Raw genomic sequence first — 57,671 nt, 5'->3', positions numbered from 1 at the left:
ACCGGCATGCCGATGGTGATCTGCGGCGACCACCGATCATCGTCGGCAATCTCCGTTGCGCCGGCTTTCAGGTTCTGGATCGCCTCTTCCAGCATCGACTGGTAGAGCTCGAACCCGACCTCCTTGATGTGGCCTGACTGCTCCTCGCCAAGCAGGTTTCCCGCCCCGCGAATGTCGAGATCGTGCGATGCAAGCTGGAAGCCTGCTCCGAGCGTTTCAAGCGATTGCAGAACCTTGAGGCGACGCTCCGCCTGCGCCGTGATCTTGTGGGTCGAGGGCAGCGTGAACAGCGCGTAGGCGCGCAGCTTCGAGCGGCCGACACGACCGCGCAACTGATAGAGTTGCGCCAGTCCGAACATGTCGGCGCGATGCACGATCAAGGTATTGGCGGACGGAATGTCGAGGCCCGACTCCACGATGGTGGTGGAAAGCAGCACATCATACTTGCCGTCGTAGAAGGCCGACATGATGTCCTCTATCACCGTCGGCGCCATTTGCCCGTGGGCGACCGCGACCTTCATCTCCGGCACGTGCTTGTCGAGGAAATCCTTGACCTCGGCCAGATCGCTGACGCGCGGCACGACATAAAACGCCTGGCCGCCGCGATAGCGTTCGCGCAGCAGCGCCTCGCGGATCATCAAGGGATCGTGCGGCGCCACGAAGGTGCGCACCGCGAGCCGGTCGACCGGCGGCGAAGCAATGATCGAGAGATCGCGAACGCCGGTCAGCGCCAGTTGCAGGGTGCGCGGAATCGGGGTCGCGCTCAGCGTCAGCACGTGGACCTGCGCGCGCAACTGCTTCAGCCGCTCCTTGTGGCTGACGCCGAAATGCTGCTCCTCGTCCACCACGAGAAGGCCGAGATCCCTGAACTTGATCGACTTGCCGAGCAGCGCGTGGGTGCCCACCACGATATCGACCGAGCCATCGGCAAGTCCCTTCTTGACCTGCGTCAACTCCTTCGGTGACACCAGCCGCGACGCCTGCGCGACGTTCACGGGAAAACCGCGGAACCGCTCGGTGAATGTTTTGGCATGCTGGCGCGCCAGCAACGTCGTCGGCACCACGACGGCGACCTGCTTGCCGTCCAGCGCGACGGCGAAGGCCGCCCGCAACGCCACCTCGGTCTTGCCGAAACCGACGTCGCCGCACACCAGCCGATCCATCGGCCGACCGCTCTCCAGATCTTTCAGCGACGCCTCGATCGCGCCAAGCTGGTCCTCGGTTTCTTCGTAAGGAAAGCGCGCACAGAATTCATCATAAAGGCCGGATTGCACCGGCAGCTTCGGCGCTTCATGCAATTGCCGCGCCGCTGCAACCTTGATCAACTCGCCGGCAATCTCCCGAATGCGATTTTTCAGCTTGGCCTTGCGGGCCTGCCAGCCACCACCGCCGAGACGATCAAGTTCGACATTGGCCTGATCGGACCCGTAGCGCGACAACAGTTCGATGTTCTCGACCGGCAGGAACAGCTTGGTCTCGTTGGCGTAGCGCAGTTCAAGGCAATCATGCGGTGCGCCGCTCACCTCGAGCGTCTGCAAACCGGTAAAACGCCCGATGCCGTGTTCGACGTGGACGACGAGATCACCGGCCGCGAGGCTGGTCGCTTCCGAGATGAAATTTTCAAGCTTACGGCTCGCCTTGCGCGGTCGCACCAGACGATCGCCGAGAATGTCCTGTTCGCTGATAACGGCAACGGTCTCGGTCTCGAATCCCGATTCCATGCCGACGACCGCGAGCATCACTTCATTGCGCGGCGTGGACTGAACCGTGCGCCACACATTGACGCTCGTCAGGTTGAGCAGCTTGTGGTCCCGCAGCATACTTGCCATGCGATCGCGCGAACCCTCGCTCCACAACGCAACGACGACTTTCTTCCGCGCGGCCTGCAACGTCTGAATGTGGGATACGACAGATTCGAAAACGTTGATGGTGGCGTCCGCCCGCTCGGGCGCGAAATTCCGTCCCTGCCGCGCGCCGGCATCGATGACATCGGCGGCTTCGTCAGGTACCGCGAAAGGCGTCATCCGCACCAGCGCAGTTTCGCTGATGCGCTTCGTCCATTCGTCCGGCGTCAGATAAAGCCGGTCGGGCGGAAGCGGCTTGTAGACGGCACCGCCGCCGGGATGCTCAACGGCCTCGCGCCGCGCTTCGTAGTAATCCGCGATCTGCTTGAAACGCTCGTTCGCTGCATCCTCGCCCTGCGGCTCCACGGCGATCGTCGCGCCGTCGAGATAATCGAACAGCGTGTCCATGCGCTCGTGAAACAGCGGCAGCCAGTGTTCCATGCCGGGATACCGCCGCCCTTCGCTGACGGCCTCGTACAGCAGGTCATCCGGTCCGGGCGCCCCAAACGCGGCGACATATCCCATCCGGAAGCGCCGGATGGTTTCGGTGACGAACTGGAATTCGGAAATCGGAACCAGATCGAGCGAACGAACATCGAGCAGCGTGCGCTGGGTTTCAGCGTCGAACGACCGGATCGACTCCAGAGAGTCGCCGAAGAAATCGAACCGGACGGGCTGGTCGAGGCTGGACGGAAACAGATCGAGGATGCCGCCACGCACGGCGTATTCGCCGGGCTCGCGAACCGTCGAGGAGCGATTGTAGCCGTTGTGCTCCAGCCATGCGACGATCGAGTCCATCGGCACCACATGGCCCGGCGCGACCGAAAGGGCCTGAGACGCGACGATCTCGCGCGCGGGCACTCGTTGCACAATGGCGTTGACGGTCGTGAGCAGGATCAGAGGCGCCTCGCTGCCGGCCAGACGGGACAGCCGCGCCAGCGTCGTGAGCCGCTGGGCAAGGACGCCGCCGTGCGGCGAGACCCGATCGTAGGGCTGGCAGTCCCATGCCGGGAACTGCATCACCGAAATATCGGGCGCGAAGAATTCCAGAGCGCGCGCCAGTTGCTGCATGCGCGGACCGTCCCGGCAGACAACGGCGAGACTCACGGCCGAAGTCTGCCGTCCTGCCTTGGCCTTGATAGCGCGAGCGAGATCCGAGGTGACAAGCCCTTCCGCGCCCTCCGCGACATTGGCGAGCGTCAGCGGGCGGCCGGGCGACAGCGAGTCCGCGGGTGATCGTGCGGTTGCCTTCATGCGTCCGGACCTGTCTGAGAAAACGACCTGATGCGATCGAACAGAGTCGTGCGGTATTGGTGAGCCAGCGGAACGCCGCCGCTCAACGCGGCATAAAGGTCCGGGTCCGGGACCTCGATCAGGCTCTCGAGATCGATCAACTCCGCATCGGTGAGCGAGCCGATTTCTGCATCGGCAAACCGGCCCAGGATCAAGTCCATCTCGCGCATGCCGCGATGCCAGCAGCGGAACAAGAGCCGTTTGCGGCGGTCGTCAAGGCCGCCGCTCGATCGTGTCGATCCCGTCATCAATCCCATCCGAACGCCGAAAGCCCGGACGAGCCGGGCCGGCATCATATAGCTCCGGCGAATGGGGATGTCAGCACCCGTTCGCGCATTGCATAATCCGAAAATTGCATTCAAGGATTCCAGCGTACCGGACCCACCTCGCCATCCGTCGAGTCGCGCGATGCGCCCTGCACTACTCAATCCCCTCTTTGCATCGGTGACCAGCCTGTCGGGCGTCGGTCCGAAGCAGGACAAGCTGTTCCGGTATCTGCTGGGACGCGACCAAACCCCGCGCCTGATCGATCTGCTGTTTCACCTGCCTGCAAGCGTCATCGACCGCAGGGCGCGACCCAAAATCCGCGACGCCGTTCCCGGCACCGTGGTAACGCTTGAAGTGACAGTCGACCGGCATCGCCCTGCGCCGCCCGGACGCTCGCGCGCGCCACATCTCGTCTACGCCAGCGACGAGACCGGAGACGTCGTGCTGACCTACTTCCGCGCCCAGCCGGGCTACGTCGAGAAGCTGCTTCCCGTCGGAGCCCGGCGCTACGTGTCAGGCACCGCGCAGATGTTCGACGGTACCTTGCAGATCGTTCATCCCGACCGCGTTGTCGATGAAGCGGGACTGGCAAAGCTCTCCGGCATCGACCCGGTCTATCCTCTCACCGAGGGCCTGGCGTTGGGTACGTTGCGGCGCGCAATCGCGATGGCCCTGCAAAAGCTCCCGGCTCTGCCCGAATGGATCAGCCCGGAGATCCTGCGCCGCTGCAGCTTTCCACCGATGGCGGAGGCGCTGCATCGCGTTCACGTGCCATTGGAATTGACCGATATCCTGCCGGAAGGTCCGTTCTGGTCACGCCTTGCCTTCGACGAGTTGCTTGCCGGACAACTCGCGCTGGCGCTGGTGCGAGCGCAGCTTCGACGGCCGGCTGGAAGCCGGCACGCCGGCGACGGGCACCTGCGCAACCGGATCATCGACGCGCTGCCCTATGCCCTGACTGCGTCTCAACAGCAGGCGGCCGCCGCGATCAGCGACGATCTGCGGCAACCGGTGCGGATGCTGCGGCTGCTTCAGGGCGATGTTGGCTCGGGCAAGACGGTCGTCGCCCTGCTCGCCGCCGCCGCGGTGGCTGAAGCCGGCAAGCAGACCGCGCTGATGGCACCGACCGAGATCCTCGCGCGCCAGCACATCAAGACCATCGCGCCGCTGGCCGAACAGGCGGGCTTGCGCATCGCCATCCTGACCGGGCGCGAGAAAGGCAAGGAGCGGCGCGAGATCACGGCACGTCTCGCCGACGGCGACATCGACCTGCTCGTCGGCACCCATGCACTGATTCAGGACGATGTCGCGTTCAAGGCGCTGGCGCTTGCGGTCGTCGACGAACAGCATCGTTTCGGCGTGCGCGAGCGCCTTGCCTTGACCGCCAAGGGTGAGGCCGTGGATGTGCTGGTTTTGAGCGCGACGCCGATTCCGCGCACGCTGGTTCTGACCTATTTCGGCGACATGGACGTCTCCGAATTGCGTGAAAAGCCCGCCGGCCGGCAGCCGATCGATACCCGCGCCATCCCGGACAGCCGCCTGGACGAGGTGATCGACGCGGTCGGCCGCGCCGTGAAGGCCGGCAAGCTGGTCTACTGGATCTGCCCGCTGGTCGAGGAATCCGAAACCGTGAACCTCGCCGATGCCGAACAACGGTTCGACAGCCTCAAGGCGCGCTTCGGCGACAAGGTCGGTCTTATCCACGGCAAGATGCGCGGGCCCGAAAAAGACCGCGTGATGGCGCAGTTTGCGGCGGCCGAAATCAATCTGCTGGTCGCGACAACGGTGGTCGAGGTCGGCGTTGACGTTCCCGCGGCGACCATCATGGTTATCGAGAACGCAGAGCGTTTCGGTCTTGCGCAACTCCACCAGCTACGAGGACGGATCGGCCGCGGCTCCGAGCCCTCGACCTGCCTGCTGCTCTACCGCGAACCGTTGGGCGAGATGTCCGATGCACGGCTGCGGGTGATCCGGGAAACCACCGATGGCTTCCGCATCGCCGAAGAAGACCTGAAGCTGCGCGGCGAAGGCGATGTGCTCGGCACTCGCCAAAGCGGCCTGCCCGGCTATCGCATTGCGCGCTCTGATGTTCACGCGCAGCTCATCGCGCAGGCTCGCGACGAAGCCCTGCGCATCATGAAGCAGAACCCGACGCTGTCCGGCGCGCAGGGTGAAGCCTTGCGATGCCTGCTGTATCTGTTCGAGCGCGACGAAGCCCTGCCCCTGATCGGTGCAGGCTGAACGTCAGTCGACCTTTGCAGTCTCGGGAGTAAGGGTGGAATCATTCGCGGCGCGAGCGGTGTTGGCCATGTCCGCAAGAGCCGCAAGCTTCTTCTGCTGATCGGAGTTCGGTTGAACGACGCCCGCAGACATGATGAGGGTTGCGGCCTCCTCAGTGCTCATGTCGACCTCGACGACCTTGCTCTTCGGTACGTAAAAGAAAAATCCTGTGGTCGGGTTGGGCGCACAAGGCAGGAATACCGAAATGTGCTCCTCCTGACCCGGAAGCCGCGCGGCGACATTCGCGCTCGGGACCTGCGAAATGAGAACGATCGACCACATCCCGGGCGACGGAAATTCGACCAGACCGACCTTGCGCAGGCTCGATCCGGATCCGGAAAAAAGCGTCTCGAAAACCTGCTTGAGTCCGCGGTAGATCGCCCGCACCACCGGCATCCGGCCGAGTATCTTTTCGCCAAAATCGACCAGCGTCCGGCCGATCAGATTGGCCGTGAGGAAGCCGAGCATCGTCAGCGCGAATACCGCGACGATCAAGCCCGATCCCGGCACTCCGAAAGGCAGGTAGGTTTCAGGCCGATACGTAATGGGGACGAACGGCCGCACTAGGTTGTCGACCCAGTTCACGAACCACCAGGTCAGGTAAAGCGTTATCGCGACCGGGCCTGCGACAATCAGACCGGTCAGAAAGTAATTCCGGAATCGCGCAATGACGCCGCGGGGCACCTCCGGGTGAGGGTCGCCTGGCGCGCCGCTCGAAGAATTGTCACGGGTCATCGTGGTTCCAGATCAAGATTCCAATAGGCAGTATCTGCTCATATAGGCATTCCAGCAGACTTTGCATGCGGCGCGTTGGACCGCGGCGCTCCCCAGTCTTATTCGACTGTGACGGATTTTGCCAGATTGCGTGGTTGGTCGACGTCGGTGCCCATGACGACAGCGGTATGGTAGGCCAGCAACTGCACCGGAACCGCATAGATCAGGGGTGCAAACGTCGCAGCCATATCGGGCAGGATAATCGTCACCAGCGACTTGACGGCCGCCTCGGCGGCCCCTTTCGCGTCGGTCATGAGAATGATGTTGCCGCCGCGCGCCGCCACCTCCTGCATGTTGGAGACGGTCTTTTCGAAAACGCGATCGTAGGGTGCGATCACCACCACCGGCATATTCTCGTCGATCAGCGCAATCGGTCCATGCTTGAGTTCGCCAGCGGCGTAACCTTCCGCGTGAATATAGGAAATTTCCTTGAGTTTGAGCGCGCCCTCCAGGGCAAGAGGATAGCTGGTGCCTCGTCCGAGATACAGGACGTCCCTCGATTTGGCGATGTCGCGCGCGAGCTTGTCGATCTGCGGTTCGGTGGCCAGTGCTTCCGACATCAGCCGCGGGACCTCGATCAGGCCGTGCACGAGCTTGGCTTCGTCTTCCTCAGATAACTCGCCCCGCGCCTTGCCCGCGGCGATCGCAAGCGCCGCAAGCACCATCAATTGGCAGGTGAAAGCCTTTGTCGAAGCGACGCCGATCTCCGGCCCCGCCAGAGTCTGCAACATAGTCTCGCTCTCTCTCGCGATCGTCGACGTCGTGACGTTGACGACCGAGAGCGTATGTAATCCCTGCTCTTTCGCGTAACGAAGCGCCGCGAGCGTGTCAGCGGTCTCGCCGGATTGCGAAATGAAGATGGCGAGATCACCCTTGCCGAGCGGCGCCTCGCGATAGCGAAATTCCGATGCGATATCGATGTCGACGGACAGCCGGGCCAGACGCTCGAGCCAGTATTTGCCGATGTAACCGGCGTAGTTCGCGGTTCCACAAGCTACGATCGAGACCCGCCTGATATTGCGAAAATCGAACGGGAGATCGGTCGGAAGCAACACGCGCTCCGTCGCCATGTCGACGTAACGGGCAAGCGTATGCCCGACGACTTCGGGCTGTTCGTGAATTTCCTTGGCCATGAAGTGACGAAAGTTGGCCTTGTCCACCAGGGACGTCGAGGCGCTGTGCTTGACGCGCTCGCGCTGAACGACGGCGTTCCGGTGGTCGTAGAGGGTTGCGCCTTTGCGGGTCAAAATCGCCCAGTCGCCGTCTTCGAGATAGCTGATCGTATCGGTGAGCGGCCCGAGCGCGATGGCATCCGATCCCAGATACATTTCGCCGTCGCCATAGCCGATCGCCAGCGGCGGTCCGTTACGCGCGCCGATCAGGAGGTTGTCGTCGGACGCGAAGATAAAGCCGAGAGCGAAGGCGCCGCGAAGCTGCGACAGCGTTGCTTTGACCGCTTCGACAGGATCGACGCCAGCGGCGAGATAGCCGTCGACGAGATGCAGGACCGTCTCGGTATCAGTTTCGGTCTGGAAGACCGCTCCTTTTTTTTGAAGTTCGTCGCGAAGCTCGCGGAAATTTTCGATGATGCCGTTGTGAACGACCGCCACGCGCTCGGTCGCGTGCGGGTGAGCATTGTTCTCTGTCGGCTTGCCGTGCGTCGCCCAGCGCGTATGCCCGATCCCGACGCGCCCCGCCAGCGGTTCAGCCCGCAAGCGAGCTTCCAGATTCCGCAGCTTGCCCTCGGCGCGACGGCGCGCCAGATGTGTCCCTTCCAGTGTCGCGATGCCGGCGGAATCATAGCCGCGGTATTCGAGACGCTTCAGCGAATCGATCAACTGATCCGCGACGGGACCGCGTCCCAGAATTCCGACAATCCCGCACATGCGGATCAATTTCTCCAATCACAGAAAAAACTACAAAAATTGCCCAAGTCCTCTTAACGAATACCCCGGAGCACAAGAAACAATAATTATTGCCGATTGCGACAGGGTTAAATCGATCCGATCGCAAATCGTCGCGCAAACTTTTCGGCGTTCACCCCACGGGTGTCATAGCGCGATCTCGCAATGTGCCGGTTGGTGGCCTGCTTTCTGATTAACAGTGCGGTAACCTTGGACGCCCGGCTTTGATAATCCGCCAAGCGCAACGCCCCGAGTTCCCGATATGCCGGAGCTCAAGGGCCGCTTTGAATTTTCACGAGCGATCGAAACAATTTTAGCGATTCCTGCAACGGGAGCCCAAGCCCTTTTTGGCACTGTGCGCGCAAGAAGCAAGAAAAGTGAGGCGCACATGAGTGAAGCCGAATTTGAACGGTTGCTGAGCGCAGTGAGCGTTGCGATCGCTCCACGCATTGAAGAAGCCACGGTGGACCTGTCGGATCTCGACGACCTGCATTTTGGCGAGCCGCCGCAAGCTGCCAATGACAACGAGGTCGTCTGGCCGTTCTTCCCCTTTCCCGATGGATGGAACGGCGCCTGCTGAATGATTCGACGAGCGACGGGTGTCTTGGAAAATTCATCAAATAATCGATATAAGCTATTGATTATGTTGATGGAGGCCACGTCCGGAATTGAACCGGAGTACACGGTTTTGCAGACCGTTGCGTAACCACTCCGCCACGTGGCCCCTTGGGCCGGGGTTATTATAGAGTGTCGGCCACTTAGGCAACCTCGCTCAAGCTGGATCAATATGAATTCTGAAACCGTGCTCTACCGGGCCTTTGAAACGGCCGGACAGGCCCGCTTGCGGCGCCGATAATCTCTCTTTGACTTGGGTCTTGGCGCAAGTTCGGGCGTGGTCGCCTGGACCTCACGATATTTTGCCAGCATCCGCTCGAAACTCGCGAGCAAAGTTGTCTCGATGTCCGGACGATTTTCCAGACGGGCGAGCATCATCGCTGCGGCCTCGATGGTGGCGAGTCCGTCCCGGCGAGGCTCCTTGCGAAGCTTGCCGTAGCGCGAGGGCTGGCGCGGTCCCAGAATGATGCGCTGGCACTTGAGCATCCATGCATTGCGCCACCACAGCGCCTTGGCCTGACTCCAGGTGCCGTCCAGCAGCACCAAACCCTCGATGTTGGCGAGAATGCCGGATTGATCGACTTCCATCTCGCCCTTGCGGTCGATCGCCACGATGGCGTGGTCGTAGCCGAAGGAATCAGCCTTGGCCGAACCGAGATAAAGCACCGCCCAACGCGAGGGATCATCCACCCGTCGGCCGAGCGCCTTCGACAGGCTCGGCCAGGACAAACCGATCTTCAGGACGGCATCGTCGAAATGCAAGGCTGTCAGCCTGGCTGTACCGAGAGCCCTGTCCTGCTCTTGCGGATGCTGGAGGATCAGGATCGATGTCCGGCTCGTGATCGGCTCGATGCTGTCGCAAATGCAGAGCGCCAGCGGCTTGCGACACCGCGGACAATCCTCGGCGGCGTCTGGTTTTTTGTCTGCGGCTCTGTCGGCGTTTTTGAACATGGCCCGCTATACGCCGCGTCCATCCTGCCGGCAAGAAAACCGATCGCTTCTTCTTCCCTACTCAGCCGGCGCGACAACGGGAGCGACCTCGCCCCGCCGCCGCAAACGGTCGATCAGAAGATAAATCACGGGCGTCGTGTAAAGCGTCAGGATCTGCGAAACGAGCAGTCCTCCAATGATGGTAATGCCGAGCGGACGGCGCAACTCCGTACCCGGACCGGTCGCAAGGACCAATGGGATCGCGGCGAAAATCGCGGCCATGGTGGTCATGAGAATGGGCCGGAAGCGCACGCTGCATGCCTCGAAGATGGCATCCGCGGACGACAAACCGCGATGGCGCTCGGCATCGAGCGCGAAGTCGACAATCATAATGCCGTTTTTCTTGACGATACCGATGAGAAGGATGATTCCGACGAATGCGATGATCGTCAATGACGTATTAGTGATTTGCAACGCCAGCAGCGCTCCCAGACCGGCGGAAGGCAAGGTCGAGATGATAGTGAGAGGATGCGCGAGGCTTTCGTAAAGCACGCCGAGCACAATGTAGACGGCAACGAATGCGCCCAGTATCAGTAGCGGCTGCCGTCCCGACGTTTTGCGGAAATCGGCCGCGTTGCCCTGGAAACTTCCGCGTATGCCCTCGGGCATGTGCAATTCATCGACGGCGCGTTGAATATTGGCCGTCGCATCGTCCAGTTCCACTCCGGGCAGCGTATTGAAGGACACCGTCACCGACGGAAACGACTGTGAATGATAGACGGCCAGCGGAGAGAGATCGCGCCGATAGTGGACGACGGCGGATAGCGGTATCTGCACTCCGTTGGCTCCCGCAACGAAGATGCGTTCAAGGTTGGACGGGTCCTGCTGGAATTGCGGATTGATCTCCAGAATGACCTGATACTGATTGCGTTGGGTGTAGACGGTCGAAATCTGCCGTTGCGAAAACGCGTTGTTGAGCGCGTTATCGATATCCTGAACCTTGACGCCAAGGCTCGACGCTTTCTGCCGGTCGATCGACAAGGTCAGTTGCAGACCGCCCGACTCGCGGTCGCTGGAAACATCCGTGATGCCCTCCACCGTCTCCATGCGCTTGGCGACAAGCGGAGCCCACTTCTGCAGCAAGTCGAGATCGGTGCTGATGAGCGTGTACTGGTAGTTGGAATCGCTCTGGCGGCCGCCGCTGCGAATATCCTGGGCGGCGAACATGAAGAGCTTGATGCCCGGCACCTCGTCGAGATTCCGACGCATCCGGTCGATAACCTGCTGGGTCGAGAGCCCACCGCGTTCGGCCGGCGGTTTCAGCGTGATAAACATGAACCCGCGGTTCGCACCTCCGCGCCCGCCGCCGCCGCCGATCGAGGAACCTATACCCTGCACGGCGGAATCCGCCATCACGATATCCATCACGCGCTGCTGAAGCCCCAGCATGGACTGAAAGGAAACGTCGGCAGACGCGCGCGTCGAACCAATCACGAAGCCGCTGTCATCGATCGGGAAGTAGCCTTTCGGCATCTTGATATACAGTGTCACCGTCAAGGCGATCGTCGCAAAAAACACCAGCAACGTCAGGAACGGAAAGCCGAGCACGACGCGCAGCGTCCGCGTGTAGAAATTCACGATCCGAGACAGAAGACCTTCAACAAGCCGATCGAAGCGGGTCGTATCGGATGACAACCCCTGTTTGATGTAGTGGGCGCAGATCATGGGCGTCACCGTCAACGACACGATGGTGGACACCACAATCGCGAAGGTGAGAGTGAGGGAAAATTCCCGCAGCAACCGGCCGACGATGCCGTCCATGAAAATCAGGGGCGTGAATGCGGCGACCAGCGACAGGCTGATCGACAGCACCGTGAAGCCGATTTGCCGCGCTCCTTCGAGCGCAGCCTGGTAAGGCGGCAGGCCGTGCTCGAGATTGCGGTACATGTTCTCTATCATGACGATGGCGTCGTCGACCACGAAGCCGACGGAAATGGCCAACGCCATCAACGACAGGTTGTCGATGGAGAAACCTGCGAGCCACATGCCCGCGCATGTCCCCGCCAGCGCCAGCGGAACCGACACGCCGGCCGCGACCGTCGGCGTGAGGCGGCGGAGAAAAGCATAGACCACCACCATCACCAGAAAGGCCGTCGCCAACAGCGTCCATTGCATATCGTCGACGCTGGCGCGGATCGTGCCGGTGCGATCCACGATGGTCGAGATCTCGACACCGGCGGGAATCCACTGCTTGAGACCCGGAAGCATTGCCTTCACCCGATCGACCGTGTCGATGACGTTGGCGTCGCCCTGCTTTGTGATCTGGATCAGCACCGCCGGTTGCTTGTTGAACCATGCGATCGAGCGGCTGTTGCGCGTGGCGTCCTTGACTTCGGCCACGTCCGACAGCCGGACAAAATTCCCTCCCGAGCTTTTGATGACGATGTCGCGAAATTCGGCCGCAGTCCGCATCTGCCGGTTGGTCGACAGCGTCTCGCTCTGGCGGCCACCGTTGAATATGCCGACCGGGCCAAGCGGGTTGGCGTTCACGATCGCAGTCCGGACATCGTCGGTCGCGATGCCCGCGTTCGAGAGCGCCACGGGGTTGAGCGCAATGCGGACGGCCGGCTGATCCGCGCCACTAACAGACACTTCGCCGACGCCCGGAACCTGCGAGATGCGCTGGACAATGACGGTGTCGGCGACATCGTAAATCGCACTGGTCGACATTGTTTTCGAGGTCAGCGCCAGAACGAAGACCGGCGCCGCTGCGGGATTGGCCTTGCGGAATGTCGGCAGCGTTGGCAGATCGCTTGGCAAATCCGCGAGCGAGGCATTGATCGCCGCCTGCACGTCGCGCGCAGCGTGGTCGATGTCTCTTCCGATGGCGAACTGCAACTGGATGCTGGTCGAGCCGAGCGTGCTCGAAGACGTGATCTGATCGATGCCTGCGATCTCGCCGAGCCGGCGCTCGAGCGGCGCGGCGACGGTGGCTGCCATGACCGAAGGGTCCGCGCCCGGCCGGCTGGCCGAGACCCTGATCATGGGGAAGTCGACGTTCGGCACCGAAGCTACAGGAAGGAATCCATAAGCGACCACGCCGGTCAGAAACAGGCCGATCGCCAGAAGCGTGGTGCCGACCGGCCTTCGGATGAACGGCTCGGAAATCGAGACCACTACTGCATTCCCTCGCTCATGCCCGCGATCGGCGGTGGCTTGGATCCGCCCGTGGGCACGGCCTGTTCGATGCGCTTGTTCAACCGGTCCAGCGCCAGGTAAATCACGGGCGTGGTGTAGAGGGTGAGCAACTGGCTGAGCAGCAGGCCTCCGATGATCGAGATGCCGAGAGGAAATCTCAGTTCCGCGCCGGTGCCGCTTTCAACAGCCAGCGGCAATGCGCCGAACAGCGCAGCCAGCGTGGTCATCATGATCGGTCTGAACCGAAGCAGACAAGCCTGCACGATCGCGTCTGTCGCCGACATGCCTTGATGGCGCTCAGCCTCGAGCGCGAAGTCGATCATCATGATGGCGTTCTTCTTCACGATGCCCATCAGAAGGATGATGCCGATCAGGCCGATGACCGACAGATCCTGCCCGAACAGCATCAGCGCGAGAATGGCGCCGACACCTGCCGAAGGCAGCGTCGAGAGGATCGTGACCGGATGAATGTAGCTCTCGTACAAAACACCCAGCACGATGTAGATCGTGACCAGCGCCGCCAGGATCAGCCAGGGTTGACCAGCCAGCGACTTCGAGAATTCCGCGGCGTCGCCGGAGAACACGCCGACGATACTTGTCGGCATGCCGATGCGGCTTTCGATGGTCTTCACCCGGTCCACTGCATCGCCAAGCGATTCGCCCGGAGCAAGATTGAAACTCAATGCCGCCGCCGGGAATTGCGCGCGATGCGAGATCGCCAGCGGTGCCGTCGTTCGGGTCAACGTCGCAACGGCGGACAGCGGCACCTGCGCGCCGGCGAGCCCCGGCAGATACAGCTTGGAAAGGATCGAGGGATCGCGCTGATACTGAGGCAAGGCCTCCAGCACAACGCGATACTGATTGGCCTGCCCGTAAACGGTCGAAATCTGACGTTGCGCGAACGCGTCATTCAAGGTGTCGTTGACGCCCTGGATGCTGACGCCGAGTTGACCCGCGCGCGCCCGATCGATATTCAGGGCGGCTCGCAGGCCTCCATCCTGCACTTCCGACGAGACGTCCTGAAACAGAGAATCGCGACGAAGTTCGGCAACGAGCTTGCGGGTCCACTCCGAAACGTCCGCAGCATCGGTCCCCGTCAGCGTGTACTGGTATTGCGAGCGGCTTGACTGCGTGCTGATCTGGACGTCCTGCACCGGTTGAAAATAAACCGTCATGCCCGGGATCGAGGCTACGCGTTCCTTCAGGCGCGCAACGACGACGGCGACGTCGTCGCGCCGGTCGCCCCGCGGTTTCAGCGTCATCACCAGGCGACCGACATTCGTCGTCGGATTCACGGAACCGGCGCCGATGACGGATACGACGCCTGTCACGTCGGGATCCTGTTTTATCGCGTTGGCCGCCTCGGTCTGTCGGCTTTGCATTTCGGCGAACGATACATGCGGTCCGGCTTCGGTGACCGCGGTGATGGACGCCGTATCCTGCAGCGGCAGAAATCCCTTCGGCACGACGACGTAGAGGATCAGCGTCGCGGCGATGGTTGCGAAGGTCACGACCAGCGTCGCGGGCTGGTGCGCAAGCACCCACAGCAGACTTCGACGGTAGAGCTCGACCATCCGATCGATATTGCCGCTGATCCACGCCAATCCTGGAAGGGCGCGCTTGTCGTCGGAGTGTTTCAGAAGGCGCGAGCACATCATCGGCGTCAAAGTCAGAGATACGACTGCCGATGTGACGACTGCGATGGTCAGCGTCAGGGCAAATTCGCGGAACATCCTCCCGACCAGTCCGGACATGAACAGGAGCGGGATGAACACCGCGATCAGCGAGACCGTCAGCGAAATCACGGTGAAGCCGATTTCGCTTGCGCCTTGCAGCGAGGCTTCCATGACGCTCTCGCCGTTCTCGATGTGACGGACGATGTTTTCGATCATGACGATGGCATCGTCGACCACGAAGCCGGTGCCGATCGTCAACGCCATCAGTGACAGGTTGTCGAGGCTGAAGCCGGCGAAATACATGATGCCGAAGCTGGTGATCAGCGATAACGGGAGCGCCACGCCCGCGATCAGCGTCGCCCGCAGCGAGCGCAGGAACAGCAGGACGACGAGGGTGACAAGCACGGCGCTGAGGATCAGCGTGAACTGCACGTCGTGAACGGAAGCGCGGATGGTCACGGTGCGGTCGCTGACCACCGTCAGTTTGACGCCAGCCGGAATCGTGAGCTGGAGGGTCGGAATCGCTTCCCGGATCTGCCGGACGACCTCGATCACGTTGGCGCCGGGCTGGCGCTGGATGTCGATGATGACGGCCGGCGTTCCGTTAAACCAGCCGCCGGTGCGGTCGTTTTCCAGCCCGTCGACGATCCTGGCGACATTGCCGATCGTGACCGGAGAGCCGTTGCGATAGGCGATGATGATAGGCTTATACGCGTCCGCTGCCGCAATCTGATCGTTGGCTGCGATGGTGTAAGCCTGCTGCGCGCCGTCCAGCGACCCCTTCGGACCTGACACATTGGCGCCGGCAATCGCGGTCCGCAGGTCTTCCATCGAAATGCCGTAAGCGGCCAGCCGCGCGAGATCGGCTTGCACTCGGACCGCCGGCTTCAGACCGCCGAGCACGGAAACGCGGCCTACGCCCGAAATCTGGCTGAGCCGCTGCGTCAGGATGGTATCCGCAAGATCGCTCATGGCGCGCAGCGAGACGGTGTCGGACGTCAGCGCAAGCGTCATCACCGGCGCATCGGCCGGATTCACCTTGGCGTAAGTTGGCGGATACGGCAGGTTCTTCGGCAAAATCCCGGCGGCGGCGTTGATCGCCGCCTGCACATCCTGCGTCGCGCCGTCGATATCGCGGTTGAGATCGAATTGCAGGGAAATCTGACTGACGCCGAACGAGCTTGTCGATGTCATGGAGGAAAGCGAAGGGATCTGCCCGAGTTGTCGTTCCAGCGGCGCAGTCAGCAGCGAGGCAACCACATCGGGACTTGCGCCCGGCAACCGGGTGCTCACCTGCACCGTCGGAAAGTCGACCTGGGGCAGCGCCGAGACCGGCAACGCCCAGTAGCCGAGCGCGCCTCCGATCAGCAGCGCGATCCCCAGCAGGGAGGTTGCGATCGGACGACGGATAAACGGTTCGGAGACGCCCATATCTTGTCAGTTCGCCTGTCTGCCTGCTATCGCGTGCTCGATGTTCGGCGCCCCGCCTCCGGGATCACGGTCGAGCCTTTGCGTTGCCGCCCGCCGGCTGCCCGTTCTCCTGCGCCGCGCCGCCCGGTTGCCTCTGGCCGCCCTCGCCCCGCCTGCCGCGATGCTCGCCGTTCCCGCCGTCCTGACGATTGCCGCGTCTTCCCTGCCGCTTCTGTGGCGCGAGATCAGCCGTCGGCGGCTGATTGTTCTCGCTGACGTTCACCTTCGCGCCGTCCGACAGATTGGCAAAACCCGTGGTGACTACCCGATCCGTGGGGGCGATGCCTTTGGCGATCACCGCATCCTGTTCGTTCTGCTGCGTCACCGTCACCGGCTTGGCGGTTACGGTGTCGTCGCTTCCGATCACGTAAGCGAAGGTTCCGAGCGGACCGCGCTGCACCGCAGACGTTGGTATCACCGTCGCCTGCGACAGCGTTTCCACCTTGAGGCGGACGTTGACGAATTGTCCCGGCCAGAGCTGAAAGTTTCCATTCGGAAATTCGGCCTTCAGCTTCAATGTGCCGGTCGTCGGATCGACCTGATTGTCGATGCCGATCAGCCTGCCGGTGTCGGCGACCGTGACTCCGTCGTTGCCGAAGACATCGACTTCGAGGACTCCCTTCGCCACCGCCGCATTCACGCGCGTAATCTGCTGCTGCGGAAGGCTGAACTGCACGGCGATAGGCTGAAGCTGCGTTATGATGACAAGTCCGGTCGCATCGGATGCATGGATGATGTTGCCCTGATCGACCTGACGCAGGCCCGCCCGGCCCGAGATCGGCGCGATGATCTTGGTGTAACCGAGCGTCGCCTGGGCGTTGTCGATCGCCGCCTGATCGGCTTTGACGAGCGCTTCCTGCTGCGCGACGACCGCCGCCTGCGTATCGGCCTGCTGCTTCGATCCGGCACTGGAGGCGGCCAGTTGCTGATAGCGCTTCAGATCGAGGCGCATGTTGGCGAGCTGCGCTTCGTCCTGAGCCTTCTTCGCGACCGCCTGATCGTACTGCGCCTGATAGATCACGGGATCGATCTCGCCCAGCACGTCGCCTTTTTTAACATCCTGTCCTTCGGTGAAATTGACGGCTATCAGCTTGCCATCGACCTGCGAGCGAACGGTGACCGTGTTCAGGGCGCGGACGGCTCCGACGCCATCGAGGTAGACCGGCACGTCCTGAACGCGCGGCGTTGCGGCAAGCACCGGAACTGCAAGATCAGGCCGCGTCCTTCCATCGCGCTTCTTCTGTTCGAACGCGCTCCAGCCGAGATAAGCGAGGCCCGCGGCGATCAGAAGTGCGATCACAATCCACGCCGAGCCTCGCCGGCCGCGAGCCGGTACCTTGCCAGGCGTCCCGCTGCTGGCCGTTTTGGTCCCCTCGTCGACACCCGGCTTAAAGAGCATTGCCCGGCCTCTCTATCCTCGGTTCCCAGCCGCCCCCCAGCGCCTGATAAAGGCTCACGATTGCCAATAGCCGCGCAAGCTGTGCCTGCGACAATGCATCCTCCGCCTGAAACAGCGTCAGTTGCGTATTCAGCACCGTCACGATATCGGCGGTGCCGGCCCGAAGCTGCTGTTCAGAGAGTTCGAACGCCCTGCGCGAGGCGGAGAGAACCTCCCGCTGAAGGCGCAGTTTCTCCGTGGTCTGGCGGATCGCGATCAACGCGTTATCGACGTCGGCGAACGCAGAAACCACTGTCTTGCGGTATGTCTGCAGCAGTTCGTCCTGCTTCGCTCTTGTGTATTCGAAGTTGCCGAGAATCCTGCCGCCGTCGAAAATCGGCAGTGTCAGTCCGCCGGCAAGACTGAAAAATGCGGCATGGGGCTGGAACAGCGCGACCAGGGCCGAACTCTGATAACCACCCTGCCCGGTCAGTTGAATGCTCGGGAAGAATTGGGCACGCGCGCTGCCCACATTGGCAGTTGCCGATGCGAGTTGCGCCTCCTGGCGGCGAATGTCCGGACGCTGCGTCAACAATTCCGACGGCAGCCCCGGAGTGACGCGCGGAACGGCGATCCGGTTGAGCGAGCCGCCCTTGACCTTCACGCTTTCCGGCGGACGGGCTACCAGCGTCGCAAGCGCGTTGATGTTCTGTCCCAAGGTCTCGCGAAGCGGCGGAACGGCGGCTCGCTGATTTGCCAGCACGCTTTCCTGTTGCGCCACGTCGAGATCGCTTCCGGTGCCGGCATTCAGCCGCTGCTTGATCGCCTCTAGGACGCGCGCGGCGCTGGCGATGTTGCGCTCGGCGGTTCGAATACGATCTTGCGACGCGAGCACCTGAAAATAGGCATTCGCGACGCTCGTAAGCGTCGTCAGCGAGACCACGTCCCGGTCAAAGCGGTTCGCATTGGCAGTTTCCTCCGCGGCCAGGGTGGCATCGCGGTTTTTACCCCAGAAATCGATCTCGTAGCTGGCGGCACTTAGCGTGGACGAATAGTTCACCACCTCCCGGCCACCGATGCTGAGGCCGCTGGAACTCGAGCCAGAGGTGCGGGAATAGTTTTCCTGCCCCCCGACGCTGACGCTCGGCAACAGCGCCGCGCCCGCGATCCGGGCTTGCTGATCGGCCTGAATGATCCGCGCCGTCGCCGCTGCGATATCCAGGTTGACGGTCTGGGCTTCCTCCATCAGGTCGGTCAGTTCCGAGGAGCGAAAGCCACGCCACCAGTCGAGCGTCGGCGAAGCATCGGCCGCAACCGGGCCCGCAGCCTTATATCGGGTCGGAATGTCCAGCGCCGGATCGGGAAGATCTCCGGTCAGAATGCATCCAGCCGAGGTAGCAACCGCCGCCAAGGCCACGAACAGCATGACCGGACGCCAAGTCCAGATCGCAGCCCGTTGAGGATCGCTCAAAGCCTTCGCAGGAAGATCACTCACGCCGACCCCCGCCGGGGGACCGGAAACGACAGACATTCACATGAGGGCGGAGCACCCACATACCAACCTTTTTCGATTTTAAAAAAGACCCAGCCACCGGTAATCATGCTTTCTCTTGGAACCATCCTATTCTAGCGGGCCGATAAGTGGACGGACAGTCCCGCCCCGCCAAGAACCTTAGATACGTTCCATGGGCTTCGCACCATTGCAGATGACCTGATTCATCAAAAAGCCCCGTTTTGAAAGGCTTTCTGGATGTCCGGGTCTCCGGTGGACCCGACAATCTTACCAAGATTTCATGCTGCATTTCGGCTCCGGACGACACGCCTCGCCGGATTTGGGCCGAACAAGGCGGACGAATCGAAACGCGCGCACGCTTAAATTTGCGACAGACGACGCCTCTGACGGCTTCTTCGCAACAAGGCGAGCCACGCCGCATCTGGTCTTGCGATCGACCGCCTTCGTTCCCTCCCTTGTAGCGCCCCCGCCTCTCAACTAGGGTTGCTATATTCCTCCAACGGACTGACAAGATTAAGCATCTCATGAGAATCCAGAACGACGTCGTCGAAGCGATCGGCAATACGCCGCTTATCAAGTTGAAGCACGCATCGGAAACGACGGGATGCACCATCCTCGGCAAGGCCGAGTTCATGAATCCGGGCCAGTCGGTCAAGGATCGGGCCGGCAAACAGATGATCCTGGAAGCCGAAAAGCGTGGCGATCTCAAGCCCGGCGGGCTCGTGGTCGAGGGCACCGCCGGCAATACCGGCATCGGCCTCGCCGTCGTCGCCAGCGCGCGCGGCTACCGCACCATGATTGTCATCCCGGAGACGCAAAGCCAGGAAAAGAAGGACATGCTGCGGCTGTGCGGGGCCGAGCTGGTCGAGGTCCCGGCGCTCCCCTACAGCAACCCGAACAATTATCAGCACATCGCAAAACGGCTCGCGGACGACCTGCGCAAGTCGGAGCCAAACGGCGTGCTGTTTGCCGATCAGTGGAACAACCTCGACAATCCCAAGGCTCACTACGTTTCAACCGGCCCCGAAATCTGGGAGCAGACCGGCGGCAAGGTCGATGGCTTCATCTGTTCAATCGGAACCGGCGGCACGCTGGCCGGCACCGGTGCTTTCCTGCGGGAGAAAAAGAAGGACATCGTCATCGGCGTCGCCGACCCCCGCGGGGCCGCCATGTATGAGTTGTTCAAAAACGGCGTGGCCAAGGCGACCCCGGGAGGTTCGATCACCGAGGGAATCGGACTTGGACGGGTGACGCCGGTTATCGCCAACGCCAAGGTCGACGAGGCCTATCTCATTCCCGACGAGGAAGCCGTGCCGGTGATCTACGATCTGCTTGAACACGAGGGGCTCTGCCTCGGCGGCTCGACCGGCATCAACGTCGCCGGCGCAATTCGTCTCGCGCGCCAATTGGGGCCCGGCCACACGATCGTGACGATCCTGTGCGACTCCGGCAACCGCTATCAGTCGAAGCTGTTCAATCCGGACTTCATGCGCTCCAAAAACCTTCCCGTGCCGCAATGGCTCGAGAAGCGAACCACGGTGAAGATCCCCCTCGCTCCGGCTTAGGTTGGAAGCGAATGTTCGTCCGACAATGCAATCCGACGCTAATTTAGATCACCCTTCAGTCTCAACGCAGGATCTGGCTGAGAAAAAGCTGCGTTCGCGGGTGTCGCGGATTGGCGAAGAAATTCGTCGGCGTGTCGGATTCGATGATCTGCCCCTCATCCATGAACACCATCCGGTTCGCCACCTCTTTGGCAAATCCCATTTCATGCGTGACCACGAGCATGGTCATGCCTTCCCTGGCGAGGTCGACCATTGTGTCGAGCACTTCCTTGACCATCTCGGGGTCAAGCGCCGAGGTCGGCTCGTCGAACAACATGACCTTCGGATTCATCGTGAGCGCGCGCGCAATCGCCACGCGTTGCTGCTGGCCTCCCGACATCTGGCCGGGATACTTGTTGGCCTGATGCGGGATTTTGACGCGCTCAAGAAATTTCATCGCCGCGGCCTCGGCGTCTTTCTTGGGGATATTGCGGACCCAGATCGGAGCAAGCGTACAGTTTTCAAGCACCGTCAGATGCGGAAACAGATTGAAGTTCTGGAAAACCATTCCGACCTCGCGCCGGACTTCCTCGACGCGCCGCAGATTGGGGCCCAGTTCGATTCCATCGACGACGATCCGTCCTTCCTGAAATTCCTCCAGCGCATTGATGCAGCGAATCAGAGTCGATTTTCCCGAACCTGACGGACCGCAGATGACGATACGCTCGCTCCTCGCCACATCGAGATCGATGTCCCGCAGCACGTGGAAGCTGCCGAACCACTTATTAAGGCCGGCGATGGAAACGATGGCATTTTCGTCTGTCATGGCCCATCCAACTCAGCTTCGCCCGTCCGGATTCAGCCGATGTTCGACGAACAGTGAATACCGGGACATGCCGAAGCAGAACACGAAGTAAATGATTCCGGTGAAAGCAAACCCGGTGAACAGCGTGGTTGGCGTCGCCCATGTCGGATCTGCGAACGACGCCCGCAAACTCCCGAGCAGGTCGAACAGCGCGATGATCGAGACCAGCGAGGTGTCCTTGAACAAGGCAATAAAGCTGTTCACCAGTCCAGGAATGACGTGCCGCAACGCTTGCGGCATCACGATCAATCCAGTCGTCTTCCAATACGATAGGCCAAGCGCATTGGCGGCTTCCGCCTGCCCGCGCGGAATCGCGGCCAGGCCGCCGCGAATAACCTCGGCGTTATAGGCTCCGGCGAACAGCGCGATTCCGATCAGAACCCGGACCAGACCATCCACGGTAAAATTTCCGGGAAGAAAAAGCGGAAGCATATAGGTCGCGAAAAACAGCACCGTTATGAGCGGAACGCCGCGCCAGAACTCGATGAAGGCGACCGAGAAAATCCGGATCAACGGAATAGTGGCGCGCCGGCCCAGCGCCAGAGCGATCCCGACCGGTATCGACGTTACGATGCCGGTCACCGACACCACCAGCGTGACCAGCAGACCGCCCCAGAGACGAGTATCGACGATCGGAAGTCCGCCGCGATCGAGGTGCATCACCGCCATCACCGCGCCAGCGCCGAAGAACGCAATCAGGCTCGTAAGCAGCGTGCGCCAACCCGTCCGGAAGGCGCCGTTCAGAAGAAAGAGCAGCAGCGAAACGATCACGGCAGTGCATGCAAAGTCGTACCAGACCGGCTGATCGGAATTTTGCAGCCAGTCTCGAAGTCGGACCAGTGGCGATGCCAGAAAGTTCATCGCGTCGCCGATCCATGCCACGCCATGTCCTGCAAACTGCAAAACCGGACCGACTCCGCCCGCCTCTCCTGATGCCGCGACTTGCTGTCCGACGTTGCCGAGGCCGTCGGCGAAGCTCGACAGGAATCCGGCAGTCCACGTCACGCCGAACCCGCTCACGCCTCCGCCATGCAGCAGAAAAAAAGCCACGATAGGAAATGCAACGAAGAACACGCCCGCATTAAGACCCTTCGCGGGTAACCGTGGAACCAGAAGCGGCAGCAGCAAGACTGCGGCCAGCAGGAACGTCAGATTGACCCGCCACCGTTCAGGCTCGGGATAAAAGCCGTAAATGAATTGCGTGATCTTCGCCTGGACGAATGGCCAGCACGCCCCGATCGGCTGTCCCGCATCCGCAGCCAGACACGATGTTCGATCCGCGCCTTGCCAGACCGCGTCAACAAAGAGAAACCTGATTGTCGGGACGATGATGAACCAAAGCAGCACGACACCGACGACCGTCAGCAGCATGTTGCCTGGAGAATTGAGCAGACGGGTCTGCAGGAAGGCGAAAAAGCCTGTCGTTTTGATCGGGGCCGGTCGTTCCGGAACCAGATCGGTGCGAACGAATGAGCGTGTGGGTTGATCGGTCATCCGCCCATGCTCCTCGCGATGCGCCAGCCGTAGAAGCTCATGATCGCGCTGGTGACCAGCGAGATCAGCAGATAAACGCCCATTGTGATCGCGATGATTTCGATGGCCTGTCCGGTCTGGCTGAGCGTCGTGCCGGCAAATACCGAGAACAGGTCCGGATATCCGATGCCGACGGCCAGCGAAGAATTCTTGATGAGGTTGAGATACTGATTGGTCAGCGGCGGCAGAATGACGCGCATGGCTTGCGGCACCACGATCAATCGCAGCGTCAATCCGCGCGAAAGCCCGAGCGAGGCTCCCGCCTCCATCTGCCCCTTATGAACCGAGAGAATTCCGGCGCGCACCACTTCCGCGATGAATGCCGCCGTATATGTCGAAAGCGCGACCGCGAGCGCGACGAATTCGGGCGTCACGCGCGTACCACCGGAGAAGTTAAATCCCTTGAGGGCAGGCATCTCGAATGTGACGGGAATGCCGAAGACCAGCATCGTGACCAGCGGAACGACGATCAGCAGCGCAAGAACGTAGGGCCAGGCGACAACGACCCGTCCGCTTTGAAAAAGTGCCCGGCGCGAATAACTGCGCAGCCACAGACACCCGATGACGGCAGCCGAAATCGAGACGGCAAAGGCGACAAATCCCTCCTGCACGATCGGCTTCGGAATGACGAGGCCGCGATTGCTGAGAAAGAATGCGTCGAAGATCGAAATGCTTTCCCTCGGAATCGGGAGCGCCCTCAGCACCGCAAGATACCAGAACAGAATCTGGAACAGCAGCGGCAGGTTGCGAACCAACTCCACATAGCCGCCGGAAATGCGCGATATCAGCCAGTTCGGCGACAGTCGGCCGAGCGCTACGACGAAGCCGATGATCGTCGCGAAGACAATGCCGACAACGGACACCAGCAGCGTATTGAGAAGGCCGACCAGAAACACGCGGGTGTAACTGTCGGTCTCGGAATACGGAATCAGGGTCTGGCTGACGCCGAAGCCGGCGGTTTGTGACATGAAGCCAAAGCCGGACGCGATGTGCTGCGTCTCAAGGTTTCCCCTCGCATTGTCGATGATCTCGTAGCCGATCCAGATCAGGACGGCGACGAACATCACTTGCAGCGCAAGTCCGCCCCAGCCAGCCTTTCCGCCGAGCGCGCGTCGCAGTTTCAGGAAGAACTGCGGCGGCGGTTTTCGAGGCTCGGCGGCCATCGCCGTTCAGGCGTTGCCGCTAGCGGATCGGCGGCGCGTATTGGATGCCGCCTTGATTCCAAAGCTTGTTGAGACCTCGTGCGATTCCGAGCCGAGAACCTGCGCCGACGTTGCGATCGAATGACTCCCCATAATTGCCGACCGCTTTGATGATGCGTGTCACCCAGTCCTTGGTGAGGCCAAGCTGTTCGCCGAAATTGCCATCGGTCCCGAAGACGCGCTTCAGTTCCGGCCGGTCCGATTTCGCCATCTCGTCGACGTTCTTCTGCGTGATGCCGAGTTCTTCGGCGTTGATCATAGCAAACAGCGTCCACTTGACGAGATCGAACCATTGATCGTCGCCGTGACGCACCATCGGTCCGAGCGGCTCCTTCGAGATCACCTCCGGCAGCACGGCATGATCGGCGGGATTGGAGAGTTTCAGCCGCTCGGCATAGAGTTGCGAGATATCTGACGTAAACACATCGCATCGGCCTGATTCATAAGCCTTGATGGTTTCGTCGGCCGTGCTGAAGGCGATGACCTCGTACTTCATCTTGTTGCTCTTGAAGTAGTCGGCGAGATTCTGTTCGTTCGTGGTGCCGGTCTGGACACAGACCGACGCGCTGTTCAATTCCAGCGCCGAATTGACCTTGAGCGATTTCCTGACCAGAAATCCCTGCCCATCGTAATAAGTCACGCCGGTGAAGTTCCCGCCAAGCGATGTGTCGCGCGAGAGGGTCCACGTCGTATTGCGCGACAGGACATCTATTTCGCCGGATTGCAGGGCGATGAACCGGTCTTTGGCGGACAACGGAACGAATTTGACCTTGCTCGGATCGTTGAATACGGCAGCCGCGATCGCGCGACAGACGTCCACATCAAGCCCGGTCCAGTTGCCTTTGTCGTCAGGGGCGGAGAATCCGGGCAATCCCTGGCTCACGCCGCAGGACAGCATGCCTCGCGCCTTGACTGCGTCGAGCGTAGTCTTCGCCTTCGCGGATTCCTGCGCGGATGCCGATTGCAACGAAAGACCGGCGGCGAAAGCGAAAATGACAGCAAGTACGCATTTCATGGCAATGCCTTTCAAGGACATCAATGGATTGTCAATTTGTCGCCGTTCAGACGCCAGGTCGAATCCGGCCGGTCGATTTGTTTCCTCCGCCAATCGGGCCAAAGATGGACCTTGTCGATCAACCGAGAGCAGAACAGGTCGAAACGCGGTGGAGCCTCTCAACACCCGGTCAACAGCGGGTCCGGGGATACCGGGCGGATCGAATGTCAAATTCACTCTGCTGGCCGGCAGGGTCAAGGGGTTGACGCGGGTCTTCCCCTTCCTGTTACTAACGCTCACTCCGAAAACACGATTAAACAGGTATCGAGGCAGTCCGCGTCAGCGGCAAAACGCCTCCCTTGCAGCGGCAGGCAGATGACTTTCTCAAAGGACAACGAACCCACGGATCCGCTTCGAGCGGAAACCAGACTGGTGGTTTCGGGCCGCGACACTGAGGCTCAAAAGGGGTTCGTCAATCCTCCTATCGTTCGCGGCTCGACCGTGCTCTATCCGACCGCGGGCGACCTGCATGCCCATCGCGGAGAATTTCATTACGGGCGACATGGCACTCCCACCACCCGTGCCCTGCAGGATGCGTTGGCGGCGCTGGAAGGCTCGAAATGTGCGGGCGTCGGCCTCGTTCCATCGGGCGTTTCGGCAATCTCCACGGCGCTGCTCTCGATCCTGAAGGCCGGCGATCACATCCTCGTCTGCGATAGCGTCTATCGTCCCACGCGGAATTTCTGCGACGGAATCCTGGCGCGCTACGGAGTCGAGACAAACTATTTCGACCCGCTGATCGGCTCGGATATCGCTGCGTTGTTCCGGCCCAACACTCGCGCTGTCATGGTCGAGGCTCCCGGCTCCCAATCCCTGGAGATGCCGGACGTCCCGGCGATCGCCGCAGTCGCACATGCACATGAAGCGTTTGTGGTCGACGACAATACATGGGCGACCCCGCTGTTCCGCCGCGCGCTGGAACAAGGTGTCGACATCAGCATCCAGGCGGCAACCAAATACATCGGCGGGCATTCCGACATCATGTTCGGAACCATATCCGCCAATGCCGAGGCCTGGCCTGCTATCTCCGAAGGCATCCGGCTGCTTGGCGTCTGCGCCGGCCCAGACGATGTGTTTCTGGCATTGCGTGGGTTGCGCACGCTTGCCGTAAGGCTGCGGCATCATCAGCAAGCCGCGATCGATGTCGCGCAGTGGCTCGCGAAACGGCCCGAAGTCGCGAGGATTCTGCATCCTGCCTTCCCGGACGACCCCGGCCACGCGATCTGGAAGCGCGACTTCACCGGTGCGTCGGGGCTGTTCAGCATCGTTCTCAAGCCCGCGCCGCCGCAGGCCGTCGATGCGCTGCTCGACTCCGTGAAGCTGTTTGGCATGGGTTACTCGTGGGGCGGCTACGAGAGCCTCATCATTCCTTTCGATTGTGCTGCGTATCGCACCGTGACGCGCTGGGCGCCGGGAGGGCCAACGCTGCGACTGCACATCGGGCTGGAAAACGTCGATGATCTCAAGGCCGATCTTGAGCGAGGATTTGAGGCGTTCAACGCCCGGCAATAAATCGCCTCGCGCCAAACTTTTCGCCTGCCAAATTTACTCCCGTCGGCCGAAATAAAAGAATTTGATCCACCGCTAATTGCCGATAGCCTGACCCTTCGACCCAAATTTGTTGACGGGGAACCCATGGGAAGTCTCGTTCTTCTCGATCTGATGGGTGGTATCGCGCTTTTGCTCTGGGGCCTGCATATGGTCCGGAGCGGAATCCTGCGCGCCTTCGGTCCGGATCTTCGCCGGTTTCTGGGCAAGGCGCTTCGCAATCGTTTTGCCGCCTTCGGCGCGGGCCTTGGTCTCACCGCCCTGCTCCAGAGCAGCACCGCGACCGGCCTGCTTACCAGTTCGTTCGCAGCGGAAGGCCTCGTAGGCCTTGTTCCGGCGCTCGCGATCATGCTTGGCGCAAATGTCGGAACCACACTGATCGTTCAGGTACTGTCGTTCAACATCTCTGCGGCCGCGCCGATCTTTTTCGTGATCGGACTGGTGGCTTTCCGCAGCGGCGCCCGCTCCCGCGTCAAGGATGTCGGTCGCGTCTTCATCGGTCTCGGCCTGATGCTGCTGGCGCTCCATATTTTGCTGACGACGCTTGCCCCGGCTGAAAACGCGCCGGGCGCGCGGGTTTTTCTTAACGCCATCACCGGCGATCCTGTTCTGTGCATTATCATCGGAGCCGTTACGACGTGGGCTGTACATTCCAGCGTCGCAAGCGTGCTTCTGGTCATGTCGCTCGCCTATTCCCAGTTCGTTTCGCCACATGCGGCCTTCGCACTGGTGCTCGGCGCCAATATCGGCAGCGCCGTCAACCCGGTCTTCGAAGGTGTCCGGCGCGATAATCCCGCGAGCTATCGGCTGCCGCTCGGCAATATGCTCAACCGCCTCGTCGGGGTGCTGCTGGTCGCACCATTTCTGCAGCCGATCGTGGATGTCATGCTGGCGTGGCAGCCGAACCTCGCCAAGGCGACCGCCACGTTTCACATCGCGTTCAATGTCATGACCGCGATCCTTTTTATCGGCCTGCTCGACGGCGTGGCGCGCATGCTCGTACGGCTTCTTCCTGACAAAGCACCTGAGGCCGATCCGTCGCGGCCTCGTTATCTCGACGAAAGCGCTCTCGAAACACCTTCACTCGCGCTCGCCGATGCGGCGCGCGAAACGCTCCGCATGGGCGACCTCGTGGAAGCCATGTTGCGAAAGGTGATGGACGCGATGATGACCAACGACAAATCGCTGGTCGATCAGGTCTCGCGGATGGATGACGGCGTCGACGGTCTCGATGAAGCGATCAAGCTGTACGTGACCAAGCTGACCCGCGGCAGCCTAGATGAACGAGAGGGGCATCGCGCCATGGAGATCATCGCATTCGCCATCAACCTCGAACATATCGGCGACATCATCGACAAGAACCTGAGCGAACTGGCGACCAAGAAAATCAGGCGCCGCTTTCAGTTCTCGCCTGAAGGCGCAAGCGAGCTTTCGGCGTTTCACAAGCGGATCATGGATTCGCTTCGTATTGCCTTCGGCATCTTTATGTCCGGCAACGTTGACGAGGCTCGGTGGCTGATCGCGGAGAAGGTCGCCCTGCGCAACTTCGAACTCGCGGCGACCGAGCGGCATCTCGATCGGCTCCGCGAGGGACGCCTCGAAACGATCGAGACGACGTCGCTGCATCTCGATGTGCTGCGCGATCTGCGGCGGATCCATTCGCACATTTGCTCTGTCGCCTATCCGGTCCTCGACGCGGCAGGCCAGCTCCCCGCTTTACGGCAGAGCGAAACCGATCTGTTAGGGATTTCAACGTCGGCGGATACGTCCCCGCGCTGACCGGATACGGTTCAGGTCGATGACTGGCGTCCGTTGAGGATGATAAAGTAGACGTTACGGAAATACACAACAAGCCCGAAGGCCTGCCCAGCGATGAACACCGGATCGCGCCGGTAAAGCGCGTAAGCCAGAAGAAGCGTTCCGCCTCCGATCGAAAAAAACCAGAACGCGACCGGGATCACGCTTTTTCGCGCCCGCTCGGAGGCGATCCACTGCACGACGAAACGCATCGTGAAGAGCGCCTGCGCCACGAAGCCGAGAACGACCCAGCCGTCGAACTTGGTGACGAATACATCGTAGAGATAGCTGGACAGCATACCGACCGTATCAGTCATGACGCATAATCTCGGTTGCAACGGGCGTGGATTTTTTCCGGCGGATAAGCCACCACACGCCGGCGAGGTCCATGATTCCGATCCACAGACGATCGAAGAAGCCATAGTTCGACATGCCCGAACGTCGTGGCCGATCGGTCACGTCGACATAGGCGATGTCATAGCCCTCCCGCCGTACCAGCGCCGGAAGAAACCGGTGCAGGCCATCGAAGTAAGGCAGTGACAGGAACACATCGCGCCGCAAGGCTTTCAATCCGCAGCCGGTGTCACGCGTGCCGTCGCTCAGAACCCGGCTTCGGACGCCGTTGGCGATCCGCGACTGGAATTTCTTGAATCCGGTATCCTTGCGTCCGACGCGCTGGCCGGCGGCAAGACCGACGCGCGTGCCGCCGTTCTCGATCGCGGTTATCAGGTCGGGCAGGAACGCCGGATTGTTCTGGCCGTCGCCATCCAGCGTCGCGACAATCGTGCCGCGCGCCGCGCGCACCCCGGTCCGCACCGCCGCTGATTGTCCTGAAGACTTTTCGTGGCGGATCTGACGCACGTTGCTGCGTTGGGCCATGATCGCCGCCAGACGTTCGCCGGTCGCATCGGTCGAGCCATCATTGACGTAGACGATTTCGTAATTCCACCGTCCGTCGAGCGCGGCGGCAATCTCCTCGACAAGGGGCGCGACATTGTCCGCCTCGTTGCGCACGGGCACAACAATGGACACAGTCGGCACAGGCGTGCTGCTAGGCATGTCGTCGTTCTTCGTCCCGATTGGTCCGTTGGAAAGCCTGCGCCAACTGGTCTGGCCGCGCGCTTCTTATTGCGCGCAAGCGCCGGGGGCAACTCTTTTGAGATGCTCCGCCCCGGCACGCGGAAACGTGTTGATAGCTGCGGCGATTACGTGATCGATTTCCTTTCGAATGGATAGACAAGCGCGGCATATCGCTAGTGCGGACTTGACTATCCTAACGCGTTCCCTCCGAGCGGAAGATGGCGATCGAAATCGTCTTGCCCTGCGAGAAATTATAGCCGTCGATGCGCGTCGCGACGTTGTAACGCAATCCGATCGCTTCGGCGCGCTGCGCGAAGGCCCGCTCGGAACGGGATTCGACGAGCGCGAACCGGCAGCTTCCGTGACCGAGGAAATCGGCTGCGCCCGGGCCGTCGGTCAACAACGTCGACGTTCCGGTCATGAAGACCAGGCTCGGCTCGTGGTAGCCCGCCGCGGCGACCTTCGGGCCTATGCACTCGACATTTCGCAGTGCGCGCGCAACTTCGGGACTCGGGAATAGCGGCGTCAGCGCCGCGACAATGATTCCGTAGACCGATGCGCTCAAAAAAAGCGCCGCCATGACAGCATTCAGCAAGGAACGTTCCGCATTGCCGTCGTCATAGAGCCACCATGCGAACAATCCGGAGATCAAGGCCGCGGCGGCAAAGGGCCACGCCAGAAACACAGGTTGACGCGTCAGGGTAATGGTCGCGATGATCGCGAGCACCAGGGTGATCGCCGGGATGGCAAACCACCACGCCGTGCCCTTCCTGAGCCAGGATATGGACAGCACGCGGCGCTCCAATCCCCAGACCGACAGGATCGCGATGGCTGGATAAAGCGGCAGCACGTAGTGCGGCAGTTTGGTCAGGACCAGTTCGAACACGATCCATGATGGAATCAGCCACGCCAGCAGAAATCGCACTTCCGGCTCGCGGCGCATGCGCCAGACGGCGGGCGCCGCCAACCCTGCCAGGGGCGCGCCGGGCCAGAACGTAATCCAGAACAGCAGGAAGTAGGTTCCAGGCGGCGCTCCGTGTGATTCCTGCGCCGCAAGCTTGCTCAGCATGTCGCCGCCGATCGAGTCCGTAAAAAACGTATCCCCGGCGCGCAGGAAAATCGCGACGAACCAGGGCATGACGAGGATCAGCATCCACATCAGCCCCCAGACGGGCTGCAGGCGCCTCAGCCACGCCGCCGAGCGATCGAGAATGACGACGGTCCCGATCGCCAGACCCACGAACATCAGGATCAACGGCCCTTTGAGCAAAATTCCCCCGGCAAGCGCTGTCCAGAAAATCGCCGGAGGTATCCAGGACGGCCGCTCGAGGTTTCCGCTCCTCTGCCACGACAAATAAATCCGCGCGAGCGCACCCATCGCAGCAATGACGGTCAGCAGCAGCATGGCGTCGGTCTTTGCGAGCCGCGCTTCCACTCCGAGCAGTACCGAACTGCACATCATCAGCCCGGCCAGAACGGCACACCGCCGCGACACAAAGGCGAGCGCCGTCCAGTACGTCAGAAGCACGGCGCCGATCGCGCCGATCAGGGATGGAACGCGGTACAGCCAGATGCGGATCTGCGCGCGCGGCAGACCGAGCGACGACGCCGTCTCGACGGCGGCCGCCTGCAGCCAATAAATGCCGACGGGCTTCTTGTAGCGCACCTCGTCCTGGAAGCGGATGTCGACGAAATCGCCAGTCTCCACCATCTGTTTGGTCGCCTGTGCGAAACGAGGCTCGTCGCGATCGATCGGCGGGATGTTGAAGAAACCGGGCAGAAAGAACAGCAGGCCAACGATAATCAGAAAGAGCACTGACCTGACGTGTCGGGCGGCGGCGAAGTCGATCACGAATGCCAACCCACGTCCCGGATTGACCGGGGTCTTCGGTTCGCGCGCTTGTCCAAATCGGGGACGGGAAAGGGTCTCAGCCATGGGGGTTCCGCATACGCTGAACCCACCGCAGGGACAACCGCTTAGCCCGTCACTATTGAATTCTGATCGTAACTGTGTCCGCCGCGCCAGCAGCATCCATAACCGTCAGCCGGACAAAGCCAGGTCCCGGCGGTTCGACCATCCGCTGGCGCCGGCTTTCGATCTCTCCGACTGCTTTTCCGTTGACCAGCATGGTCATCGGAAAGACACCTCCTGCGACCTTCACCGGCAGTGCGGACAGCTTTGTGCCGTCCCCGCCTCCGGCATCGATTCGCGAACCGTTCAGCGGAAACTGGATACGAAGCGCGTGCTCGTTGCCGATCCGGATCAGTTCACCCACGGGTCGAAATCGCCGCAACGGAAGCGGGAGTTTTGCATTGCTGGCGATGAGGGTTCCGCGCGGAGCTTTCTGCAACGGTATCAATAGCTTGCCGGCGCGAGCGAAAGCATCGAACAAGACAGGCGCGGCTGCCACGCGTCCGATCAGACCGGGCACCGACGCGCCGTCAGGACGCCCGACCCAGACGCCGACCGTCATGCGGCCGTCGAAGCCGACGGACCATGCATCGCGATAGCCGTAGCTGGTGCCGGTCTTGAAAGCGATCCGGTTCCGCACCGCATTTTCGGGCGGCGGCGTCCCCAGAAGGACGTTCCCGACCTGCCATGCCGCGACCGCATCCATCAGCCGCAAAGGCTCCCGATCGCCGCCGCTGTCGCGCACGATTTCACGTAACGGCAATACGCTGCCCAACCTCGGAATGCCGGAATAGGCCTGCACCAGGTCATGCAGCGTCACCCCGACGCCACCTAGTCCCATCGCCAGCCCCGGAACCTCGTCCTTGGGCAGCACCAGGCCCGTGCCCGCCTGTTTCAGCCGCGACGACAATCGGCTGGCGCCGACGCGGTCGAGCAGTTCGATCGCCGGAACGTTGAGAGACAATTGCAGGGCGCGGCGCACAGCGACCGTGCCCTGAAACGTCATGTCGAAGTTTTCGGGCGCGTAGCTGCCGAACCGCACCGGGCGATCGTCGATCAGGCTGTCCGGGTGAACGAACCCGTCTTCGAACGCCAGCCCGTAGATAAAAGGCTTCAGCGTCGAGCCCGGCGAGCGCACAGCCTGAGTCATATCCACCTGTCCGGCCCGTCGTTCGTCGAAATAGTCGGCGGAGCCGACATGGGCCAGTACGTCGCCGGTGGCATTGTCGACCGCGATGATTCCGATGGAAATGTCGGCCCCGAGCGCGGCCGCACGATCCCGCGCCAGTGCTTCGAGCGTTCGCTGCAATCCGGATTCGAGGGTCAGCCTGATGACGCTCGCGTCCTTGACCGTCGCCAGCGCCCGATCGGTCGAATGCGGCGCGAGCATCGGAAACGGGTTGCGCATGCGCATGACCGGCACCGCCTTGGCTTGCGCGGCATCTTCCGCCGAGATGCGCGATTCCTCGACCATGCGTTCGAGCACGCGATCGCGGGCTGCGCGCGCCGCGGTCGGGTGCCGGTCGAGACGACGCCTTTCCGGCGATTGCGGCAGGGCCACGAGCAGCGCCGCCTCCGCGAGCGACAGCCGCTTCGGCTCCTTCCCGAAATAGGCGATGGAGGCCGCGCGAATACCTTCAAGATTGCCGCCGAACGGCGCAAGCGTCAGATAAAGGTTGAGGATTTCATCCTTGGAGAGCTCGTGCTCGAGCTGAAACGCACGCACGATCTGACGCAGCTTGGCGTGAATCGAACGTTGGCGGCGGGGTTCGATCAGCCGGGCAAGCTGCATGGTGATGGTCGATCCGCCCGAGACGATGTGGCCGCGTGTCAGGAGTTGCAGCGCGGCGCGCCCGAGCGCGAACGGATCGACACCTGCGTGCGAATAGAAGCGCTGGTCCTCGTACCCCAACAGCAGATTGAGGTATCCCGGATCGACGTCGGTTCTTGCATCGACCGGCAGCCGCCACCGGCCGTCGGCCATGGCGAAGGCGCGCAGCAATTTGCCGTTGCGATCGAGCACCGTGGTCGAGACCTCGCGCGCCTCCGCCAACGGCAAAGGTCCCAGCGAGACGATCCAGCCAGCCGCGGCAGCCGTAGTCACGACCGCAATAACCGCCATGAACACGGCCGCCAGCTTCACGCGTCGAAAGCCGCGCCGCCGTGTCGTCATCGCTGTGGTGCCGGATGCGGTCATTTCGCGGCACGCACCTCGACGTGGCCGGTGCCGGTGCGTCCGTAGCGCGAGGGATTGTACATGTCCTCGACATAGGCTTGCGGCAAAACGTACTTGCCAGGCGAGACCGCCCGCACGACATAGGCGACGGTAAACACCGCCTTGTCGTTGCCGGCGCGATCGAAAGCGGCCGTGAATCGATCGTCGCGGAATTCTGTGTTGACCGGCTGCTGACCATCCTCGATCCAGTCGAGAGTGCCGGTGTCGCCGGACGAGACCAGGTTGGGATTGTCGATTTCAAAACCTGCCGGAAGATAGTCTGCCACCATGATGTGACCGTAGGCCGGCTTGGCCTCCGTGACCTTGAGCACGACCGCGAACCGGTCGTTCTGCCTGGCCTGAGCCGGATCCGCCGGCGTTCCGTCGAGGGTGAAATAGTTTCGTTCGATCGCAAAGCCGTTCGAGACAGCCGGTTCCGGACTTACCGGTGCGCCGGCCACGGAAATCACCGCCTGCACCGGCGCATCGCCGGTGTTGGTGATCCTGATCGGCTTGCCAGTCATCTCATCCGCCTTGTAGCTGCGATAGAGCGCGGTCTTGACCGGGGCACCGGCGACGTCGAGCGACATGGTTTCCTTGGCAAGCGCCCTCGCCGCCAGCACCAGCCAGGCATTCTCCTGCGTGGAGGTTGAGGACGTCAATTCTCGCGCCGCCTCGACCCGCTGCACCGCCTGCGTCACCGTGGCACGCGGGGCGTTGCCCTCGCCGGCGAGCGACACCAGCGCGGCTGCATCGCGTAGAGCCGAGCCGTAGTCCGGCCGACCGAACTCGATGGTTGGTTTGGGCGCGAGACTTTGGGCCGCCGCCGCGTACACGCGTTCCGCCCGCGCCCGGTCTCCCACTAGGGCAAGCGCCGCGGCCAATTGCGCCTTGGCGATCGGCGTCGCCAGATTGTCCAGCTTGGTATCGGCGAGATAGCGCAGATCTCCGATCGGCGCGGTCCCGTTCCTGGCGAGGACGTAAAGTCCGTAAGCCAGATCGCGGCCGCCGTCCTTCTCCGGCTCTGCTGCATTCACCACAGAATTGCGAACGCGGTCGAGCGCGCTCTTGAACAGGGAATCTGGGACTGCAAATCCCTTTTCGCGAGCGCGCGTCAGGAAGTCGGTCACATAGGCATCGAGCCACGGATCGTCGCCGCCGGATGACCACAAGCCGAACGAGCCGTTCGAACCTTGCCGGGCCAGCAGACGATCGATCGAACTCTTGATGCGGTCGTCGACGCTCGTGTCCATCGCGAGGTGCGCGCCGGCCGCGAGATCGTTGACGTAGAGCAGCGGCATCGCGCGGCTGGTGATCTGCTCGGAACAACCGAACGGATAACGGTCCAGAGCCTTGAGGACGGTCGCCGCGTCCAGCGCCGATGACAGTCCAACGGACATTGACACCCCGCCCGTTCCCGCCAAGAGGTCGGAGAACATGTCCGAGGTCAGTGTCAGGCTCTCGCCTTTCGCCAGCGTGCGGACCGAGCGGCGCGCCAGGATCTGGGTCGCGGGCTTGACGTCGAGATCATAATGCCGCGCCAGCCTCAGGCCATTCGGTCCCTCGATGTCGACGTCGAATTGCGCGATGCCGGCAGCCCCGCCGGCATTGAGCGCCAGCGCCATCGAACTGCGCTGCCTGGCCGCGAGCTTGATGGTGGTCGCCGGATTTCCCGCCATTTTGACAGGCCCTGAGGTTTTTACGTTCACGGTGTAGTCGCCCGGCGCGCCCTCGACGTTGTCGAGGTCGAAGCTCAGGGTTCCCTGATCGCCGGTCAGCAGAAAGCGCGGCAAAGTCGCCGTCAGCACCACGGGATCGTGCACGGTGACGTCGACCGTCGCTCGCCCCAGCTTGGTCGCGCTCCAGGCCACCGCCATCACGCGCGCGGTGCCGGCGAATTCCGGAATGTCGAAGCTGATCTCGGCGGTGCCGTCCGCCGCCACCGTCACGATGCCGGAATAAAGCGCGAGCGGCTTCTGCGTCGGCGGGCTGCCCTGCAACTCAGCTCCCGCCGAATCGCCACCGGTCCTGAGCTGGCCGCGCGTGCCCTGCATGCCGTCGATCAGTTGCCCGTAGAGATCGCGGATTTCCGAGGTCATGCGGCGCTGGCCGAGATAGTAGTCGTCAGGCGCGGGAGGCTTGTAATTGGTGAGGTTGAGAATGCCGACATCGACGGCGGCAACCACGATCTTGGCGTCCTCGCCGGGGCTTAGACCGCCGATCCTCACAGGCAGCTTCAGCGTCGTCGACGGCCGCACCAGTGTCGGCGGCGACAGGCTGACCGAAAGCGTACGCGCCGCCTTGTCGATGCCGAACCACTTGATGCCGATCGCGCGGCCCGGCATCCGCCGGGCTTCAACGTCGAGCGGCCGGCGCAGCGTCGCAACCACATAAGCGCCGGTGCCCCAATCCTTGCCGATCGGAATTCTGATCTGAGAAGTGCCTTCCCTGATGTCGGTGGTCTGGGTGGTCAACAGCCGATCGCCGAGAACGTTGATCGTGAGTTTACCGGCGATCCGCGCATTGACCGAAACGGTCATGGTATCGCCTGACTGGTAGTCCGGTTTGTCGATCGAGGTTTCCAGGAGATCGGGCGTGTCGGCGCTGCCGTCGGAATACCAGCCGACATCGAACTGAACCGACGTCAGCGGACCATTCGGATCGGACGATTTCACATCGAGCCGGTAGCGTCCGGGCGGGGGAGAAAATTCGATCCGTGAAGGCTTGTTCGCGGCAATCGAGAGGTCGCCATCGGAAACACGTTTGGTCGATTTCACCGGCTCGTATTCCCACGCCGAATCCTGGCGATACCATTGATATCTGCTTTCGAGCTTGAGCAGTTCATAGCGCAGGCCGTCGCGAGCGAGCGAGGTGCCGTCCGGCGCGACGAAGGCGACATCGAATGCCGCCTTGTCGCCTTCGGCAACGTTCCTGTCGGCAAACAGCGGCTTCACGCCGATCATTGCGGTGGCTGGCGCAACCGGAAGCACGAGCTTCCGCTCAACCGCGCGCCCGCCGGCTTCCGCCATGCGAATGAATATCTGCGCTTCCTGCGGTCGGGTCGATGACGGCGGCGAGGCAAGACTGACCGGAAACGTGGCGACGCCGTTTGCATCGGCTTCAGGCAGGTTCTCGATCGGTGTTCGCTCGTTGCTGGTGCTCTCCTCGTCATCGGCCACGCCGAACTGGTAGCCGGCATAACCCGGGCGGCTCTCGGCGGGAGCCACCAGCATATCGCCTTCGAGTTGCAGGCCGGATGCCGGCGCGCCGTAGAGGAAATGGCCGTCGACCTTTAGTTCGACCGGAGCCTCAGCCGTGATCTGCTTCGCCTTGGTTGTTAAGTCGAATTCGATCCTGTCCGGTACATAATCTTCGACCATGAAGGTGGTTTCGCCCACCGATCGCCCCTTCGGGTCGGTAAAGGCGCGAACCCGCCAGGTCCCGGTGGGCACGGCCGAGTTGAGCGGCAGGCTCAGGCTTCGTCCGCCGGCGCCCTGATCGGCCAGCACGGCGCGGCGGAATTCGACCCCGTCGGGTCGTTCGACCACGAGCGTCAGCGGCCCTCCGGTCACGGCGTTGCCCTGCCCGTCGCGCAACAGCGCCGTGAGGAAGACCGTTTCCCCCGAGCGATAGACTCCCCGCTCGGCATAAACATAAGCGTCGGCGCCTTCGGGCACCGTTCGACCCGAGACGCCGCGGTCGGTCAGGTCGAACGCGTTCGACTTCAGGCTCAGGAACGCATAGTCGGCCTTGTCGGTGCTCACCGTCAGCAGCGCCGGCGACAGCCCGCCTTCGCCGCGGGCGAGACCCGGCTCGAACAGCGCATGGCCGGATTCGTCGGTCTTGCGAGTCGCCAGAATCTCGTTGTTGCGGGCGATCAGGCGGACCTCCGCCTTGCCCACCGCATCGGTCGTCGCCAGCGAATTGACGAAGACGTGGATGCCGTCATTGCCGGAATAGGCGGTCAGGCCCAGATCGGAGACGATGAACCACTGGGTCGCCAGCGAGCCGGACTCCTCGTCGCTCGCCGAACCCGGCCCCTTGGGCGCGGCCGTCATCACATAGACACCGGGCTGCAGGTTTCCGAGCGCCTCATCGACCGGGAATGCAGTCGTCACATCGGCATTCAACGTGGAAGCCGTTGTGATCTCGCCCGACCAGACCTTGACCCCGCGCTCGCTGCCGAGATCCGACAATTGATAGCCGCTGAGTGTTTTCTGAAAGTCGCTGTCGATCACGGTGTTGATGAGATTGCGGTCGCCGATCCGGAATACCTGCACCGACACGGCTTGCGTGTTCACGCTAACCAGCGGAATGCCGCGCTGCCCGGTGCGCGGCAGCACATAGGCGCGCCCGGTGAAGCGGACGAATGGCTTGCGGTCCCGCACATAGACGTTGAACTCAGCGGATTTGGGCAGGCTTTCCTTGACGGTCGACGGCAGACCGGCACGCAGATTGACGTTGTAACGCTCGCCGTGCTTGAGGCCGTCGACGCAAAGCTGCTTGTCCTCCGACGACAGCGCCGGCTGATCGGTGCCGGCAAGCATCACGAACGGCGAAAAGTCGGTACGTTTGGCGAGGTCTTCCGAGAACTGGAAGCAGATCCGCGGCGAGGCAGAATCCGAATCCACGGTGTAATCAAGCAGCCGGAAGCCGTGGTCGTCGCGCATCTTTTCGTACTGCTCGCGAACGCCTGCGACCTCGCGCAGATCAAGCGACAGCCGCAGCGTGTCGAGTGCCGGACGCCACAGCTTGCGTTCCAAGAAAGTGCGGCCGAGAACGGCCAGCGCGTCGGCCTCCGCGCCGGGATCATGCGCCCGCTGGTAGGCGATGTAGGCGGCGGTGGAAGCCCGCTCCAGCAGAAACGTCTGCTCCTGGCTCGTGGTCGGTTTGATCTGGAAAATCGTCCGCGCCAGCCGCAGCCAGTTGCCGCTATCGTCGGGCGCGACGGTCGCGATCTGGCCGAGAATTTGAAGACCGCTGCGGAAATCGGATCGCTTGAAGGCAGCGTCGGCATCGGTCCGCAGCGCCGGCGCCGATTTGGTGATGATACCGGCTTCGCTCTTGATCTGTGCCTCGAGCTTGATTGCCGCGTCGGCGAGATCGTCGCGCTTGAAAGCCTTATCCGCCGCCTGCGCCGAAACCAGCCCAATCGCCAGAACCGCACAGAGTACGACGGCACGAACCATTCCGGTCATGAAAAGCTCCCTGCGCGAACAAGCGCGCGCCCTGCATTCGTACGAAGCCTGCCTCATAATGCTGCATCTGGCAGCGAAATTCGAATTTGAACAGATACCGGCAAGCTTGTGATTTTCATGTGGCTTAGGTTCAAAATTTCGCGTGAAGTATGTTCAAGGACATTGCTGCGAACCCTCCTCATTCGCTACACGCACCGGGGACACGCAAAAGGCCTCGCCCGCAGGTTCGTCGCCCGATCGTTCAGAATGGTTCGGATCGGGGCTTGGCGCGAGGACGGATTTTTCATATTGCGGTGAGGTGAGCGGTCTTAAGGTCCCGTAGCTCAACTGGATAGAGTAGCGGATTTCTACTCCGCGGGTTGCAGGTTCGAATCCTGCCGGGATCGCCACTCTAAAGTCTGAAAATGCAGACCGCGGAGAATTCTGGTCTCCGGACCGGAATGGTAGACCGGGGCGGCGCTAATGTCCGAACTCACCACTCCCTGCCCACTGATGTCCTGGAGCTGCTATTCCCTAGAACGGAATGTCGTCATCCATGTCGCTGCGACGGGCACCGGCGGCAACGGCACGGCGCTGGCCGCCGGATGAACTCCCCGATCCGAAATCGCCGCCGGTATCGTCGGATCCAAAATTGCCTCCGCCGCTGTTGCGGCCGTCGAGCATCGTCAGCGTCGAGTTGAAATTCTGCAGAACGACCTCGGTGGAGTATTTTTCGACGCCATTCTGATCGGTCCATTTGCGGGTCTGCAACTGGCCCTCGATGTAAACTTTCGAGCCTTTTTTCAGATACTGCTCAGCAACCTTGCAAAGCCCCTCGTTGAAGATCACGACGCGGTGCCACTCGGTTTTCTCCTTGCGCTCACCGCTGGTTCGATCACGCCAGCTTTCAGACGTGGCGATACGCAAATTGGCGATCGGACGGCCGTCCTGGGTCCGCTTGATTTCGGGATCGGCGCCGAGATTGCCGATCAGAATCACCTTGTTCACGCTACCCGCCATCGCCGTTCTCCCAATCTCGTCCGATTGCCAATCCAAATGCCGCCGCCGGTTCGAAACGCCGGCAACGCCTTTGCGGCAACGGTGGCGACCCTACACTCCCGTCATCGTGCGGAGAGGGTCAATCGCCGGTTATCCACCGGTCCAATATATAATGTTCCATTTTTGTTCTCAAGAGGCGACGGTCCCGGTCGGTGCAGCGAAGAGAGAAAGATCTAGCAAGCCGGCAGGCGTAACAGCGGCTCCAATTTGCCCGAAGTGTTGCATTTGGGAGACGGCTTTTTTCAACGCCGGGCGATATACAGCATTTATCGAATTCAGGGCTGCTATCAGCGCTCGCGTCCAAACGAAGTTGAAATTCCGGGGATTTGAAATGAACAAGCTACTGATCGGCGCCATTGGTGCTCTCGCCATCGGCCTCAGCGCGGCGCCTGCCGCCGCAGCCGACCTTGCAGCGCGTCATTATACGAAGGCTCCTCCTCCGATGGTCGCCGCGATCTATGACTGGAGCGGCATCTACATCGGCGCGAACGGCGGCTGGGGATCGAGCAGGAATTGCTGGGATCTGACCTTTCCGGCCGTAGGCAACGAGGGTTGCCACGATGCGACCGGCGGTACGGCCGGCGGCCAGATCGGTTATCGCATGCAGTCCAATGCTTGGGTGTTTGGCCTTGAAGCTCAGGGCAACTGGGCGGACCTGAGCGGCCGCAATGTCAGCCTTCAAAATGCTTTTGTCGCTAATGACAGCCGCCTTGACGCGTTCGGCCTGTTCACCGGCCAGATCGGTTACGCTTGGGATGCTGCCCTGCTCTATGTGAAGGGCGGCGCCGCGGTGACGTCCAACCGCTATCAAAGACTCGATACCTTAACTGCTGTTCAGGTTACAGACGACGTCAACAATACCCGTTGGGGTGGCACGGTTGGTGTCGGCCTTGAATATGGCTTCGCACCGAACTGGTCGCTCGGCTTCGAATACGATCACATCTTCATGGGCGACAGCAACCACACCTTCATCAACAACGGCGTCGCCGGGGTGCCTGGTACACCGTTTGCAACTGACAAAATTAGTCAGGATGTAGACCTTGTCACCGCTCGTATCAACTATCGCTGGGGTGGCCCGGCCGTTGCGCGGTACTGATCACATCTAATCCGAACGTCTCTCGTAATTATGGAAAGGCCGGCTTTTTGCCGGCCTTTTTTATTTGAGCGCCTCCGCTGCCTCCAGGTCGGAGCTGACAGAGGGGCGGCCATGCCGACGATGAGGGCTAGGCTATCCAGCGCAACGAAATCGTTGATGATCATCATCAGCCCTCTGGAAATCGCCCGCCGTTCTATTTACGTTCCGGACACAGCCACACACGGCGCTAGGATCCCGATTCCGAAGCTCGCATGTCCTTGCAGGAACCTTTGATGCGGGTGTCGGAATTAATGGGCCACCGGCAACCTTATGATTCGAGTGTGGTTTGGGTTCAGAAGTTCGCTTGAGGGATTTCCCGAGACAATGAAGCGGACGTATGAACCGTCACACCAGCCGGGGATTTTGCCCGGTGCGGCGCACCCGAACGCGGCGCGACTTTCGCGCCCGGAAAAGCCTGTCATGGACGAAGTCATCAAGGCGAAGCGGCAACAATCAGGTTCCGCCACGCGCGCCATCACGATCCGCGGCGCCCGCAAACACAACCTCAAGAATGTCGATCTGGAAATCCCGCGTGACAAGCTGGTGGTGTTCACCGGTCTCTCCGGCTCCGGCAAGTCGTCGCTGGCGTTCGATACCATCTATGCGGAAGGTCAGCGACGTTACGTCGAGTCGCTCTCTGCCTATGCGCGTCAGTTTCTGGAGATGATGCAGAAACCGGATGTCGACCAGATCGACGGTCTGTCGCCGGCGATCTCGATCGAACAGAAGACCACCTCCAAGAACCCGCGCTCCACCGTCGGCACCGTCACCGAAATCTACGACTACATGCGGCTGTTGTGGGCGCGCGTCGGCGTACCCTATTCCCCCGCAACGGGCCTGCCGATCGAAAGCCAGACGGTGTCGCAGATGGTCGACCGGGTGCTGGCGCTGCCTGAAGGAACCCGGCTCTATCTGCTGGCGCCGGTCGTGCGCGGCCGCAAGGGCGAATATCGCAAGGAACTGGCGGAGTATCTCAAGAAGGGTTTTCAGCGCGTCAAGATCGACAGCGCGTTTCACGAACTCGCTGACGTTCCGGCGCTCGACAAGAAGTTTCCGCACGACATCGACGTCGTGGTCGATCGCATCGTGGTGCGGTCGGACATCGGCCAGCGGCTGGCGGAGAGTTTCGAAACCGCGCTGAAGTTGGCCGAAGGGTTGGCTGTCATTGAATATGCGGATGCACCAGGCGCCTCTTCCGACGACAAGAAATCCGACAAGAAGGTCGCCAAAATCCACGACAAGAGCGGCCCCGAACGCATTCTGTTTTCGGAAAAGTTTGCCTGCCCGGTCTCCGGCTTCACCCTTCCCGAGATCGAGCCGCGGCTTTTTTCATTCAACAACCCATACGGCGCTTGCCCGAAATGCGGCGGCCTCGGCGTCGAACAGCATGTCGATGAAAACCTCGTCATTCCCGACAAGGAACTGACGCTGCGCAAGGGCGCGATCGCGCCGTGGGCGAAATCATCGTCGCCGTATTATCTGCAGACGCTGACTGCTCTCGGAAAATTCTACAAGTTCACACTGGATACCAAATGGAAAGACCTGCCGAAAAAAACGCAGGCTGCGCTGCTGCATGGCTCGGGCGACAACGAGATCAAGTTCTCATATGAAGACGGGGTACGCTCCTACGATACCAAAAAGCCGTTTGAGGGCGTCATCACCAACATCGAGCGCCGCTTCCGGGAGACCGAGAGCGAATGGGCGCGCGAAGAACTCGGCAAGTATTTTTCCGACGTACCGTGCGACGCCTGCAAGGGTTACCGGCTGAAGCCCGAGGCATTGTGCGTCAGGATCGGCGGCAAGCACATCGGCGAAATCAGCCAATTATCGGTACGTCATGCCGGCGAATGGTTCGAGACCGTTCCGAAAAAGCTGTCATCGCAACAGAACGAGATCGCTGGCCGCGTGCTCAAGGAGATACGCGAACGGCTGTCGTTCCTGCTCGACGTCGGCCTCAACTATCTGACGCTGTCGCGCGCTTCCGGCACGCTGTCCGGTGGCGAGAGCCAACGCATCCGCCTCGCCTCCCAGATCGGTTCAGGCCTGACTGGCGTGCTGTATGTGCTGGATGAACCGTCCATCGGTCTGCACCAGCGCGACAATGCGCGGCTGCTCGAAACTCTGAAGCGGTTGCGCGACCTCGGCAACACCGTGATCGTGGTCGAACACGACGAGGACGCTATCCGTCTCGCCGATCATGTACTCGACATCGGTCCCGGTGCAGGCGTTCACGGCGGCCATATCGTCGCGCAAGGCACGCCGGCCGACATCATGCGAAACCCGAAGTCGCTGACCGGCAAATATCTCACCGGCGAACTAGCGGTCGAGGTGCCGGAACGGCGGCCGCCGAACCATCGCCGCACGATCAAGGTGGTCAATGCGCGCGGCAACAATCTCAAGAATGTCACCGCCGAAGTTCCGCTCGGCCTGTTCACTTGCATCACCGGTGTCTCCGGCGGCGGCAAATCGACGCTGCTGATCGACACGCTTTACAAGGCGATCGCGCGCAAGCTCAACAACGCGAGCGAGGGCGCCGCGCCGCACGATCGCATCGAAGGGCTGGAGCACATCGACAAGATCATCGACATCGACCAGTCGCCGATCGGCCGCACGCCACGCTCCAATCCCGCGACCTATACCGGTGCCTTCACGCCGATCCGCGAATGGTTTGCCGGCCTGCCGGAATCCAAGGCGCGCGGGTATGAGCCGGGCCGCTTCTCGTTCAACGTCAAGGGCGGCCGCTGCGAAGCCTGCCAGGGCGACGGCGTCATCAAGATCGAGATGCACTTCCTGCCCGACGTTTACGTCACCTGCGACACATGCAAGGGCAAGCGCTACAACCGCGAAACGCTGGAGATACTGTTCAAGGGCAAGTCGATCTCCGACGTGCTCGACATGACGGTCGAGGAAGCCGCCGAATTTTTCAAGGCGGTGCCGCGCGTGCGCGAAACTTTCAAGACGCTGCATCGCGTCGGTCTCGACTACATTCATGTGGGCCAGCAGGCCACCACGCTCTCAGGCGGCGAGGCGCAGCGCGTCAAGCTCGCCAAGGAACTGTCCAAGCGCGCGACCGGACGCACGCTCTATATTCTCGACGAGCCGACCACCGGTTTGCACTTCCATGACGTGAAGAAGCTTCTCGATGTGCTGCACGAACTGGTGGCGCAGGGCAACTCTGTCGTGGTGATCGAACACAATCTCGAAGTCATCAAGACCGCTGACTGGGTGATCGACCTCGGTCCCGAAGGCGGCGATGGCGGCGGCGAGATTGTCGCCTGGGGACCGCCGGAAGACATTGTGAAAGCGCCACGCAGCTATACCGGACAATTTCTGAAGCCGGTGCTGGAAAAAGCGGGAAAGCCGAAGCGGCGGAATAATGCGAGCGAGGCGGCGGAATAACGCGATCACGATGGTCGATTCGTGAGATTTATCGAGGGGTGTATTAGGCCGTCAGTCTGACTCTGCCCAAATCTTTCACACTCGCTGCGACGAAAAGTCCGGGGGAAGTAAAACCGGATGACAATTCCGTAACCCCGAATTGCGGAACTTGCTTTGCATTGCCACGTTGGAATTCAACGCTTGATACACTGGAATCACCATACGGAGTTGAAAATATGTTGAGTTTCAAACCAGTACTAGCCGCGGCTGTCATTACGCTTGCAGTGCCGCTGGCCACGACTTCTCCCAGCTCCGCGCAGACAATACTTCAGTACTCAGGCAGCGGTGGCGGCCACGGTGGTGGCGGGCATATGGGTCGTGGTGGTGGCGGCGGGGGTGGTGGTGGTGGTCATATGGGCATGCGACCGGGCGGCGGTGGCGGCGGAAATTGGTCCGGTGGCGGTGGCCGACATTGGGCCGGTGGCGGCGGTGGCCGGCATTGGGCTGGCGGCGGTGGCGGCTGGCAGGGGGGACACTGGCACGGCGGAGGCCATCGCTGGCGCGGCGGTGGCTACTATGGTGGCGGCTTCTTTCCGGGCTTCATCGTAGGCTCGGCGATCGGCAGTTCGTTCGCCAGTCCGTATTACTACGATGATTCTTATGGGTACTATGATGACAGCCCGACCTATGAAGTCGCTCCGAGCGGCGATGTCGCGTATTGTCAGCAGCGGTTCAAATCATATGACGTGCGTTCGGGCACCTATCTCGGCTACGACGGTCTGCGTCATCCCTGCCCGTAACGTGGCTTAGGCTCGTCGCTTGGAGCACTTTTGCTTCTGATGGAATAAGCGAAGCGTTCTAACGAGCCTGTATAACGCCCCTGCCCCTCAAAGCGGTGCCTTTGCGCACCGCTTTCTTTTTTCTGGTTCTTTTTCAGTCCGCGTTTGCAACAAGCGAAGTGATTCGGATCGCCTCCAGCCGACTCGACATGGGCGAGAATCCTTCGGACTCGACGCCAAACCGCGTCCATTCTGCTCTTCCCAGAAGGTGAACCTGCCTCCTTGAGAAACGAGATCCGAGTCTCTGTAATGCAACCCCTCGCGGGCAATAAATAGTTGTCCTTGTGAACAGCGTGAGAAGCTCATTCCTGCAGGGCCCATCAAGGACTCTTTCGCTTGGGAATCCATGAGGACTCACCGATACTTGACCTCATCCAAGGCGTCGCCAGCCCTTGGTTTTCCTCTCTTTCCACCATATTTAGTGTTTCGTTGAGAAATGAATACTAATCCTTGACTGGGTGGAGAGGGTTGCCTTAGCGTTTGATCTGCTCGACGCGCATGTAACTGGGTCACGCCGAGCCTCCCTCAAGGGTTCCATTATGAACACTTCGTCGGCCGGTTTGGCGACGGAGTCGTGGGGGTGTCTGCGTTGGCGACAAGACGTTTGGGGACGTCAAAAACGAGCCAAAAGGCTCAAATCGCAGTGTGGGGCGTTGGGGTACGATAGGTGGCGGGGCCAAGCCCCTCCCTGCTCGTGCTCCAGAGGACAGACGGCCAGGATTGCACGGCCGGAACTGCGGACAAAAAAGTCCGCGAATGGAAATCGCCGATGCCGCTGAAGCGGCGCGGACAGTGACGGGGCAAGGGACATGAGATTCGAACGGCGCTACACCAGAGACCAGCAGTCACCCTATGCGGAGATCGATTTCCGGCTGACAACGAGCGAGATCCGCAATCCGGACGGCTCGGTGGTGTTTCGCCTCGAGAACGTCGAGGTGCCCGAATTCTGGTCGCAGGTCGCCTCCGACGTGCTCGCGCAAAAGTATTTCCGGAAAGCAGGCGTTGCCGCACGCCTGAAGAAAATCGAGGAAGAGACGGTCCCCTCATGGCTGTGGCGTTCGGTGCCCGACACGGACGCGCTCGCCGCCCTGCCCGAGGCCGAACGCTTCGGCGGCGAAACATCGTCCAAGCAGGTGTTCGATCGTCTTGCCGGCTGCTGGACCTATTGGGGCTGGAAGGGCGGTTATTTCAGTTCGGAAGACGACGCGCGCGCCTTCAATGACGAGCTGCGTTACATGCTGGCGCGCCAGATGGTCGCCCCGAACTCGCCGCAGTGGTTCAACACCGGCCTGCACTGGGCCTATGGCATCGACGGCCCCGGCCAGGGCCACCACTACGTCGACTTCAAGACCGGCAAGATGACGAAGTCGAAGTCGGCTTATGAGCATCCGCAGCCGCATGCCTGCTTCATCCAGGGCATCGAGGACGACCTCGTCAACGAAGGCGGCATCATGGACTTGTGGGTGCGCGAGGCGCGCCTGTTCAAATACGGCTCCGGCACCGGCTCCAACTTCTCGCGATTGCGCGGTGAAGGCGAGCGCCTGTCCGGCGGCGGCCGCTCCTCCGGGCTGATGAGCTTTCTCAAGATCGGCGACCGCGCCGCGGGTGCGATCAAGTCTGGCGGCACCACCCGTCGCGCCGCCAAGATGGTTGTGGTCGACGCCGATCATCCGGATATCGAGCAGTACATCGACTGGAAGGTGCGCGAGGAGCAGAAGGTCGCCGCTCTCGTCACCGGCTCCAGGATCAACCAGAAGCACCTCAAGGCGGTGATGCGCGCCTGCGTCAACTGCGAGGGCTCGGGGGATGATTGTTTCTTGCCGGAGAAGAACCCCGCGCTGCGTCGGGAGATCAAGCTGGCGCGCCGCGCGCTGGTGCCGGACAACTACATCAAGCGCGTCATCCAGTTCGCCAGGCAAGGCTACAAGGATATCGATTTCCCGGTCTACGACACCGACTGGGACAGCGAGGCCTATCTCACCGTCTCCGGCCAGAACTCAAACAACTCGGTGTCGCTGCGGGATGACTTCCTGCGCGCGGTCGAGACCGACGGCACCTGGAATCTCACCGCTCGCACCAGCAAGAAGGTCATGAAGACTCTGAAGGCGCGCGATCTCTGGGAGAAGATCGGCTACGCCGCCTGGGCTTCGGCCGATCCCGGCCTGCACTTCAACACCACGATGAACGACTGGCATACCTGCAAGGCGTCCGGCGACATCCGTGCTTCGAATCCGTGCTCGGAATACATGTTCCTCGACGACACTGCCTGCAACCTCGCCTCCGCCAATCTGCTGACGTTTTACGACGTCGCCACGAAGCGCTTCGACGTTGATGCGTATGAGCATCTGTGCCGGCTCTGGACCGTGGTGCTGGAAATCTCGGTGCTGATGGCGCAGTTCCCGTCCAAGGCGATCGCGGAGCTGTCTTACGAATTCCGCACGCTGGGCCTCGGCTTCGCCAACATCGGCGGCCTCTTGATGACCATGGGCCTGTCCTATGACTCGAGGGAAGGCCGCGCGCTGTGCGGCGCGCTGACCGCGATCATGACCGGCATCGCCTACAAAACCTCGGCCGAGATGGCCGGCGAACTCGGCGCCTTCCCCGGTCACAAGAAAAACGCCAGCCACATGCTGCGCGTGATCCGCAACCACCGCCGCGCCGCGCACGGCCAGTCCAGCGGCTACGAAGGGCTGTCGGTCAACGCGGTGCCGCTCGACCATGCCTCCTGCCCGCAGCCCGGCCTCGTCGCCCACGCGACAAAAGCGTGGGATGATGCGCTCGCGCTCGGCGAGCAGCACGGCTACCGCAACGCGCAGGTCACCGTGGTGGCGCCGACCGGCACCATCGGTCTGGTCATGGACTGCGACACCACCGGCATCGAGCCCGACTTCGCGCTGGTGAAGTTCAAGAAGCTCGCGGGCGGTGGGTACTGGAAGATCATCAACCGCGCCGTCCCGGAAGCCTTGCGCGCGCTCGGCTATCGCGAGAGCGAGATCGCCGAGATCGAAGCCTATGCGGTCGGTCACGGCTCGTTGTCCAACGCGCCGGGCATCAACGTCTCCACGCTGAAGGCTAAGAATTTCACCGACGAGGCTATTGCGAAAGTGGAGAAGGCGCTCCCGACCGCGTTCGACATCAAGTTCGCTTTCAACAAATGGACTTTCGGCGAAGACTTCATCCGCGACACGCTCGGCATCGGCGCCGATGCGCTGGCGTCCCCGTCTTTCGACCTGCTCGCGGCGGTCGGCTTCAGCAAGCGCGAAATCGAAGCGGCCAACGTGCACATCTGCGGCGCGATGACGGTGGAAGGCGCGCCGCATCTCAAACCAGAGCACTATGCGGTGTTCGATTGCGCCAATCCGTGCGGCAAGATCGGCAAGCGCTATCTCTCGGTGGAAAGCCACATCCGCATGATGGCGGCGGCGCAGCCGTTCATCTCGGGTGCGATTTCCAAAACCATCAACATGCCGAACGACGCCACGGTGGAAGACTGCAAGTCGGCCTACCTGCTGTCCTGGAAGCTGGCGCTGAAGGCCAACGCGCTCTATCGCGACGGCTCCAAGCTGTCGCAGCCACTCAACTCGCAACTCATCGCCGACGACGATGACGACGACGATGCCATCGAGGCGCTGCTGGAGAAGCCGATGGCTGCGCGCGCCGCCGCCGTCTCCGAGAAAGTGGTGGAACGGCTGGTCGAACGCATCATCGTGATGCGCGAGCGCGAGAAGATGCCCGATCGCCGCAAGGGCTACACCCAGAAGGCCGTCGTCGGCGGACACAAGGTCTATCTCCGCACTGGCGAATACGATGACGGACGACTGGGCGAGATCTTCATCGACATGCACAAGGAAGGCGCGGCGCTGCGCTCCTTCATCAACAACTTCGCCATTGCTGTTTCATTGGGTCTGCAATACGGCGTGCCGCTTGAGGAATATGTCGACGCCTTCACGTTCACCCGCTTCGAGCCCGCGGGACCCGTGCAGGGCAACGACTCGATCAAGTACGCGACCTCGATCCTCGACTATGTGTTCCGCGAACTCGCGGTCAGCTACATGTCGCGCTTCGATCTCGCCCATGTCGATCCAAGCGAGTCCGGCTTCGACGCCATCGGCAAGGGCGTCGCCGAAGGCAAGGAGCCGGAGGGCCAGCAGGCCACGCGATACGTTTCCAAGGGCCTGACCCGCTCGCGCACCGACAACCTCGTCGTCATGCGCGGCGGCGGTGAGCCGCGCGGATCGGCTCCTTCGTCCGCTGCCAGCGAAGGCGGCGCGCGCTCTTCTGGTCCCTCACCGCTTGCAGGAGAAGGTCGTGGCGGGTCCAAGGTGACCGCCCTCTCCTCCTCGCACGCGGGCGACACGACGGAAGGTGCCGTTGCGCTGAAGCAGGAGACCGAACACGATCTCTCGCCGACCGAGCGACTGGAGCAGCAGCAAAGAAGCAAGGTTGCCGCGCAGGCAATCGCGCCGACCAAGGCCGAACGCCGCGCCGAAGCGAAAGCACGAGGCTATGAAGGCGAGATGTGCCCGGAGTGCGGCAACTTCACGCTGGTGCGCAACGGCACCTGCATGAAATGCGATACGTGCGGCAGCACGACGGGGTGTTCGTGATATAAAAAACCTCGTCGTTTAAGACGGCGAGGTTTCCTCAAGAAATCTTCCGGAGTCAGTTACGACTTATACGCCGTTTTGGATTTACTGGGGTTAGCCCAGATGGCTTAAGCTCTTTCAACTTAGTGGAATCAACCACAAATCGGGCATTCACGACAACTGCCAGCTTTGACATCTCGCGAGTCAATTCATCCAGTTGGCTAAACGCCACCGGGCGAACTATTGCTTGCTGCCTAGCCATGGATACTCCCTAAACCAGATTGATTCGTCTTATCGCTTAGTGATCTTAGCTATAGCAAATTAACGGAAGTTTTATGTCGGCAACAATGGATCCCCTCGAATATCCAGAACTCATTTTCGCAACAGCAGGTCCCATTGGCGTCGATATGGACACCATCCTTTCGACTTTGAAGTCATGTCTAACCGAAGTGAATTATCGGGCGGAACCGATAAAGCTCAGCAAAGAGATGGAACGAGTAAAAAGCCGAGTTGGGACCAAACCATCAGATTCGCTAAAGCTTTACCACTGGAAGATCGACTACGCGAACGCACTACGAAAGAAGTTCAACCGCCCTGACGTTCTCGCTCGCATCGGCCTGGAAGCTATCCGAACCAAACGGATTGAACTCGGCCATTCAAGAAAACGTCCGATTCCACAAACCGCTTATTTGCTCAGCCAACTGAAAAGTCCCGCAGAAGTAGAATTGCTGCGCAAGGTGTACGGCCGACAATTTATCCTAGTTTCTGCATACGCTTCGGAAATTGATCGCCGCGCTTGCCTAATTCAAAAACTAAGGGGGCAGGTCTCTACCAATATCTCAGAATCAGAACTTGCTTTTGAAGCGAGCAAGCTCATGGAACGTGATGCAAGTGAAGGAGACAAATTCGGTCAGCGGCTTCGAGATACGTTTCACCTTGGCGATGTATTTATTGATGGGCTTGACCCAAAGAGGATGCAAGAGACTGTCAATCGATTTATTCAAGCTCTATTTGGCCGGAACGACATAACTCCATCTAAGGACGAGTACGGAATGTACGCGGCTCGAAGTGCCTCACTTCGATCTGCCGATCTTTCTAGGCAAGTTGGTGCAGCGGTTTTCAGCACCAACGGAGAAGTCATTGTACAGGGCTGCAACGAGGTCCCCAAGGCGCAGGGCGGCACATATTGGGACCTAGAAGAACCTGATTTCCGCGACATAAAAAAAGGCATCGACCCAAATGAACATACTCGAAGTGAAATTCTTCGAGATCTATTTGAGCGACTAAGGAATGGGGGAATGCTCTCCCAAAAAGCGATTAAACTTGGCAACGATGCTAAGATTGTTCAGCGTCTCACACAAAAAACACCAACCGGCTTGCTAACCGACGCCCGCATTATGGACCTTACGGAGTACGGCCGCATCGTTCACGCAGAAATGTCCGCGCTATGCGATGCAGCAAGGCTCGGCAAACAGGTTAAGGACGGCGTTTTATATTGCACTACTTTCCCTTGCCATAACTGCACGAAGCACATTCTAGCGGCTGGAATAAAGAAGGTCGTGTTTCTTGAACCATATCCAAAAAGTCAGGCTAAAGCACTCCACGGAGATGAAGTAGAAATAGAAACGGATACACAACCCGAAAAAGTTTCTTTTGTCCCGTTTCTGGGAATTTCTCCTTCTCGATATCGCGACGTATTCGCTAAAGGCAGAAGGAAGAACGATAACGGAACCGCTCGGCAATGGTATCTTGGAGAGACAAAGAATCAACCGATGGGTGAACCAAAACCTATGCTTGACATTGTTTTTCCCTCCTATCTTCAAAATGAGGTTTGGGCTCTCGTCCCTATAGTTGGACGACTTGAAACCGCTAGAAAAACGCGATCTGCTATGCGCGCATCGCCGAAGAAATCGAAAAGCCGGACGAGCAGAAAAACCCGCAAGTCGAACTGAACTGTGGCGTTATGAATCACAGCATCTACTCAAAGTCCACCGAAAATGCATCAGAGCGCCCCTAGAGACTCATAACTCATCACCCACACGTCCACACCGGACCGATCGGGGTCTGCGTCCAGCACGGGCCGATGCTGCCGCCATTGTAGCGGCCGCGATAGAATCCGGGACGGCCGGGATAGCGCCACTCGCCTTCGTAAAAATTGAAATACTGCACGTTCGGATCGATGTACCAATGACGTCGGGGACGGCGCGCATTGCGCAGCACCGACGCCTCCTGCTTGAACAGCGGCGCGGCGTTGTTCAGCGGCTGACGATAGCCCGGCAGGAAACCGTAATTGTGCGGGCGTTGCGCGTGCTTCTTGTGACGCGGCGCGGCATCCGCCGTCACCGAGAGCAGCAGCGACAGGACGACGGCTATCGTTAGATACAGGAGTCGCGACATCGGCCGATCATAGACGTTCGGCGTCCACGGAGCCATTCAAAATCCGGGCGGACAGCGCGCGATGAGCGCAGCATCATCTGCCTTATCCGCATCGCGGTTTCTCCGAACGGCCTTCAATCCGGTTTGGCCCCACAATCGAAACCCGCCCTCGAACGCATCGGCGTTGTCGCCGCGGCGCGATTTCGGCGGCAGCTTGTCCAGATGCGCGACGTTGCCGCCGCCGATCAGCACCTCGTCCGGCTCCAGCGCGGCCGTAAGTTGCCTGACGATTTTGCCGACGTGCTTGCGCCACTTCTTGTCGCCGCGCCGCTTGCGCCCGGCCTCGCCGGCATAATCCTCGTAGGTCCTTCCTTTTCGATAAGGCAGATGAGCCAGTTCCATCGGTTCGGGTTCGCCGTCGACGATCATCGCGGAGCCGAGCCCGGTGCCGAGCCCGAGGAACAGCATCCGCCCGCCGCGATAGCCGCCGAGCGCCTGCATCAGCGCATCGTTGACGACCTTCGTCGGCTTGCCGAACGCCTTTTCGAAATCGAAGCCCTTCCAGCCCTTGCCGAGATTGAAGGGCTCGCGCAGCGGGCGATTGCCGGCGACCGGGCCGGGATAGCCGATCGAGACGGCGTCGAAAGACCAGTCCTTCGTCAGCGCCTCGACCTGACGCACCATATCCTCGGCGGTGAGATCGGGACCGGATGCGAACTCGCGTTTGACGCGGTCCCTGCTGGTCATCACCTTGACGTGAGACCCGCCGACGTCGATCGCGAGAATGATGCGGGCAGATTTCGATGTGCGGAGTGTTTTCATCTTGGCTTTCCCGTCAACGTCCGACGTATGTCATTCGTTCCGGCCCGGCGCCCGCGCGCTTGCACGTCCGCGCATTCAGGTCTAACTGACCCCAAAATCCCGCCTTTCCGGAGCCCCTCCCGCGATGACCGATGCCCCCTATACGCCGCCCAAAGTCTGGACGTTTGACAAGGAAAACGGCGGCAGATTTGCGTCCGTCAACCGGCCGACCTCCGGTGCGACCCACGAGAAGGTGCTCCCCGTCGGCAAACATCCCTTCCAGCTTTATTCGCGGGGAACGCCGAACGGCCAGAAGGTCACGATCATGTTCGAGGAGTTGCTCGCGCTCGGCTACACCGGCGCGGAGTATGACGCCTGGATGGTCCGGATCGACGGCGAACAGTTCGGCTCGGGTTTTGTCGAGGTCAATCCGAATTCGAAAATTCCGGCACTGATAGATCGCTCGGGACCGGAGCCGTTCCGCGTGTTCGAATCCGGCGCGATCCTGCTGCACCTTGCGGAGAAGTTCGGCGCCTTCATTCCGAAGATGGCGGCGGCGCGCGCCGAATGCCTGTCATGGCTGTTCTGGCAGATGGGCAGCGCGCCCTATCTCGGCGGCGGCTTCGGCCATTTCTACCACTATGCGCCGGAAAAGATCGAATATGCCATCAACCGCTTCGCCATGGAGACCAAGCGACAGATGGATGTGCTGGACCGCCGGCTCAAGGACAACGAATACCTTGCCGGTACCGAATACACGATCGCGGACATGGCGGTGTGGCCATGGTACGGCGGTCTGGCCCAGGGCCTGCTTTATGGCGACAGCGCCACTTTCCTCGACGTCCAGAGCTACAGGAACGTGCAACGCTGGACCGCGCAGATCGCCGCGCGGCCCGCGGTAAAGCGCGGCCGCATGGTCAACCGATCCTCCGGCGATCCCGCAAGCCAGCTTCACGAGCGCCATGATGCATCCGACTTCGAAACCCGGACGCAGGACAAGCTCGCCAAGCCGGCCTGAGGTCCGGAGTCCATTCCAAACCGGAGAGCCCTTCATGCACGGAAAGGTCATCGTCATCACCGGAGCCTCCGGCGCGCTGGGCAAGGTTGTCGCAAGCGCTGCCCTCGCGCGCGGCGCCCGCGTGGCCACGATTGACTTTGCTCCCGCGACGGGCGCAGCGGCGACGGCCGAGCGGATCGAACTCGGCGGTGTCGATCTGTCCGATGCGGCGCAGGCCGTGGAGGCTGTCGATGCGGCTGCCGCCCATTTCGGCCGGCTCGACGTTCTCGTCAACATTGCCGGCGGGTTCGCGTTCGAGACCATAGCCGACGGCGATCCGAAAACCTGGCAGCGCCTTTACGCGATCAACGTGACCACCGCGCTGAACACGTCGCGGGCCGCGATCCCGCATCTGACAGCCTCCAGGGCGGGACGCATCGTCAACGTCGGCGCGATGGCGGCGTTGCAGGCTGGAGCCGGCATGGGCGCCTATGCCGCCTCGAAGGCCGGGGTGCATCGCCTGACCGAAGCACTCGCCGCCGAACTGAAGGGCAAGGTCACCGTCAATGCCGTGCTGCCCACCATCATCGACACGCCCGCCAATCGCAGGGACATGCCCAAAGCGGACTTCACGACCTGGGTGACGGCGGATGAGCTGGCGAGCGTCATCCTGTTTCTGGCAAGCGATGCGGCGAGCGCCGTGACCGGGGCGCTGCTGCCCGTGCGCGGACGCGTCTAAGTCGACTTACGCGCTATAAATTTTATAATATAACCAAACTTGATATTAAGTAACGCGTTCTTAACGCTCTTGTCTTTCAATCAGACAGGGCGGGTGCCCCCTTTTACTACTTTCGCTGGTGACCATGGAATTGCCCCGACCCCCGTCGTGGGCCCGTTTCCTTTTCCCTCAGATAATCCTGCAGGATCAGCGACCCATGCTTCAACGCCGCAGCAGCTACGGATACGACGATTTGTTGGCCTGTGGCCGGGGTGAAATGTTCGGGCCCAGCGAACCGAAACTTCCGCTGCCGCCGATGCTGATGTTCGATCGCATCACGGAAATAACCGAGGGTGGTGGAAAATATGGACGCGGATTGGTGCGCACGGAGCTCGACATCAAACCGGAGCTCTGGTTCTTCCAGTGTCATTTCCATAACGATCCGGTGATGCCAGGCTGTCTTGGCCTCGACGGTCTTTGGCAGATGGTCGGATTCTATCTGGTCTGGCTCGGTCGCGACCGGCATGTGCGGGCCCGCGCCCTCGGTCTCGGTGAGTTGAAATTCACCGGTCAGATCCTGCCGCACATCCGCAAGGTTGCGTACACCGTGGATATCAAGCGCGTGATGCGTTCGAAACTGGTGATGGCGATTGCCGATGGTACGGTATACGCGGACGGCGAGTTGATCTACCGCGCCAGTGATCTCCGGCTCGGCCTGTTCAAGCGACTCCCCGACTCGCCGACCGAACCGGCCAGTTGATAAGCTCAAGCCTGAGTCGTCCGGAGCCGCCGCAACTGTGGAAACCGCTCTTTATCTTCCGGTTAAACGTCATCTCGAAAGCCTCGGCTTCACGGTCAAAGGCGAAATCGGCGGCTGCGATCTTGTCGCATTGAGCGGCGACGATCCGCCCGTCGTGGTGATCGGCGAGTTGAAGTTAAGCTTCAATCTCGAATTGATCCTGCAAGGCGTCGAACGTGCCGGCGCCTGCGACGAGGTCTGGCTCGCCGCCAGATTGTCGGCGCGCGGCAAAGGCCGTGAGAGCGACGCGCGTTATCGCAACCTGTGCCGGCGGCTCGGCTTCGGGATGCTTGGTGTGACCGACCGTGGCGGCGTTGAAGTGCTCGTCGCACCCGCCGCCGTCAATCCGCGCCGCAATCCAAAAAAGCGCTCCCGACTGGTGACGGAGCACCAGCGCCGCAGGGGCGATCCGGTCCCCGGCGGTTCCTCGCGAGTGCCGATCATGACAGCCTATCGCCAGCAGGCCTTGAACTGTGCGGCGGCAATGGCCGTAGGTCCGCGCCGCGTGCGGGATCTCAAGCCGGAGAATCCAGATGCAGGAAAAATTCTTCTCCATAACGTCTACGGGTGGTTCGACCGCGTTGAGCGCGGTACCTATGTTCTGACCGACGCGGGCCATGCTGCGTTGAAACGATGGCCGCAGCATTCGTCCGAAACGGAGTTACGATCGACGGGACCGGGTTAAGCTGCGGGCTTGAGTCTCGCTCCGCCCCTGCCGGCTGCGACAATCTGCAGCGGCCGTGATCGTCGAAATCTTCCACTGCATCCGTTCGAAAAAGCTCACACGCGCGTCAAAATGCATAGCTGTATTGTCACACCAAATCCCGTATTGAGATGCAGCTTCGACTCATCCTAATCCGGAGGAATGTTGCGTTTCCTTTTGCGTTCCGAAATTGAATCGAATCCACGACGTTGTGTACGGAACCAAAGGAGCGAAGCTGCGTCGTTTTCGAAAGTCAGGCGCGGTCACGACGCACTCAGGCGCGTCATCGTCGCGCAATCCATTGAGGCAAATGATGAGTGAAGGTTGGCAGACGAAATATGGCACCCGGCGGGTTCGCCGTGATCCTCCCACGCTGGAGGAAGCCATCTTCGCGGCCACCGGGATCACCGACGATCTCGACTCGCAAGCCGAGATCGCGGCGTCGTTGATCGGGATGCCGCTCGATCTCGTTCACGCTGAGGTCAAGAAAACTGCCCGGACCGTCGCGCGGTCGCCTACGACGCGCATGATCGCCGGCGAGCAAGGTGCGCTGCGTTCGGTTGTCGTCGAGCGCCGCGTGGTCCGCAGGCTGGGCAACGATAAACGAGTCTGATCCGGATTCCTGATCGCGGCCGTCACCAACCTGCTTGCAACGTTTTCGATCAGAGCGTGACCTCGGGCTCTATCTGACCGGAAGATTCATTCCACTTCGCTCGAAAACGGCATAGGCTGCAGTCGCCTCTGCCCGACCGAGATACAATGGAGACTGGGATGCCCGGTATTCGCGACATGCTGCTCTTCATGATCGGCGTGTTGATCGGCACGACGACCGCCGCGAATGCCTCGCAAGTGTCGCGAGAAACCGACATCGTCAATCTGCGGCTGGGCGAACGCGTTCTTGTTGACGACGGATCGTGCCCGGCGGGGCAGATCAAGGAAGTTTCCGGCGCCAAACTCGGACCGGCCGGCGTCATTCCTTCGCGCAAATGCATATCACGCACCGGTCCGAAGCGGTGAATTCGGGATCGCACCGCTACTTGAAACCGCAGCTTCTGGCCGCGCCTATTTAGAAAAAAAATCCGCGCATTTTTGTACAGATGTATCCGCGGCGCCCCATGGCATGATCGGCACGGAGGACGTCGAATTCTGTGGTGAGCCTTCAATCAACCGGTCCGAATAAACCATGTAGACCAGCACATTTCGTTTGGCGT

38 protein-coding genes and 2 tRNA genes (2 of these 40 cut by a window edge) are annotated in these 57,671 nt (G+C 61.1%); 17 read left to right on the top strand and 23 right to left on the bottom strand.

The window, feature by feature from the left end; translation table 11 throughout:
* Window positions 1-3,098: the 5' portion of a transcription-repair coupling factor gene (mfd, locus tag ACS3WB_RS04955; RefSeq protein WP_438274459.1), read on the bottom strand. It extends 430 nt beyond the left edge of the window; only the first 3,098 of its 3,528 coding nucleotides appear in the window; it begins with the start codon at window positions 3,096-3,098; its stop codon lies off the left edge, out of view.
* Window positions 3,095-3,385: a succinate dehydrogenase assembly factor 2 gene (locus ACS3WB_RS04950; protein WP_438274458.1), complete on the bottom strand. Its 291-nt coding sequence runs from the start codon at window positions 3,383-3,385 to the stop codon at window positions 3,095-3,097. The genes mfd and ACS3WB_RS04950 overlap by 4 nt, the downstream gene beginning before the upstream one ends.
* Before the next feature lie 160 nt (window positions 3,386-3,545).
* Between ACS3WB_RS04950 and recG the strand changes: the two genes are divergently transcribed.
* Window positions 3,546-5,645 (top strand): ATP-dependent DNA helicase RecG, encoded by a 2,100-nt coding sequence (gene recG, locus ACS3WB_RS04945; protein ID WP_438274457.1) that lies wholly within the window; start codon window positions 3,546-3,548, stop codon window positions 5,643-5,645.
* 3 nt (window positions 5,646-5,648) lie between these two features.
* Here the strand turns inward: recG and ACS3WB_RS04940 are convergent, their stop codons facing one another.
* Together ACS3WB_RS04940 and glmS are read right to left on the bottom strand one after the other, a co-directional pair.
* Window positions 5,649-6,419 carry a DUF502 domain-containing protein gene (locus ACS3WB_RS04940; protein ID WP_438274456.1) on the bottom strand — a complete coding sequence of 257 codons (771 nt, stop codon included), beginning with the start codon at window positions 6,417-6,419 and terminating at the stop codon, window positions 5,649-5,651.
* 98 nt (window positions 6,420-6,517) lie between these two features.
* The gene (glmS, locus tag ACS3WB_RS04935) at window positions 6,518-8,344 is read right to left on the bottom strand and encodes a glutamine--fructose-6-phosphate transaminase (isomerizing) (RefSeq protein WP_438274455.1); all 1,827 of its coding nucleotides are present in this window, start codon (window positions 8,342-8,344) and stop codon (window positions 6,518-6,520) included.
* A gap of 280 nt (window positions 8,345-8,624) precedes the next feature.
* On the opposite strand from glmS, the gene ACS3WB_RS04930 reads away from it, so the two are divergent.
* Window positions 8,625-8,942, top strand: coding sequence for a hypothetical protein (locus ACS3WB_RS04930; protein WP_438274454.1), 318 nt, complete (start codon window positions 8,625-8,627; stop codon window positions 8,940-8,942).
* Window positions 8,943-9,012: 70 nt separating this feature from the next.
* Here ACS3WB_RS04930 and ACS3WB_RS04925 read toward each other — a convergent pair.
* The 6 genes from ACS3WB_RS04925 to ACS3WB_RS04900 form a co-directional block, all read right to left on the bottom strand.
* A tRNA-Cys gene (locus ACS3WB_RS04925) sits at window positions 9,013-9,086 on the bottom strand.
* Window positions 9,087-9,169: 83 nt separating this feature from the next.
* Window positions 9,170-9,928: a tRNA-uridine aminocarboxypropyltransferase gene (locus ACS3WB_RS04920; protein ID WP_438274453.1), complete on the bottom strand. Its 759-nt coding sequence runs from the start codon at window positions 9,926-9,928 to the stop codon at window positions 9,170-9,172.
* A gap of 57 nt (window positions 9,929-9,985) precedes the next feature.
* Complete coding sequence (locus ACS3WB_RS04915; RefSeq protein WP_438274452.1) at window positions 9,986-13,084, bottom strand: efflux RND transporter permease subunit; 3,099 nt, start codon at window positions 13,082-13,084, stop codon at window positions 9,986-9,988.
* Window positions 13,084-16,212 carry an efflux RND transporter permease subunit gene (locus tag ACS3WB_RS04910; protein ID WP_438274451.1) on the bottom strand — a complete coding sequence of 1,043 codons (3,129 nt, stop codon included), beginning with the start codon at window positions 16,210-16,212 and terminating at the stop codon, window positions 13,084-13,086. Before ACS3WB_RS04910 ends, ACS3WB_RS04915 begins: the two co-directional genes overlap by 1 nt.
* Before the next feature lie 64 nt (window positions 16,213-16,276).
* Window positions 16,277-17,650, bottom strand: a complete 1,374-nt coding sequence (locus ACS3WB_RS04905) for an efflux RND transporter periplasmic adaptor subunit (RefSeq protein WP_438274450.1) — start codon at window positions 17,648-17,650, stop codon at window positions 16,277-16,279.
* Window positions 17,640-19,055 (bottom strand): efflux transporter outer membrane subunit, encoded by a 1,416-nt coding sequence (locus ACS3WB_RS04900; protein ID WP_438274700.1) that lies wholly within the window; start codon window positions 19,053-19,055, stop codon window positions 17,640-17,642. Before ACS3WB_RS04900 ends, ACS3WB_RS04905 begins: the two co-directional genes overlap by 11 nt.
* 611 nt (window positions 19,056-19,666) lie before the next feature.
* On the opposite strand from ACS3WB_RS04900, the gene ACS3WB_RS04895 reads away from it, so the two are divergent.
* Window positions 19,667-20,707, top strand: a complete 1,041-nt coding sequence (locus ACS3WB_RS04895; protein ID WP_438274449.1) for a cysteine synthase A — start codon at window positions 19,667-19,669, stop codon at window positions 20,705-20,707.
* Window positions 20,708-20,768: 61 nt separating this feature from the next.
* Here ACS3WB_RS04895 and ACS3WB_RS04890 read toward each other — a convergent pair whose 3' ends face one another.
* The 4 genes from ACS3WB_RS04890 to ACS3WB_RS04875 are packed head-to-tail and all read right to left on the bottom strand — an operon-like array spanning window position 20,769 to window position 25,301.
* Complete coding sequence (locus tag ACS3WB_RS04890) at window positions 20,769-21,512, bottom strand: amino acid ABC transporter ATP-binding protein (protein ID WP_438274448.1); 744 nt, start codon at window positions 21,510-21,512, stop codon at window positions 20,769-20,771.
* Window positions 21,513-21,524: 12 nt separating this feature from the next.
* Entirely contained in the window at window positions 21,525-23,045 is a 1,521-nt protein-coding gene (locus ACS3WB_RS04885; RefSeq protein WP_438274447.1) for an amino acid ABC transporter permease, read from the bottom strand.
* Window positions 23,042-24,247: an amino acid ABC transporter permease gene (locus ACS3WB_RS04880; RefSeq protein WP_438274446.1), complete on the bottom strand. Its 1,206-nt coding sequence runs from the start codon at window positions 24,245-24,247 to the stop codon at window positions 23,042-23,044. Before ACS3WB_RS04880 ends, ACS3WB_RS04885 begins: the two co-directional genes overlap by 4 nt.
* A gap of 19 nt (window positions 24,248-24,266) precedes the next feature.
* Window positions 24,267-25,301, bottom strand: coding sequence for an amino acid ABC transporter substrate-binding protein (locus tag ACS3WB_RS04875; protein WP_438274445.1), 1,035 nt, complete (start codon window positions 25,299-25,301; stop codon window positions 24,267-24,269).
* 354 nt (window positions 25,302-25,655) lie between these two features.
* Here ACS3WB_RS04875 and metC point away from each other — a divergent pair, with 354 nt between their 5' ends.
* Both metC and ACS3WB_RS04865 read left to right on the top strand, forming a co-directional pair.
* Window positions 25,656-26,852, top strand: a complete 1,197-nt coding sequence (gene metC / locus ACS3WB_RS04870) for a cystathionine beta-lyase (protein ID WP_438274444.1) — start codon at window positions 25,656-25,658, stop codon at window positions 26,850-26,852.
* Between the two features lie 123 nt (window positions 26,853-26,975).
* Window positions 26,976-28,667, top strand: a complete 1,692-nt coding sequence (locus tag ACS3WB_RS04865; RefSeq protein WP_438274443.1) for a Na/Pi cotransporter family protein — start codon at window positions 26,976-26,978, stop codon at window positions 28,665-28,667.
* Between the two features lie 11 nt (window positions 28,668-28,678).
* On the opposite strand, the gene ACS3WB_RS04860 is transcribed toward ACS3WB_RS04865, so the two are convergent.
* From ACS3WB_RS04860 to ACS3WB_RS04840, 5 genes are all read right to left on the bottom strand, one after another.
* Complete coding sequence (locus ACS3WB_RS04860) at window positions 28,679-29,002, bottom strand: lipid-A-disaccharide synthase N-terminal domain-containing protein (protein ID WP_438274442.1); 324 nt, start codon at window positions 29,000-29,002, stop codon at window positions 28,679-28,681.
* Window positions 28,995-29,744: a glycosyltransferase family 2 protein gene (locus ACS3WB_RS04855; protein ID WP_438274441.1), complete on the bottom strand. Its 750-nt coding sequence runs from the start codon at window positions 29,742-29,744 to the stop codon at window positions 28,995-28,997. The genes ACS3WB_RS04860 and ACS3WB_RS04855 overlap by 8 nt, the downstream gene beginning before the upstream one ends.
* Window positions 29,745-29,958: 214 nt before the next feature.
* The gene (locus ACS3WB_RS04850; RefSeq protein ID WP_438274440.1) at window positions 29,959-31,701 is read right to left on the bottom strand and encodes an ArnT family glycosyltransferase; all 1,743 of its coding nucleotides are present in this window, start codon (window positions 31,699-31,701) and stop codon (window positions 29,959-29,961) included.
* Between the two features lie 52 nt (window positions 31,702-31,753).
* Window positions 31,754-33,874 (bottom strand): penicillin-binding protein 1C, encoded by a 2,121-nt coding sequence (gene pbpC, locus ACS3WB_RS04845; RefSeq protein ID WP_438274439.1) that lies wholly within the window; start codon window positions 33,872-33,874, stop codon window positions 31,754-31,756.
* Window positions 33,871-39,090, bottom strand: a complete 5,220-nt coding sequence (locus ACS3WB_RS04840; protein ID WP_438274438.1) for an alpha-2-macroglobulin family protein — start codon at window positions 39,088-39,090, stop codon at window positions 33,871-33,873. The genes pbpC and ACS3WB_RS04840 overlap by 4 nt, the downstream gene beginning before the upstream one ends.
* A 312-nt stretch (window positions 39,091-39,402) precedes the next feature.
* Here ACS3WB_RS04840 and ACS3WB_RS04835 point away from each other — a divergent pair.
* A tRNA-Arg gene (locus tag ACS3WB_RS04835) sits at window positions 39,403-39,479 on the top strand.
* A gap of 124 nt (window positions 39,480-39,603) precedes the next feature.
* Here ACS3WB_RS04835 and ACS3WB_RS04830 read toward each other — a convergent pair.
* On the bottom strand, window positions 39,604-40,089 hold the full coding sequence (locus tag ACS3WB_RS04830; RefSeq protein WP_438274437.1) for a single-stranded DNA-binding protein: 486 nt from the start codon (window positions 40,087-40,089) through the stop codon (window positions 39,604-39,606).
* A gap of 370 nt (window positions 40,090-40,459) precedes the next feature.
* Between ACS3WB_RS04830 and ACS3WB_RS04825 the strand changes: the two genes are divergently transcribed.
* The 5 genes from ACS3WB_RS04825 to ACS3WB_RS04805 all read left to right on the top strand — a co-directional run bounded on the left by ACS3WB_RS04825 (window position 40,460) and on the right by ACS3WB_RS04805 (window position 52,018).
* A complete protein-coding gene (locus ACS3WB_RS04825) occupies window positions 40,460-41,224 on the top strand; it encodes an outer membrane protein (RefSeq protein ID WP_438274436.1) in 765 nt (254 codons plus the stop codon).
* 459 nt (window positions 41,225-41,683) lie between these two features.
* On the top strand, window positions 41,684-44,662 hold the full coding sequence (gene uvrA / locus ACS3WB_RS04820; RefSeq protein ID WP_438274435.1) for an excinuclease ABC subunit UvrA: 2,979 nt from the start codon (window positions 41,684-41,686) through the stop codon (window positions 44,660-44,662).
* A gap of 350 nt (window positions 44,663-45,012) precedes the next feature.
* Window positions 45,013-45,441 carry a BA14K family protein gene (locus ACS3WB_RS04815; RefSeq protein WP_438274434.1) on the top strand — a complete coding sequence of 143 codons (429 nt, stop codon included), beginning with the start codon at window positions 45,013-45,015 and terminating at the stop codon, window positions 45,439-45,441.
* A gap of 848 nt (window positions 45,442-46,289) precedes the next feature.
* On the top strand, window positions 46,290-50,087 hold the full coding sequence (locus tag ACS3WB_RS04810; protein WP_438274433.1) for a vitamin B12-dependent ribonucleotide reductase: 3,798 nt from the start codon (window positions 46,290-46,292) through the stop codon (window positions 50,085-50,087).
* Between the two features lie 314 nt (window positions 50,088-50,401).
* Window positions 50,402-52,018, top strand: coding sequence for an anti-phage dCTP deaminase (locus ACS3WB_RS04805; protein WP_438274432.1), 1,617 nt, complete (start codon window positions 50,402-50,404; stop codon window positions 52,016-52,018).
* A gap of 79 nt (window positions 52,019-52,097) precedes the next feature.
* Here ACS3WB_RS04805 and ACS3WB_RS04800 read toward each other — a convergent pair whose 3' ends face one another.
* Both ACS3WB_RS04800 and ACS3WB_RS04795 read right to left on the bottom strand, forming a co-directional pair.
* Complete coding sequence (locus ACS3WB_RS04800; RefSeq protein WP_438274699.1) at window positions 52,098-52,463, bottom strand: hypothetical protein; 366 nt, start codon at window positions 52,461-52,463, stop codon at window positions 52,098-52,100.
* A 36-nt stretch (window positions 52,464-52,499) separates the two neighbouring features.
* Complete coding sequence (locus ACS3WB_RS04795; protein ID WP_438274431.1) at window positions 52,500-53,264, bottom strand: ROK family protein; 765 nt, start codon at window positions 53,262-53,264, stop codon at window positions 52,500-52,502.
* Window positions 53,265-53,388: 124 nt separating this feature from the next.
* Between ACS3WB_RS04795 and yghU the strand changes: the two genes are divergently transcribed.
* From yghU to ACS3WB_RS04765, 6 genes are all read left to right on the top strand, one after another.
* The gene (gene yghU / locus ACS3WB_RS04790) at window positions 53,389-54,261 is read left to right on the top strand and encodes a glutathione-dependent disulfide-bond oxidoreductase (protein ID WP_438274430.1); all 873 of its coding nucleotides are present in this window, start codon (window positions 53,389-53,391) and stop codon (window positions 54,259-54,261) included.
* A gap of 34 nt (window positions 54,262-54,295) precedes the next feature.
* A complete protein-coding gene (gene fabG / locus ACS3WB_RS04785; RefSeq protein WP_438274429.1) occupies window positions 54,296-54,979 on the top strand; it encodes a 3-oxoacyl-ACP reductase FabG in 684 nt (227 codons plus the stop codon).
* 196 nt (window positions 54,980-55,175) lie between these two features.
* Window positions 55,176-55,718: a bifunctional 3-hydroxydecanoyl-ACP dehydratase/trans-2-decenoyl-ACP isomerase gene (gene fabA / locus ACS3WB_RS04780; RefSeq protein WP_438274698.1), complete on the top strand. Its 543-nt coding sequence runs from the start codon at window positions 55,176-55,178 to the stop codon at window positions 55,716-55,718.
* 37 nt (window positions 55,719-55,755) lie between these two features.
* The gene (locus ACS3WB_RS04775) at window positions 55,756-56,442 is read left to right on the top strand and encodes a DUF2161 domain-containing phosphodiesterase (protein ID WP_438274428.1); all 687 of its coding nucleotides are present in this window, start codon (window positions 55,756-55,758) and stop codon (window positions 56,440-56,442) included.
* Window positions 56,443-56,773: 331 nt separating this feature from the next.
* On the top strand, window positions 56,774-57,073 hold the full coding sequence (locus ACS3WB_RS04770) for a hypothetical protein (protein ID WP_438274427.1): 300 nt from the start codon (window positions 56,774-56,776) through the stop codon (window positions 57,071-57,073).
* 158 nt (window positions 57,074-57,231) lie between these two features.
* Window positions 57,232-57,477 (top strand): DUF6719 family protein, encoded by a 246-nt coding sequence (locus ACS3WB_RS04765; protein WP_438274426.1) that lies wholly within the window; start codon window positions 57,232-57,234, stop codon window positions 57,475-57,477.
* Window positions 57,478-57,522: 45 nt separating this feature from the next.
* Here the strand turns inward: ACS3WB_RS04765 and ACS3WB_RS04760 are convergent, their stop codons facing one another.
* Window positions 57,523-57,671 carry the 3' portion of a CreA family protein gene (locus ACS3WB_RS04760; protein WP_438274697.1) on the bottom strand. 331 nt of this gene lie beyond the right edge of the window, so 149 of the gene's 480 nt are visible here — the last part of the coding sequence; the start codon falls outside the window, past its right edge — the gene reads right to left on this strand; it ends in the stop codon at window positions 57,523-57,525.

Source organism: Nitrobacter sp. (genome assembly GCF_051535215.1).
In the GTDB taxonomy this organism is placed as follows: domain Bacteria; phylum Pseudomonadota; class Alphaproteobacteria; order Rhizobiales; family Xanthobacteraceae; genus Nitrobacter.
This window is presented reverse-complemented; position numbering and strand designations above follow the sequence as displayed.

Excerpts from the sequence above, each read along its gene's own strand:
- ACS3WB_RS04900 (WP_438274700.1), bottom strand. The coding sequence starts at position 19,055 with ATGCTGTTCGTGGCCTTGGCGGCGGTTGCTACCTCGGCTGGATGCATT.
- ACS3WB_RS04795 (WP_438274431.1), bottom strand. The coding sequence starts at position 53,264 with ATGAAAACACTCCGCACATCGAAATCTGCCCGCATCATTCTCGCGATC.
- ACS3WB_RS04875 (WP_438274445.1), bottom strand. The coding sequence starts at position 25,301 with ATGAAATGCGTACTTGCTGTCATTTTCGCTTTCGCCGCCGGTCTTTCG.
- ACS3WB_RS04840 (WP_438274438.1), bottom strand. The coding sequence starts at position 39,090 with ATGACCGGAATGGTTCGTGCCGTCGTACTCTGTGCGGTTCTGGCGATT.
- ACS3WB_RS04800 (WP_438274699.1), bottom strand. The coding sequence starts at position 52,463 with ATGTCGCGACTCCTGTATCTAACGATAGCCGTCGTCCTGTCGCTGCTG.
- ACS3WB_RS04850 (WP_438274440.1), bottom strand. The coding sequence starts at position 31,701 with ATGGCTGAGACCCTTTCCCGTCCCCGATTTGGACAAGCGCGCGAACCG.
- ACS3WB_RS04815 (WP_438274434.1), top strand. The coding sequence starts at position 45,013 with ATGGGTCGTGGTGGTGGCGGCGGGGGTGGTGGTGGTGGTCATATGGGC.
- ACS3WB_RS04830 (WP_438274437.1), bottom strand. The coding sequence starts at position 40,089 with ATGGCGGGTAGCGTGAACAAGGTGATTCTGATCGGCAATCTCGGCGCC.
- ACS3WB_RS04940 (WP_438274456.1), bottom strand. The coding sequence starts at position 6,419 with ATGACCCGTGACAATTCTTCGAGCGGCGCGCCAGGCGACCCTCACCCG.
- glmS (WP_438274455.1), bottom strand. The coding sequence starts at position 8,344 with ATGTGCGGGATTGTCGGAATTCTGGGACGCGGTCCCGTCGCGGATCAG.
- pbpC (WP_438274439.1), bottom strand. The coding sequence starts at position 33,874 with ATGACCGCATCCGGCACCACAGCGATGACGACACGGCGGCGCGGCTTT.
- ACS3WB_RS04885 (WP_438274447.1), bottom strand. The coding sequence starts at position 23,045 with ATGACCGATCAACCCACACGCTCATTCGTTCGCACCGATCTGGTTCCG.
- fabA (WP_438274698.1), top strand. The coding sequence starts at position 55,176 with ATGCTTCAACGCCGCAGCAGCTACGGATACGACGATTTGTTGGCCTGT.
- ACS3WB_RS04865 (WP_438274443.1), top strand. The coding sequence starts at position 26,976 with ATGGGAAGTCTCGTTCTTCTCGATCTGATGGGTGGTATCGCGCTTTTG.
- ACS3WB_RS04765 (WP_438274426.1), top strand. The coding sequence starts at position 57,232 with ATGCCCGGTATTCGCGACATGCTGCTCTTCATGATCGGCGTGTTGATC.
- ACS3WB_RS04890 (WP_438274448.1), bottom strand. The coding sequence starts at position 21,512 with ATGACAGACGAAAATGCCATCGTTTCCATCGCCGGCCTTAATAAGTGG.
- uvrA (WP_438274435.1), top strand. The coding sequence starts at position 41,684 with ATGGACGAAGTCATCAAGGCGAAGCGGCAACAATCAGGTTCCGCCACG.
- recG (WP_438274457.1), top strand. The coding sequence starts at position 3,546 with ATGCGCCCTGCACTACTCAATCCCCTCTTTGCATCGGTGACCAGCCTG.
- ACS3WB_RS04855 (WP_438274441.1), bottom strand. The coding sequence starts at position 29,744 with ATGCCTAGCAGCACGCCTGTGCCGACTGTGTCCATTGTTGTGCCCGTG.
- ACS3WB_RS04910 (WP_438274451.1), bottom strand. The coding sequence starts at position 16,212 with ATGGGCGTCTCCGAACCGTTTATCCGTCGTCCGATCGCAACCTCCCTG.
- ACS3WB_RS04930 (WP_438274454.1), top strand. The coding sequence starts at position 8,625 with ATGCCGGAGCTCAAGGGCCGCTTTGAATTTTCACGAGCGATCGAAACA.
- ACS3WB_RS04810 (WP_438274433.1), top strand. The coding sequence starts at position 46,290 with ATGAGATTCGAACGGCGCTACACCAGAGACCAGCAGTCACCCTATGCG.
- ACS3WB_RS04770 (WP_438274427.1), top strand. The coding sequence starts at position 56,774 with ATGAGTGAAGGTTGGCAGACGAAATATGGCACCCGGCGGGTTCGCCGT.
- ACS3WB_RS04905 (WP_438274450.1), bottom strand. The coding sequence starts at position 17,650 with ATGCTCTTTAAGCCGGGTGTCGACGAGGGGACCAAAACGGCCAGCAGC.
- ACS3WB_RS04950 (WP_438274458.1), bottom strand. The coding sequence starts at position 3,385 with ATGACGGGATCGACACGATCGAGCGGCGGCCTTGACGACCGCCGCAAA.
- ACS3WB_RS04825 (WP_438274436.1), top strand. The coding sequence starts at position 40,460 with ATGAACAAGCTACTGATCGGCGCCATTGGTGCTCTCGCCATCGGCCTC.
- fabG (WP_438274429.1), top strand. The coding sequence starts at position 54,296 with ATGCACGGAAAGGTCATCGTCATCACCGGAGCCTCCGGCGCGCTGGGC.
- ACS3WB_RS04895 (WP_438274449.1), top strand. The coding sequence starts at position 19,667 with ATGAGAATCCAGAACGACGTCGTCGAAGCGATCGGCAATACGCCGCTT.
- metC (WP_438274444.1), top strand. The coding sequence starts at position 25,656 with ATGACTTTCTCAAAGGACAACGAACCCACGGATCCGCTTCGAGCGGAA.
- yghU (WP_438274430.1), top strand. The coding sequence starts at position 53,389 with ATGACCGATGCCCCCTATACGCCGCCCAAAGTCTGGACGTTTGACAAG.
- ACS3WB_RS04920 (WP_438274453.1), bottom strand. The coding sequence starts at position 9,928 with ATGTTCAAAAACGCCGACAGAGCCGCAGACAAAAAACCAGACGCCGCC.
- ACS3WB_RS04860 (WP_438274442.1), bottom strand. The coding sequence starts at position 29,002 with ATGACTGATACGGTCGGTATGCTGTCCAGCTATCTCTACGATGTATTC.
- ACS3WB_RS04880 (WP_438274446.1), bottom strand. The coding sequence starts at position 24,247 with ATGGCCGCCGAGCCTCGAAAACCGCCGCCGCAGTTCTTCCTGAAACTG.
- ACS3WB_RS04805 (WP_438274432.1), top strand. The coding sequence starts at position 50,402 with ATGTCGGCAACAATGGATCCCCTCGAATATCCAGAACTCATTTTCGCA.